General features: G+C 44.8%; 46 protein-coding genes and 2 tRNA genes. 29 read left to right on the forward strand and 19 right to left on the reverse strand.

What is annotated here, in order from left to right:
* Positions 1 to 241: 241 nt before the first annotated feature.
* Positions 242 to 360 (reverse strand) — tRNA-Ala (locus B7L70_RS13230).
* An 89-nt stretch (positions 361 to 449) separates the two neighbouring features.
* Between B7L70_RS13230 and B7L70_RS03790 the strand changes: the two genes are divergently transcribed.
* Complete coding sequence (locus B7L70_RS03790) at positions 450 to 1,562, forward strand: Clp1/GlmU family protein (protein WP_081226566.1); 1,113 nt, start codon at positions 450 to 452, stop codon at positions 1,560 to 1,562.
* Here B7L70_RS03790 and B7L70_RS03795 read toward each other — a convergent pair.
* Positions 1,555 to 2,880: a glycerate kinase gene (locus B7L70_RS03795; RefSeq protein WP_081226567.1), complete on the reverse strand. Its 1,326-nt coding sequence runs from the start codon at positions 2,878 to 2,880 to the stop codon at positions 1,555 to 1,557. The genes B7L70_RS03790 and B7L70_RS03795 overlap by 8 nt on opposite strands.
* A 55-nt stretch (positions 2,881 to 2,935) precedes the next feature.
* Here B7L70_RS03795 and B7L70_RS03800 point away from each other — a divergent pair, with 55 nt between their 5' ends.
* From B7L70_RS03800 to B7L70_RS13885, 3 genes are all read left to right on the forward strand, one after another.
* A complete protein-coding gene (locus B7L70_RS03800; RefSeq protein WP_081226568.1) occupies positions 2,936 to 3,508 on the forward strand; it encodes a haloacid dehalogenase in 573 nt (190 codons plus the stop codon).
* Positions 3,509 to 3,583: 75 nt separating this feature from the next.
* Complete coding sequence (locus B7L70_RS13880; RefSeq protein WP_238376089.1) at positions 3,584 to 3,811, forward strand: hypothetical protein; 228 nt, start codon at positions 3,584 to 3,586, stop codon at positions 3,809 to 3,811.
* 4 nt (positions 3,812 to 3,815) lie between these two features.
* Positions 3,816 to 4,391: a SagB/ThcOx family dehydrogenase gene (locus B7L70_RS13885; RefSeq protein ID WP_369907332.1), complete on the forward strand. Its 576-nt coding sequence runs from the start codon at positions 3,816 to 3,818 to the stop codon at positions 4,389 to 4,391.
* Positions 4,392 to 4,402: 11 nt separating this feature from the next.
* On the opposite strand, the gene B7L70_RS13235 is transcribed toward B7L70_RS13885, so the two are convergent.
* Entirely contained in the window at positions 4,403 to 4,552 is a 150-nt protein-coding gene (locus B7L70_RS13235; RefSeq protein WP_162009086.1) for a hypothetical protein, read from the reverse strand.
* Between the two features lie 94 nt (positions 4,553 to 4,646).
* On the opposite strand from B7L70_RS13235, the gene B7L70_RS03810 reads away from it, so the two are divergent.
* On the forward strand, positions 4,647 to 6,131 hold the full coding sequence (locus B7L70_RS03810; protein ID WP_238376090.1) for a transposase: 1,485 nt from the start codon (positions 4,647 to 4,649) through the stop codon (positions 6,129 to 6,131).
* Here the strand turns inward: B7L70_RS03810 and B7L70_RS03815 are convergent.
* A complete protein-coding gene (locus B7L70_RS03815; protein WP_143701528.1) occupies positions 6,109 to 6,408 on the reverse strand; it encodes a single- stranded DNA-binding family protein in 300 nt (99 codons plus the stop codon). The genes B7L70_RS03810 and B7L70_RS03815 overlap by 23 nt on opposite strands.
* Positions 6,409 to 6,512: 104 nt before the next feature.
* On the opposite strand from B7L70_RS03815, the gene B7L70_RS03820 reads away from it, so the two are divergent.
* Together B7L70_RS03820 and B7L70_RS03825 are read left to right on the forward strand one after the other, a co-directional pair.
* Entirely contained in the window at positions 6,513 to 6,806 is a 294-nt protein-coding gene (locus tag B7L70_RS03820) for a DUF211 domain-containing protein (protein ID WP_081226569.1), read from the forward strand.
* 2 nt (positions 6,807 to 6,808) lie between these two features.
* Entirely contained in the window at positions 6,809 to 7,291 is a 483-nt protein-coding gene (locus tag B7L70_RS03825) for a hypothetical protein (RefSeq protein ID WP_081226570.1), read from the forward strand.
* A 4-nt stretch (positions 7,292 to 7,295) separates the two neighbouring features.
* On the opposite strand, the gene B7L70_RS03830 is transcribed toward B7L70_RS03825, so the two are convergent.
* Together B7L70_RS03830 and B7L70_RS03835 are read right to left on the reverse strand one after the other, a co-directional pair.
* Positions 7,296 to 7,715, reverse strand: a complete 420-nt coding sequence (locus B7L70_RS03830; protein ID WP_081226571.1) for a Trm112 family protein — start codon at positions 7,713 to 7,715, stop codon at positions 7,296 to 7,298.
* A 50-nt stretch (positions 7,716 to 7,765) separates the two neighbouring features.
* Positions 7,766 to 9,526 (reverse strand): succinate dehydrogenase/fumarate reductase flavoprotein subunit, encoded by a 1,761-nt coding sequence (locus B7L70_RS03835; RefSeq protein WP_081226572.1) that lies wholly within the window; start codon positions 9,524 to 9,526, stop codon positions 7,766 to 7,768.
* 105 nt (positions 9,527 to 9,631) lie between these two features.
* Between B7L70_RS03835 and B7L70_RS03840 the strand changes: the two genes are divergently transcribed.
* From B7L70_RS03840 to B7L70_RS03850, 3 genes are read left to right on the forward strand one after another with little or no spacing between them, the layout of a single operon-like run.
* The gene (locus B7L70_RS03840; RefSeq protein WP_081226573.1) at positions 9,632 to 10,627 is read left to right on the forward strand and encodes a coiled-coil protein; all 996 of its coding nucleotides are present in this window, start codon (positions 9,632 to 9,634) and stop codon (positions 10,625 to 10,627) included.
* A 29-nt stretch (positions 10,628 to 10,656) separates the two neighbouring features.
* Complete coding sequence (locus tag B7L70_RS03845) at positions 10,657 to 11,742, forward strand: DUF373 family protein (protein ID WP_238376091.1); 1,086 nt, start codon at positions 10,657 to 10,659, stop codon at positions 11,740 to 11,742.
* Positions 11,681 to 12,451 carry a TRM11 family methyltransferase gene (locus tag B7L70_RS03850; RefSeq protein ID WP_081226575.1) on the forward strand — a complete coding sequence of 257 codons (771 nt, stop codon included), beginning with the start codon at positions 11,681 to 11,683 and terminating at the stop codon, positions 12,449 to 12,451. The genes B7L70_RS03845 and B7L70_RS03850 overlap by 62 nt, the downstream gene beginning before the upstream one ends.
* Before the next feature lie 18 nt (positions 12,452 to 12,469).
* Here the strand turns inward: B7L70_RS03850 and B7L70_RS03855 are convergent, their stop codons facing one another.
* The 4 genes from B7L70_RS03855 to B7L70_RS03870 all read right to left on the reverse strand — a co-directional run bounded on the left by B7L70_RS03855 (position 12,470) and on the right by B7L70_RS03870 (position 16,440).
* Positions 12,470 to 13,120, reverse strand: a complete 651-nt coding sequence (locus tag B7L70_RS03855; RefSeq protein ID WP_081226576.1) for an orotidine 5'-phosphate decarboxylase / HUMPS family protein — start codon at positions 13,118 to 13,120, stop codon at positions 12,470 to 12,472.
* A 6-nt stretch (positions 13,121 to 13,126) separates the two neighbouring features.
* Positions 13,127 to 13,567, reverse strand: a complete 441-nt coding sequence (locus tag B7L70_RS03860) for a hypothetical protein (protein ID WP_081226577.1) — start codon at positions 13,565 to 13,567, stop codon at positions 13,127 to 13,129.
* Between the two features lie 67 nt (positions 13,568 to 13,634).
* Positions 13,635 to 15,005 (reverse strand): CCA tRNA nucleotidyltransferase, encoded by a 1,371-nt coding sequence (gene cca / locus B7L70_RS03865; protein WP_081226578.1) that lies wholly within the window; start codon positions 15,003 to 15,005, stop codon positions 13,635 to 13,637.
* 37 nt (positions 15,006 to 15,042) lie between these two features.
* Positions 15,043 to 16,440: a hypothetical protein gene (locus B7L70_RS03870; protein WP_081226579.1), complete on the reverse strand. Its 1,398-nt coding sequence runs from the start codon at positions 16,438 to 16,440 to the stop codon at positions 15,043 to 15,045.
* Positions 16,441 to 16,606: 166 nt separating this feature from the next.
* Between B7L70_RS03870 and B7L70_RS03875 the strand changes: the two genes are divergently transcribed.
* The 7 genes from B7L70_RS03875 to B7L70_RS03905 all read left to right on the forward strand — a co-directional run bounded on the left by B7L70_RS03875 (position 16,607) and on the right by B7L70_RS03905 (position 23,619).
* Positions 16,607 to 17,722: a sugar phosphate nucleotidyltransferase gene (locus B7L70_RS03875; protein WP_081226580.1), complete on the forward strand. Its 1,116-nt coding sequence runs from the start codon at positions 16,607 to 16,609 to the stop codon at positions 17,720 to 17,722.
* Between the two features lie 39 nt (positions 17,723 to 17,761).
* Positions 17,762 to 18,238 carry a 30S ribosomal protein S13 gene (locus tag B7L70_RS03880; RefSeq protein ID WP_081226581.1) on the forward strand — a complete coding sequence of 159 codons (477 nt, stop codon included), beginning with the start codon at positions 17,762 to 17,764 and terminating at the stop codon, positions 18,236 to 18,238.
* Between the two features lie 176 nt (positions 18,239 to 18,414).
* Positions 18,415 to 18,909 (forward strand): GNAT family N-acetyltransferase, encoded by a 495-nt coding sequence (locus tag B7L70_RS03885; RefSeq protein ID WP_081226582.1) that lies wholly within the window; start codon positions 18,415 to 18,417, stop codon positions 18,907 to 18,909.
* A 19-nt stretch (positions 18,910 to 18,928) separates the two neighbouring features.
* On the forward strand, positions 18,929 to 19,618 hold the full coding sequence (locus B7L70_RS03890; RefSeq protein ID WP_081226583.1) for a ribosome biogenesis protein: 690 nt from the start codon (positions 18,929 to 18,931) through the stop codon (positions 19,616 to 19,618).
* A gap of 53 nt (positions 19,619 to 19,671) precedes the next feature.
* A complete protein-coding gene (glmS, locus tag B7L70_RS03895; protein WP_081226584.1) occupies positions 19,672 to 21,507 on the forward strand; it encodes a glutamine--fructose-6-phosphate transaminase (isomerizing) in 1,836 nt (611 codons plus the stop codon).
* A 5-nt stretch (positions 21,508 to 21,512) separates the two neighbouring features.
* Entirely contained in the window at positions 21,513 to 22,700 is a 1,188-nt protein-coding gene (locus B7L70_RS03900; protein WP_081226605.1) for a sugar phosphate nucleotidyltransferase, read from the forward strand.
* A 7-nt stretch (positions 22,701 to 22,707) separates the two neighbouring features.
* On the forward strand, positions 22,708 to 23,619 hold the full coding sequence (locus B7L70_RS03905) for a hypothetical protein (protein ID WP_081226585.1): 912 nt from the start codon (positions 22,708 to 22,710) through the stop codon (positions 23,617 to 23,619).
* Between the two features lie 11 nt (positions 23,620 to 23,630).
* Here B7L70_RS03905 and B7L70_RS03910 read toward each other — a convergent pair whose 3' ends face one another.
* The gene (locus B7L70_RS03910; RefSeq protein ID WP_081226586.1) at positions 23,631 to 24,551 is read right to left on the reverse strand and encodes a DNA polymerase sliding clamp; all 921 of its coding nucleotides are present in this window, start codon (positions 24,549 to 24,551) and stop codon (positions 23,631 to 23,633) included.
* 166 nt (positions 24,552 to 24,717) lie between these two features.
* Between B7L70_RS03910 and B7L70_RS03915 the strand changes: the two genes are divergently transcribed.
* Positions 24,718 to 25,986, forward strand: coding sequence for a DUF1743 domain-containing protein (locus tag B7L70_RS03915; RefSeq protein ID WP_081226587.1), 1,269 nt, complete (start codon positions 24,718 to 24,720; stop codon positions 25,984 to 25,986).
* Positions 25,987 to 26,163: 177 nt separating this feature from the next.
* On the opposite strand, the gene B7L70_RS03920 is transcribed toward B7L70_RS03915, so the two are convergent.
* Entirely contained in the window at positions 26,164 to 26,925 is a 762-nt protein-coding gene (locus B7L70_RS03920; RefSeq protein WP_081226588.1) for a trehalose-phosphatase, read from the reverse strand.
* Between the two features lie 63 nt (positions 26,926 to 26,988).
* On the opposite strand from B7L70_RS03920, the gene B7L70_RS03925 reads away from it, so the two are divergent.
* The 3 genes from B7L70_RS03925 (at position 26,989) to B7L70_RS03935 (ending at position 30,158) form a co-directional block, all read left to right on the forward strand.
* Positions 26,989 to 28,182: an aconitase X catalytic domain-containing protein gene (locus B7L70_RS03925; protein WP_081226589.1), complete on the forward strand. Its 1,194-nt coding sequence runs from the start codon at positions 26,989 to 26,991 to the stop codon at positions 28,180 to 28,182.
* A 120-nt stretch (positions 28,183 to 28,302) separates the two neighbouring features.
* The gene (locus tag B7L70_RS03930) at positions 28,303 to 28,743 is read left to right on the forward strand and encodes an HAD family hydrolase (protein ID WP_081226590.1); all 441 of its coding nucleotides are present in this window, start codon (positions 28,303 to 28,305) and stop codon (positions 28,741 to 28,743) included.
* Between the two features lie 11 nt (positions 28,744 to 28,754).
* Positions 28,755 to 30,158 (forward strand): hypothetical protein, encoded by a 1,404-nt coding sequence (locus tag B7L70_RS03935; protein WP_081226606.1) that lies wholly within the window; start codon positions 28,755 to 28,757, stop codon positions 30,156 to 30,158.
* On the opposite strand, the gene B7L70_RS03940 is transcribed toward B7L70_RS03935, so the two are convergent.
* Complete coding sequence (locus B7L70_RS03940) at positions 30,100 to 30,888, reverse strand: type II CAAX prenyl endopeptidase Rce1 family protein (protein WP_081226591.1); 789 nt, start codon at positions 30,886 to 30,888, stop codon at positions 30,100 to 30,102. The two genes, B7L70_RS03935 and B7L70_RS03940, sit on opposite strands and share 59 nt — an antisense overlap.
* Before the next feature lie 140 nt (positions 30,889 to 31,028).
* On the opposite strand from B7L70_RS03940, the gene B7L70_RS03945 reads away from it, so the two are divergent.
* Positions 31,029 to 33,650 carry a DNA-directed DNA polymerase I gene (locus tag B7L70_RS03945; RefSeq protein ID WP_081226592.1) on the forward strand — a complete coding sequence of 874 codons (2,622 nt, stop codon included), beginning with the start codon at positions 31,029 to 31,031 and terminating at the stop codon, positions 33,648 to 33,650.
* A gap of 20 nt (positions 33,651 to 33,670) precedes the next feature.
* Here the strand turns inward: B7L70_RS03945 and B7L70_RS03950 are convergent, their stop codons facing one another.
* The 3 genes from B7L70_RS03950 to B7L70_RS03960 all read right to left on the reverse strand — a co-directional run bounded on the left by B7L70_RS03950 (position 33,671) and on the right by B7L70_RS03960 (position 35,160).
* Positions 33,671 to 34,099 (reverse strand): DUF2286 domain-containing protein, encoded by a 429-nt coding sequence (locus B7L70_RS03950; protein ID WP_081226593.1) that lies wholly within the window; start codon positions 34,097 to 34,099, stop codon positions 33,671 to 33,673.
* A gap of 115 nt (positions 34,100 to 34,214) precedes the next feature.
* The gene (locus B7L70_RS03955; protein WP_081226607.1) at positions 34,215 to 34,832 is read right to left on the reverse strand and encodes a CDP-alcohol phosphatidyltransferase family protein; all 618 of its coding nucleotides are present in this window, start codon (positions 34,830 to 34,832) and stop codon (positions 34,215 to 34,217) included.
* Positions 34,813 to 35,160, reverse strand: a complete 348-nt coding sequence (locus tag B7L70_RS03960; RefSeq protein ID WP_081226594.1) for a PadR family transcriptional regulator — start codon at positions 35,158 to 35,160, stop codon at positions 34,813 to 34,815. The genes B7L70_RS03955 and B7L70_RS03960 overlap by 20 nt, the downstream gene beginning before the upstream one ends.
* 121 nt (positions 35,161 to 35,281) lie before the next feature.
* On the opposite strand from B7L70_RS03960, the gene B7L70_RS03965 reads away from it, so the two are divergent.
* The 4 genes from B7L70_RS03965 (at position 35,282) to B7L70_RS03980 (ending at position 38,758) form a co-directional block, all read left to right on the forward strand.
* A complete protein-coding gene (locus B7L70_RS03965) occupies positions 35,282 to 36,547 on the forward strand; it encodes a Glu/Leu/Phe/Val dehydrogenase (RefSeq protein ID WP_081226595.1) in 1,266 nt (421 codons plus the stop codon).
* 292 nt (positions 36,548 to 36,839) lie between these two features.
* Positions 36,840 to 36,916, forward strand: a tRNA-Asn gene (locus B7L70_RS03970).
* Between the two features lie 312 nt (positions 36,917 to 37,228).
* Complete coding sequence (locus B7L70_RS13240; RefSeq protein ID WP_162009087.1) at positions 37,229 to 37,399, forward strand: hypothetical protein; 171 nt, start codon at positions 37,229 to 37,231, stop codon at positions 37,397 to 37,399.
* Positions 37,400 to 37,432: 33 nt separating this feature from the next.
* The gene (locus B7L70_RS03980) at positions 37,433 to 38,758 is read left to right on the forward strand and encodes a hypothetical protein (protein WP_143701529.1); all 1,326 of its coding nucleotides are present in this window, start codon (positions 37,433 to 37,435) and stop codon (positions 38,756 to 38,758) included.
* A 56-nt stretch (positions 38,759 to 38,814) separates the two neighbouring features.
* Here B7L70_RS03980 and B7L70_RS03985 read toward each other — a convergent pair whose 3' ends face one another.
* A complete protein-coding gene (locus B7L70_RS03985; RefSeq protein WP_081226598.1) occupies positions 38,815 to 39,024 on the reverse strand; it encodes a hypothetical protein in 210 nt (69 codons plus the stop codon).
* A 35-nt stretch (positions 39,025 to 39,059) separates the two neighbouring features.
* Here B7L70_RS03985 and B7L70_RS03990 point away from each other — a divergent pair, with 35 nt between their 5' ends.
* From B7L70_RS03990 to B7L70_RS04000, 3 genes are all read left to right on the forward strand, one after another.
* Positions 39,060 to 39,521 (forward strand): hypothetical protein, encoded by a 462-nt coding sequence (locus B7L70_RS03990; RefSeq protein ID WP_143701530.1) that lies wholly within the window; start codon positions 39,060 to 39,062, stop codon positions 39,519 to 39,521.
* Positions 39,518 to 39,721, forward strand: coding sequence for a hypothetical protein (locus tag B7L70_RS03995; RefSeq protein WP_081226600.1), 204 nt, complete (start codon positions 39,518 to 39,520; stop codon positions 39,719 to 39,721). Before B7L70_RS03990 ends, B7L70_RS03995 begins: the two co-directional genes overlap by 4 nt.
* Before the next feature lie 152 nt (positions 39,722 to 39,873).
* On the forward strand, positions 39,874 to 40,218 hold the full coding sequence (locus B7L70_RS04000; RefSeq protein WP_081226601.1) for a pirin-like C-terminal cupin domain-containing protein: 345 nt from the start codon (positions 39,874 to 39,876) through the stop codon (positions 40,216 to 40,218).
* A gap of 56 nt (positions 40,219 to 40,274) precedes the next feature.
* Here B7L70_RS04000 and B7L70_RS04005 read toward each other — a convergent pair whose 3' ends face one another.
* Positions 40,275 to 40,589, reverse strand: a complete 315-nt coding sequence (locus B7L70_RS04005) for a hypothetical protein (protein WP_081226602.1) — start codon at positions 40,587 to 40,589, stop codon at positions 40,275 to 40,277.
* Between the two features lie 65 nt (positions 40,590 to 40,654).
* Positions 40,655 to 41,095: a hypothetical protein gene (locus tag B7L70_RS04010; protein WP_081226603.1), complete on the reverse strand. Its 441-nt coding sequence runs from the start codon at positions 41,093 to 41,095 to the stop codon at positions 40,655 to 40,657.
* Positions 41,096 to 41,297: the final 202 nt, after the last annotated feature.

Here is a 41,297-nt window from a genome sequence, read left to right on the forward strand (position 1 = left end):
TGGCTCGAAGGATGAATAAACAACACCACCAACAAAAACAAAGCCAACCATCACAACCAAAACCACCCAGCAATAAATTAAATGCTTATCGACTTAGTATCACGATATACGGCATAGAAGTACTAGCTCGAGTACATTGGTAGCGTTGTTATTAGGAATAGAAATACATTTAATCACAACCTGGACAAAATGATGCAGTATCGGCATACAATCACTAATAAGGATAAGGAATTGAAGTTCTTGGTGGACCGGCCGGGATTTGAACCCGGGTTCTCCCGCGATCCCGTGCCTGTATTGACAATGCAAGGCTTGTGCGGGACTACCGTCCCTGGGCATCCTTCCAGGCTAGACTACCGGCCCGAAACGCCAACACCAAGGGGAGGTTTTAAGTTTTTGTTTGGGTTAATCGTGCCGTAATTTTTAAAGTGTTGGTTTTTGGTTTTATCTAGATGGCGTTTACTGTGGGTTTTGACTCGGGTACGTTGATTGTTGAGGGGCCTGCGGATGTTGAGGTTGTTGAGGGACAGTGTGATGTCCTTGGTTTTCCCTTGGCCGGCCCTGTGCATGTTGATGAGTTTAGGGCTTTGCCCATAACGCCTAAGGGTAGGTGTGTGGTTGGTGTGGTTGGTGGTGTCGTTAGGCATGTTAACGAATCGACAATACCCAGCGGCTGGTCTAGCCTAAGCCTTGAGGGTATCGTTATGATTGTCGGTGATGTTGATTCGGGCAAGACGACGTTGAGTACGTACTTACTTAACACTCACGTGGTTAAGGGGTTGCATGTCTGCGTGGTTGATGCTGATGTCGGTCAATCATCGATAGGACCCCCTGGGGTTATCGGTGCTGGTTGCACGAGCTTCCCAACTCACTCATTAAGTGCACTGCACATGATGAGTGGTTACTTCCTGGGTTGTACAAGTCCCTCCCAATGTGTTGGTAGGTTCATTGGCGGACTGCTCCACGTGGTTAGGGACGTCATGAGCAGGACTCCAGGCCTTGTGATAATCGATATGCCTGGCTGGGTCAGCGATGGTGGTGTTGAGTTCATTAGGGATGCGGCTGAGGCTGTGGGTGCGGATTACGTAGTATCCCTAGGCCTCGGTATGAGGGCTTGGCCTGGTACCAGGGTTATTGAGGTTGAAAGATCACGGTACGTCAGGCAAAGGAGCCCCAGCGAGAGGAGAATGCTGAGGGTGGCATCTTTGAGACAGTACTTAAGTAATTTGGTTGAGGTTGAGGTTAGCCTCGATAAGGTGTTTGGCAACTCAATAATTGAGTGCCTGGCAGGTAACTGTGGCCGTTACGTGGTTGAGGAGGGGTTAGATAATGTGGTTAGACACGGTAACGTGGTTAAGGTACCAACGCGGCAAATAAGTAATGCGTTTTGTGGCCTTTTACGTAGGGGTTTCCTCGTCGGTTTTGGTATTTTGAGGGATTTTGATTTTAAGCGTAGAGTTGCCAAGGCGCTGGTTACAACGGACAATTTTGATGGTATCTATGTTGGTAGGATGAGGGTTGACCCAGATAGGGTTGAGGAACTTGATCCACTGCCATTTATTTAAGCGATTCTTGCGGTAACACGAGTACCGCGGTGACTATATTCAAGTTACTACCTGTCCATCCCGTCTTGATCAGGGATCCTAACCTCTCGAAGATTACGGCAGTATTGTTATTTCTCAGTTCTCCAATCACGTCTATCCCCAACTTAGCAGCGTTGCTTATTGTTGAGCCATCAGCTGCACAACCAGCTGCGTCCATGTTACCATCAATGCCATCAGTGGCTATGGAAAGCATCGACACGCTATCGACACCCCTCACACTTAATGCAAATCCTGTGCACAACTCGGTAGTTCTTCCGCCCCTACCGTTGCCTACCACCGTTACCGTGGGCTCGCCGCCACTCAGGACCACACCCCTCCTTATCGGAATCCCCCTAAACCTAGCCTCAAGGGCTATGCTAGCCAGGTACTTACCAACCTCGCGGGCCTCACCCTCCATTCTTGACGTCAGTATTAACGAGTCCATCCCAAGGGATTTCACGTATTGTGAGACATCGGTGAGCACATCCATGTTACTGGCTATCACGTAATTCCACGTGTTACTTAACTCCTTAGGTGTCTCGGGTAATAGGCCCTTAGCGCCGCTCTCAAGGATCTCCCTAACCCTAGTGGGTACCCTATCCCATACACCCTTATCCTTCAATATCCTTATTGCATCGCCATAGGTGGATGGGTCAGATACCGTGGGACCGCTCGCCATCGTGGCTGGGTCATCACCAGGTACGTCACTAGCTATAAGGGAGATCACACTACCACCACGCCTAGTAACCTCCAGGGCTAGCCTGCCACCCTTTGTTTTCGAGAGATGCTTCCTCACTATGTTGATCTCCTGTATCGTAGCCCCACTCCGTAGCAACAATTCGTTGACCCTCGTGATATCGTCTATCGTGAGACCCTCCATTGGTACTTCCACCAGTGCCGAGCCACCACCACTTACTAGGAATAGTACGTGATCGCCTGGTTTAACCCTGGACAACAAATCCATTATAGCCAACCCAGCCTCTACACTGCTCTCCGTGGGTAATGGGTGCGTTGATTCGATAACCCTAATGATACCTAACCTACCTGGTGTCCCCTTAGGAACCACAGCTACCCCATCGATTATGTAATCGCCCGCCCTATCCTCAACTGCCTTGGCCATACTTATGGAACCCTTACCAAGGGCGATCACGTAGAACCCACGTAATTCATGATCGAGAATCCTAACGACACCGCCCTTAACCTCCACCACCTTAGCTAAACGATCGTATAGGTTGGATGCACGTAAAATAACTCCAACAAGCTCGTTTAGAAGGTCGCCCGCAAACACTGGTAATGCCATTAGGTGGTAGCTTAGGAATTTGGTTTAAAAGGGTGAGTTGGTAATGAGACCATCGATGATTGAAACGGAGAAACTAAGGTCTAGGTTAAGGGAGTTGGAGGGTGTTAAGGATGAGGTTATCGAGACTGGAGTGAAGGTTAATAGGCTATCTAAATCAGTGATATACTCATTGATTAGGGGCGATGCAGAGATGGCACGTAAATACATCGGTGAGATGCAGGAACTAGTAAATAAATTGAGGGACCTTGTCTCACGGTACCCAATGTATTACAACAACGCCGTAGTGAGCCTCCAGGAGTATGTCGAGGCGATGACCATGTGGTACTACATGACCGAGAATAGGCTACCAACGCCCGAGGAGTTGGGTGTTGATGCGGAGCCCTACATAAACGGTATTGCGGATTTCACGGGTGAGTTGAGTAGGAAGGCCACTGAGGAATTGATAAGGGGCAACCTAGACTTTGCATTAAGGGCTAAGAGGGTCATGGAGGAACTATACCTAGACTTACTAAGCCTTGAGCCTAGGGATTTCGAGATGAGGAAGAAGGTTGATTATGTCTCATCAAACATCAATTGGCTTAACGAAAAAATATTCTACAAAACCCTAAATATAAAAATAAATTCGTAAAACACCCCAAAATCAACATTAAACACTACGGACATCGTGAATTAAAGTTTTTATGCCCATGAGCTTAACTAATCCATGTGCGATGTTGGGTTAGAAGGCGTAATCCCTGGTGAAGCATTAAACGCATTTAGAAGGCTAATCAGTAAGGGAGATGTCGGTCTGGCCTGCGACTTCCTAATGAGGCATTATAGAGATGAGTATTGGCCCAGGAGGACCGGTCCAATGCCTCAGTTGAGGAGGAGACGAAGCGATAAAGTCATCGAGTTACCCAAACCAAAGGTTATCAAATGTACCAATCGATAGAGCTATTAATGCTAGGAGGAGTGCTGATTATTTTATTAATGAACCCATAAGCATTGAAGACCTGGCTACAATACTTCACATGGGCGTTGGAATTACAGGATGGACCCAGGCCTACGGTTATAAGCGGTATCCGCTACGCTCCTACCCATCCGCAGGGGCACTACAACCTGTTGAGGCTTACCCAGTGGTTAATAATGTATTAGGGCTTGAACGTGGATTGTATAGGTACGACCCGTTCGACCACGTTCTCGAGATTCTAAAGCCTGGCGATTATGCCTCATTGATGGCTGACCTAGCTCTTGGGCAGGATCACGTGTCACGTGCATCGGCAGCCATAGTACTTACTGTTGTTTACGCTAGGACGTATTGGAAGTATTGGAAGCGGGCGCTTAGGTACGTGTTGTTGGATGCGGGCGCCGCCATGGAGAACATATACCTAGCAGCCACAGGGCTTGGGTTAGGTGTTAGGGCCATTGGCGCCTTCTATGACGGCGAATTATGTAGATTTCTGGAGATTGATTGCATGAGTGAGTTCCCAGTAATTTTAACGCTTGTTGGCAAAGGGATTTATCTGCCCTGACTTTCGCAAGGTCAGCCTACGATGCTCTTGATACGCTCAAGCTTCTGCTCCAACTCACCGCATTTTTCGCGCACTATCTTGTCCACCTCATCCTCCGTGTATAATCTCTCGATTTTCATGTTTGAGAAGCTGAATTTATTGTTCTTTTGGTCGTATGACACAACAACGCCAAGCTTCGCCCTTTAGGGTGGGGTTGCCCTGCTACGTGGGGCTCGGTATCAGGTTTATAAAACCCTGCTTTGTTGGTGGCAACTGGTGCCTGGGTTGGTGCCTTTTTCTTCTTCGGATGAGTTGGTGGGTCGATTACCCACTGTTTTCACCAACCCGGGCACTGAATCCTCCAAATCGAGGGGTAAAGGTAAGCGTAAGCAAGATGAAAACAGGCGTACTATTAGGTTGAGGCTTCTGCCAAGTGGTTCTCAAGAACGCAAGTTACGTAGAATTGCTGACGCCACTGCTAGGCTTTGGAATGAGCTTAATTACACTAGGTTGGTACAATATAGGGAGGGTGGTGAGGTGGACTTCGAGGGTACGGAGCACGAGTTTTATCACAAGTACAAGGATAGGTTGGGTGTGAATGCTGGGCAGGTGGTTAATCTAAACAACAATGCTTGGAAATCATACTTCGAACTACTCAAGCTATACAAACAAGGCAAGCTGCCTAAATTCATGGGCAAACCATCACCACCGGGCTTCTGGAAGGATAAGGTGCTTGGGAAGAGGTTGTTAAGAATCTTCGTGAGGAACGATAGGTACTACCTAGAGCCAATCAACAATGGCGAAGGTTACTTAGTCCTAAAGGATTGGGGTTTGAGGGTTAGGTACGCTGGGAGGATTAAGTGGAGCGGGAGGCAAGGCATGCTTGTAATCAAGCTTGAGGACAATAGGTGGTTCGCCTATGTACCAATCACCGTTGGTGAGAAGCCGGCTAGGAGTAACCCAAAGGGCTACGTAAGAGGTATTCACGAGAAAATACAGATCGAGAAGCCAAGGGGCGATAACAAGGCATTCGTAGACATTGGCTTGAACAACCTATTCGCAGTGGTCTTCAACCACACCGATACGGCAATGCTCATAAAGGGCTCGACAATAAAGGCTGAGTATTACTACTGGAAGAGGGAAATAGGCACCTACCAATCCGTTAGGGATTGGTTGAGGAACCACGGATTCGAGTCTTGGCGCAAGTATCACACCTACTATCTGCATGCGGTTTACAAGAGGAGGGAGAGGTTGAGGCACTACTACAGGACTGCAATTAGGTTCCTGGCGAGGACAATGCATGAAATGGGCGTTGATGAAGTATTCATCGGATACCCATACATGGTGAGTCAAGACAATGGTAATGAGTTTAACACCAATGTTTGGTGGTATGCGAAGATAATTAATTGGCTTGGTGAGGTTCTTGAGGAGTACGGCATTAAGCTCAATGTGGTCAATGAGTACGGAACAAGCAAACAATGCTCCATATGCAATGTGGAGCACGAAAACGGTAGGGTTAAGCGTGGGTTATACGTATGCCCATTAACGGGCATAAAAATCAACGCAGACATAAACGCAGCAAGAAACATTGCAAGGAGGGTAGGTTATGAAGTACCAATACCGAGGAGGATACTGAGCTATATAGTCACCACTAACGGCGTGAAACCAATAACCCCAAAAGAGGGAGTAACACCCGAGACCCCCAAGATTAAGCCCGACATTCACGGCGGGAAGGGGGTCATACAACAACGCTTATCCTAACAAGGGCCAGTTTATCTATATTCTTCCTAGTCATTTCGTCGTATATCGACTTGTTCAACTCAGCGATATCCCTCAGTATCACGTCCTCGGGCACAGTTTTTGAGAATGCGGCAAAGGCTGCCCGCCTTAGCTTATCAGCGAACCTGGCAGCGACTATTATACCGGTTCGTAACTCTACGGTTAGTGGTCCCTGGACCGTAAATCCACTATACAACTTTTCATACTCCACAACCCTCTCCTTATCCCTTTCAACATCCTCACTGGGTTTCCAAGACATAATTATGTAAGCGTCTGGGTTAAATAAAAAATTTATTTCCTCATCTCATCATTCCAGGGTAAATATTTAAGTAGGGGTTTAGGGGAGTTAAGTGTCGATCTAAGTTGGGTGGTATTCGTAGGGTTGTACTTGATGTAGACATACCCAGTAATATATCCACGGTAGAGTTAGCGGAGAAGCTGGGTCGCGTTAGTGGTGTCAAGGCTGTCAACATCACCGTGACCGACACCGACGTCGAGGTTCTTGGTTTGATAATCGTGATTGAGGGTGATGGGGTTGATTACGATGGGGTTAGGCGGATAATTGAGGATTCGGGCGGTGCAATTAGGAGTGTGGACCAGGTCGTTGTTGGCGAGTACATACTCGAGATAAACCCACAGCTTATTAGGGAGAGGTGAGTATGGCGTTTATTGAGGGTAGATACTTGGTGCTTGGATTCCTAGACAGTGTTCTGACGACTCTAATCCTTGGAGAAACGATACTTAACGGCATTAGGCTTGTGATTATAGTCACCGTTATCAACCTGGTAACAGCGTTCATGGCAGAGTACATCGAGGAACGCGCCTCACTGAGACACATTGAGAGGACGTTGTTAATGAAAAGTGGCACACTGCTCAGGACGAGCCTCCATAAAAGGGCAATCTATGATGCGTTAATTGAGGGGTTCGTGTTCGGTGTCGTTTCGTTCATCGGCTCATTAATTACGGCGCTGAGTATGGGTATCAAGGTTCTCTGGATGCCTGTCATACCAATATCCATATTGGGAGTATTTGGAACACTCATGAGTAGGTACTTCAGGGGTAACGCAATTCTTTGGTTCGCATTATACGTGATTCTCGGTATAACGGCGTCATTCATTGGGCACTTACTTAGTGGGTTTTAACCCACTATGTCGATAAATTCAGTGGCTTGCCCTCCCTAATTATCTTATTGCCAAGTTCTGGGTTTACCCTCACTAAGTCGTCCTTCACCTTCTCCAAGAACGCCTTGTCCTCCTCCCTGTTCCTAAGTTCGTCGGGCAGTAGTATTGGTATTTCATCCTTTATTGGGTACCAACGACCACACTTCGGGCAGTAGAGCACCCCCTCAACAACCTCCTTCTTGATGCATTCCTCACAGGGCAGCTCTTGTGGATTTGGGTAATTCTTTATGAATACGTTTTTAAGTGCGCAATACTCCTCGCAAAAGGGCTTCTTGCTCCACTCGTACTTACGTTCAGGGTACTCCTTCTCCCTAAGCACTATTAACGTTAACGGGAAGGTCTTACAATAGGGACACGCTAGTACATCCATTAGTCTGTACTTCACATTGATTGGGTGATAAAGCCCTTTTTAATTAATTTCCGTTTTATCCCAGCTTAATACTTCCTCTCCTCGGGCTTCCACCTGGTTATTCTAACAGGCACGTAACTAAGTCTTGGCCCCTCACTCGTGTAGAAGTATAATGTATGCTTAAGCCAATTAGCATCGTCCCTCTTTGGATAGTCAAGCCTATAATGGGCGCCCCTCGACTCAGTCCTATTCAATGCACCAATGGTTATTAACTCGGCCTGCTCCAGTAGGAAGTCGAGCTCCAGCACATCCCTTAAGTTGGTGTTGTAGTATTTACCCTTATCCTCAATCCTAACGTTGGGGAATTTCTCCCTCAGTCTCTTAATTATCGAGTAAGCCTCCTCTAAACCACTCTTATCCCTAAATACGTACACGTACGTGTCCATTGTTCTATTCATCTCTTCCCTAATTGAATATGGATTCTCAGCACCAACCTCCTTATGTAATAATTGATCGAATATCCTACTCTCCTCCTTTGCTACCTTATTCGCAATATCGCCAGTATATTCCAGCATTGAATCTGGCGCACTCATTGCGTACTTAGCAGCTGCCGCACCAGTTAACCTACCCCAAACAAGGCACTCACTGAGTGAGTTGCTACCCAATCTATTGGCGCCGTGAACACTTACGTTAGCAGCCTCACCCGCAGCCCAGAGGTTGGGCACTCTCGTCTTATCCTCATCCAGCATCACCTGGCCGTATAAATCAACGTGAATTCCACCCATCATGTAATGCATAGCTGGTCTAACGGGTATGGGTTCTTCAACGGGGTCTATACCCAAGGTCTTTATCACTATTTCCCTAATCATGGGCAACCTCTTGTTTATCTTATCCTCACCCAAATGCCTGAGGTCGAGGAGTACATAGCACAGACCAGACTCCTCATCGACAAAACCCCTACCTTGCAGGCACTCAGTAATTATCGACCTACTCACTATATCCCTAGGCGCCAACTCCATCCTACTTGGCGCGTAATTCTTCATGAACCTCTCGCCTTCCTTATTTATTAAGTAACCGCCTTCACCCCTTGCACCCTCAGTGATCAAAATACCGTTGGGTACCAAGGCAGTTGGGTGAAACTGCGGGAATTCCATGTCCTTAAGTGGTATCCCAGCCCTGTATGCAAGTGAGTATCCATCCCCGGTTGATGACCAAGCCATTGTTGTGAACTTATAGACCCTACCATTACCACCAGTGGCTATTATACCTGCCTTGGCAAGTATTACCTTGAACTCACCAGTCTTTAGATCTATGGCTGTAACCCCCTTAAATACACCATTATCCATTAATAGTGATGTTACGAAATGTTCATGAAGTATCTCGACATTTTCAAACCTAAGCACGTTATCGTATAAGGTACTCATTAGGAAAAAGCCACTTTTATCCTGGGCAAATGTCGTTCTTGGTATAGACATCCCACCAAAAGGCCTCTGCAGGATTCTACCTTTTTCATCTCTTGACCAAGGCACGCCCAGATGATCCATGAATATTATCTCCTTAGGAGCCTCATTCGCAAGTAACTCAGCCGCATCTTGATCAGCTAAGAAATCGCTGCCCTTGATCGTATCGTATATATGCAACTCAATACTATCCCCCGTCTCCTTGGGATAAAGAACCGCGCTGGCACCACCCTCAGCACTTACTGAGTGACTTCTCATGGCGTGGACTTTCGATATAACCGCAATCCTTATCTTGCCCTGCGATGTTCTCGCAGCCTCAAACGCAGCCCTCAAACCAGCAAGACCTGAGCCTATTATTATTAAATCGTACTTGAGTACTTCCACCATATTCGTAAATGTTTTACATAAGTAGTTTATATTTTCTTCCCCTCTATCGTTTTCCGATAGTTGGGATAAGCGTTATTAATGTCTCTGGTTTAGTTTATTGCCGTAATGTCGATTATAAATGAGGAGGAGCTTGAGGGTAGGATTAGGGAGTTGAGCAATGAGGTCCTTAGGATTAGGGAGTTGATTGAGGGAAAGATGAGGGAAAGGGATGAATTACGTAATGAGTTGGGTAAGGTTAGGGAGGAGTTGAGTTCCGTAATAAATCAACTCAATAGCAAGAGGAGTGAGTTAGCAGGTGTTAGGGAGGAGCTGAATAGGTTAAGGAAGGGTAGAGACGAGTATGTGAACATGCTTAGGCAACTCAGGGATAGGAGAAGTGAGCTTCTTCAGAGGATTAAGGAATTGATCGAGAAGGTGAAGAAATATAGGGAGTTGTTGAAGGTCGTTAATGACCTCGTTGGTGGAAAACCTGTGGATAGGGATAAATTAAAGGAGTTGATTGAGAAGCTGGAGTTTGAGCACGAAATATCACCAACGGATCCCGAGAAGGAGTGGGAGTTCTTCAGAACCATTCAGCAATTGGAAAGGGAATTGAATGCTGCAGAGGTTCTTACAAGGATTAAGGACTACATCAATAAGACCTCTCAGGAGATTGAGAGGTTGCGTAATGAGAGGATTGAGTTGGGACAGAGAATGCGTGACATCTATACAAATTCCCTCATGAACATCAAAGCCCAGATACAGGAGCTTAAGAAAAAGAGAGATAGTATTGTCAATGAGATAGTTCAGTTAAAGAGTAGGAGGGACTCTCTGAAGGCTAGGCGTGATGAATTGAAGACCCAGATACTTAAGAAGTCGGCTGAGATTAAGGAGTTGAGAGATAAACTAAGAGAGTTGAATGATGAGATAAATAAATACCAATTATTATTAATTGCTGCTAGGAAATCAAAGAACCTAGCTACCAAGAAACAGGAGGAGGAGAGACTTAGGGAGGAGGCGAGAAAGAAAGCTGAGGAAAGCCTTCAGAGATTGATGAAGGGCGAGAGAGTGGATCTGAATTATTTATTAGGCTTGGGTTTAGAGGATAATAATGAGAAGTAGGCATGGCTAAATCCGTAAGGCGCCTCATTGTGTTGTATGTGGATAGGGACAACGATGTAGGCGAAAGACTTGGTGTCCCCACACCAATCATAGGCAGGAATAACATATTGAAAGTAGCCACCGAGTACATACTTAGGTACCCAGACGACTCCGACGCCAATGCAATGTTTGGCGCAATACAGCTCTATGATTCCTTAACGTCAACACTAGGTCCAAACAACGTCGAGGTTGCGGTGGTTACAGGAACTAGTTCTGAGGATATCACGGCAGACATGAAGATACTTAACGAAGTTGATAAGATTCTCCAAACCTTTGACGCAGATGGTTTCGTTGTAGTCTCTGATGGTCCTTCTGACGAGGTTATTGTTCCACTCATCCAATCAAGGAGGCCTGTCGTGTCTATTAGGAGAATAGTTGTTAAGCAAACAAGGGGTTTTGAGGAGTTCGCGGTATTGGCTAGGTACTACATTGGTAAACTCTTTGGAGAACCTAGATATAGGAGGTATGTGCTTGGCTTGCCTGGCGCGCTCCTTCTGATTTACGGTGCGTTTTACGGCATGTGGCCCTACATACCCACGTTTATAAGGACCATGGTAATATCTAGCATAACCCTACTCCTTGGGGCTGCCTTCATACTCTACGGGTTTAGCCTTCATGAATCTCTACTTAGGTTTATTAGGATGTATGAAATTACCTTCTTCATATCAGCGTTGTCCATATTCTTCGATATAGTGTATGTACTATCGACATACTACATATTACACCAGGAAATACCGCTTTGGGGCGCCCTGAACCTCTTCGATTTACTAGGACTCGTGGTTGCCGCAATATTAACCGTTAATGTACTTGAGGTCTACATGAAATATAGGGTTAAGCCCTTTGGTAGGATTGCCGCCGACGTCCTATTATCCTCATTCTTTGTGATTGTGGCTAGCGACTTGGTTGGCTACATGTTCGGCAAAGTAGGCACATACACCTTACTCTATACCTTGATGATATATACCGTGATAGGATTAATAACACTATTTACGCTAGGTATTCTAAGGCGTAGGTATGGTGGAATTAAAGATCGAGGCAAATCAGGACCTAAGGGTTTTGGCGTACCACGAACTTGAGGCCTTGGTAGAACTTATTGGTGGTAGTCTAGAACTTGTTGGTGATTTACCCAACCTGGTGGTTAATTATGATGGTAACATTGATACCCTAAGGAATGTACTATGCAGAGCAGCATTGATTAAGCGTGTGTGGGTTATTGATCGAGAAAAGGAACATAAGCTTCTCGAGCTTGATAGGTCAAGATATAGAGTATTAAGGAGAGGTAGGGAGAGCGGTTCTGCAGCGATTGATTTACGCATTGCCAGGCTCCTAATTAACCTAGCGAGGGTGCGTGAGGGATCGTTATTTCTCGATCCATTTATAGGCACGGGCATAATCGCCCATGAAGCACTAATGGTTGGGGCGCGTGTGGTAGGCATAGACATTAATTACAAACCTCTCTACTCAATACACGATACATACATTGATTTGATAAATTCGGACTTCACACTAAGTCCCGTGAGGGATGAAACAATCGATTCCATAGCGACTGACCCACCGTATAATAGGTTATCAATGATTGATAAGGATATAGAGACGCTCTATAGGGAATTCGCTAACGAAGCGTACAGGGTCTTGAGAATTGGTGGTTACATAGCCTTCTCACATCCAACGTATATTAACGCGCTTGATTGGTTCTTGAGCCTAGGCTTCGAATTGGTTGGTGAGGGTTTGCAGTACGTGCATGGGGGTTTGTCGAGATTAATATACGTATTTAAGAAGGTTTAGTTAAATTAGGTGGTGATATTAAATACCGAGCAGCGTACGTAAATTCCTAGCCGCAGTCACAGGGTTTTCGGCTTGCGTAATTGCCCTACCAATAACTACTATATCTATGTTCGTTCCCCTAAGCTTTGGAGCTACATTCTCATTTATACCGCCAGCTATTGCGACACTTAAACCATACCTGCTTTTAATATTTACGGCCTCTTTTATCAACTCATCTATGGTTAAACCCCTACTCCTCTGTACATCAATTCCTAAATGAAGACCTATGTAGTCAGGCCTTAAACCCTCGTTTAGCAGCTCCCTAACCCTACCCTCTGGATCCTTAACACCTATCATGTCAACCACCGATTTACCACCAAGCCTCCTTGCTTCATTCACAAACTCCCTTATCGTCTCAATAGCCGCAGCACCAAGGACGCTGACAATACTTGCACCAGCCTCTATAGCCAACCTCGCCTCAAGGGCGCCAACATCCATAGTCTTTAGGTCAGCCATAACCTCAGCGCTTGGGCACGCAATCCTCAATGCGCTGACTATGAATATACCCGCCGCCTTTATCAATGGCGTGCCAGCCTCCACAATATCGATAGCACCAGCCTCGCATAACCTACGCGCAACATTAACGGCTAAGCTAGGCTCTGTCAGGTCAAGTGCCACTTGTAACTTCAACTTAACTCACCAGCTCCTAAAGATTACCTTGATGGGAATGCCCATCTTTAGTTCAACGAGTATTGGAACCTCGGCCTTATCACCAAGCTTCTTACTGATAACGTCAAGGATGTCCCTAACCTTGGTTAATGCCGATAACCTATCCACCATAGCCTTCCTACTCTCATCGAGTGCTTCATACTCATCGATAGGCCTTGGGTCGAATATTATCTTTAAGCCCGTAAGCTCTATTGCTGCGGATAAGGGTAATTGCTGGCCCTTGCCTACGATCTCCTCGATCATCTGCATTAGAGCCATGTACTTATCAGCCTTAACCTTTAGGTCACCCATCATACCCTCTATCTCCTTTATCCTCTTCTCTAGGTCGCTTATTTGGTTATTAACATAGTTAAGTAACTCCTTAACTCCATTAAAGATCATGATCTCTAGGTCTGGGGTAATTGACATATCCCTTTCATAGTCCTGTGGTGCTTTAAAAAAATATCGCTTATGAAAAATTGAGAGATAACACTATTCACGTTAACCACCAAGGACGCGCATAAATGAATTCCTCAACCACACCTCTCTCGTTTGGACTTAATGTGGTTAGGTCATCTAGTGATTTAATGGTTATGTACTCAACACGGCTTATTGAATTCTTCAAATTCTTAAGTGATACCATGGGTATTATATGCTTTATTGCATCTATTGCGTTAAGAATCTTTCTGCTTCTAATTACATACCACCGAGACCCCCTAATAAAGGGGCCGATAACGCTTGGGTCGTTAACGTACTTCCTCACGAAGTTCTCAACAGCCTCTGAATCAACATAGGGACCCTTATGTAACTCGTATGGCGGTAACTCGAGTTGTTCGAGGGTAAGCATCAGCAATATAATGCTTTTATCATCACTCCAACTCATTGAGCGAATAATCCTAAAATCAAGTTCCCTAAGGTTCTTAATGAGCGTCGCCATTAGTCTCTTCACCTCACCCCAAACCACATCTGGCGATGTACCATTTGGGTATGGAATCCTCAATATGACCGTCGGTAACACCCTAAGAGGTTTTGGCCTTGCATGGTTGCTGAGGAAGAAGTCAATTCGTGGGTTCTTAATGAACTCCTTAGCCGCGGCTATCGCCATTGCCAGAGTCTCCCTACTAATTGATGCGGCAGCATTTCGGTTTGGATCCACTGGGTCTATTATTATGACTGGCGACTTGAATTTACGTATAGCATCTCTCTCATTGTATGTACCAGTCATATCTATGAACACGCGCTTCACAGACCACCTACTCATAGCCTTCACAGTATCCGTGAACGAGCCATAGTGAATCACCAATAGTTCGCTGACGTAGCCACTGAAGCCCTGTACCCTAATCTCGGCCCCATAAACGCCGATCGCCTTGAAGAACGCCTTTAGTAGCCTAACCTCTGTGTTCCTTTGCCCTAACCTTGATTTGACAAAATCTGTATGTAGTGGCGTCCTATCAGCTGCTGTAAAGGGTTTTTCACCTGGATTTATGCGTATACACGGTACAACGTCTATCTCGAAACTATCAATTAATAATTGAATGTAGGGATGCTGCGCATACCTAATGTTCCACCTAAAACCCTTGTCTATTGCCACATCTATCAAGTCATTAATGACATTGCCACTTCTAACCTTATCAACATAACCTCTTGGAAGAATTATGAATATGTCAATGTCCCTATCCCCAGGTAACCAGGTGCCTTTGGCAACAGAACCTTGAATTGTAACATCGAAATCGTAATATCCACGCCTTGCCAATCCATCCCTTAGGGTATTTACCACCATGTTTGCTATATTGAATATCTTACTCTCCTCCTCGACGCTCGGCGTTACAATGCTCATCGCCTCCTTAATTATCTCATTAATGCCCATTAAGATGAGCAGTGCTGTGCTGTATAAAAACCACTTCTCAATTGCCCAGCATACTTTCGAGTCTAGCCTTTACCTTTAATAATAAATCCCTTATTTCATTCATGAAATCCTCGTCGGTTATGAAATTACGTAGCTCCTCTATCATTTCATCAACGTCCATATCCACCGGATTCAATCCTAAACCTGCCAGGTAGGCTAGTATTTCGAGCGCTGCATCCTCACCCAAATTTTCATCCCTAACTATGTCTATTAACACCTTACTTGTTATGTACAGTTTAAGCGTGTTTACGTCAGTATTTAATGCATGTGCTATTTTCTCATGATCACCCCCACGAAATTCATTAATAAGGGATTCAAAGCTACCATATCTCTCCCTAACCACGTTATCAAAATACTGATTCACGGCCTTAACGTATTTCGAGTATATCCTTACCGCATCCTCAATCTCATTAATACCATCCAAGGCACCTTTGTATGCCATAACTGCGCCTTCCGTCGTTAATTCATCAATTAAACCCTCACTTATGAGATCTAGGAACTTGTCACCAGCCTCCTCGTAAGTTCTCCAATCACCCTCCTCAATGGCTTTACATAGTAGGTAAAATGCTTCACATAAATCACCCTTCATCTTAACAACATCCCAATAACTCTCACCCAGGTTTCCACCACTTAGTACATCCCTGCAGGCATTATAGTACTGCATTGCCCTCGATATGTCACCATGGGTGAAGTAATAGTTGGCTAGTACCTCTGATGAGTCCATCATGCTTAAGACCTCATTAGCCCTCGCCTCATCAACACCAACAGCCTCCCTGAAGTTTATGACCGATGATGCATACAGCTTCGACGCCTCCTCAATTACCCTCCTCTCATCATCATGCTTACCCTCATCATGTAGTCTCATTGCCTTAACCCTGAGATCCTCAGCCCTAGCTATCTTAGACATAGCCTCCATAAACCGCGCCCTACTATCATTGCCTAAGCCCTCATATATCGCGGCAGCAGCACTAAACCTAGTAATTGCGCCTTCGTAAGCGGCAATTGAGTATAGGGCGATGCCCAGGGCTTCGTTTATTCTAGCACCTAATTCACCTTTGACGTTTATCTCTACACCCTCATCAATAGCCCTCACACCGGACTCTAGATCTAGGTCCATAACTGCTTGAATCAATGAAGGAACCTCGCTAAGCCCTATTAACCTAAGAACCTTAATTACACCATCCTTAATACTACCATAATCTAGATCCTTAATGACCGAGTAATCATTAACACTTAACGAGCAGGAGGTGTCACCACATGTTGCGGAATTTCTAAAGGCGCTATTAACAATTAGCTCCTTAGGTACGTAACCCCTAACCATATTAATGAGTATTGACGCTACAGAATTTACAATACACTCATGCTCCCAATGGCATTCATCGGGTATACTAACCATAAAACATCAACCTCTAGGCAGCTTGCTTACTTATTAATACTTAGCCCTCAACACGAAATATCGAACCCCTAATGGCGGTGTAGTAGGTAAAACCTCATTGTTGACGGGTAGATACCTACACCACGATCTAGTAAAATTAATATTATCTAATGTTGTAAGTGATTATATGGGTAATTACGATGTAATAATCCTAGCCGGTGGATTAGCGACTAGGTTAAGACCCCTTAGTTATTCCCGCCCAAAGCCGCTGTTACCGATACTCGATAAGGAGATAATTGATTGGATAATGGAATCAATAACCAAAATACCGTTGAACAGGGTCTTCATATCAATAAGGTACATGGGCGACCTAATTAGGGAGCACATGGAGAGGGTTTGGGTTGACTTTAAGGATAAGTTGGTATTTGTAACGGAGGATAAACCCCTGGGTGATGCTGGACCAATATCACTAATAAACGATATGTATGAATTAACGGATACGTTCCTCGTGATCTATGGAGACATATTCAGCAATATAGATTCTAAGGAATTAATCAACTTTCATGAGAAGGTTGGCGGCATCGCGACAATAACACTCACGAGAGTTGAGGATGTCTCTCGATACGGCGTTGCGCAACTAGACGAAAATAATAAGATAATTAATTTTATTGAGAAACCTAAACAATACGTCGGTTCTAACCTAATCAACGCTGGCTTCTACGTATTCACTAAGGAAGTGATTAAGTTAATACCGAGGAATCCATCAGGTCAGGTAAAGCTTGCCGTGGACGTAATACCCAAGTTGCTCAGGCTTGGTGAGGTGTATGGCTATATACATAATGGGCTTTGGTTCGATATAGGAACGCCCGAGGATTACCTAAAGGCGAACTTCAAGGTACTAATGGAAAGGTGCATAAATAATAATGGTTGCATAAATACTGATTTACCATCATCCATCACCCTCCAGCCGCCCATTTACCTAGGCCCTGGTGTTACGGTAGGTAGCAACGCTGAGGTAGGGCCTAACGTAATTATTCATAGCAATACGAGGATTGGGAATACGGTTAGGATAATAAACTCACTTGTGTTCGAGAGATCCTCATTATGCGATGGCGCCTATATATCGGGTAGTATAATTGGTAGTAATACGTATGTGGGTAAATGGGTTAGGATTGAGGATGGCGCCGTGATTGGGGATGGCGTTTATATAAAGGATTCCGTGTACATAGCCAAGAACACCAAGATCGGCCCATATAGGGAGATCATGGAGTCCATATATAGGGATGGCGAGATCATCCCTTGAAATTAAAATTTAAATACCGGCTCAGGGACTAGGCTTCGAATGTCACAGGAGATTAGGCAGATAGTGAGGATTGGGGATACGGATTTGGACGGCTTTAAGCCAGTAGCCTATGCATTAACTAAGATAAGGGGTATCGGTATATCAACCGCATACGCCATATGCAGGTACATTGGCGTGAATCCAACAATTAGGTTGGGACAGCTTGATGATGAAACAATCAGGAAGCTTGATTGGGCGGTCAGGAACCTATACCAATTCGCGCCTGGGTGGTTTGTGAATAGGCCAAAGGATCCAGAGAGTGGTAGGAACATGCACCTAATTGGTGCTGACCTGGTGCTTGCGGCTAAGAAGGATGTTGATTTAATGAAGAAGTTAAGAAGCTGGAAGGGCATTAGGCACAACCTGGGGCTTAAGGTTAGGGGCCAGAGGACCAGGACGACTGGTAGGCTGGGGCTAACGGTAGGCGTAACTAAAGGTAAGACCGCTGGGGGAGCTGGTGGCGGTGGAAGTAAATAATTCAATCCTAATTCCATCCTTTTCATTCCATTCTCTAATTTATTATTTTATTGAATGCATAAGCTCTCATGTGTGTTTATCGTTATTTCTTTATATATTGTAGTTTGACTAGGTGCATTTTACACTCGAAGAGAAAGTAATTTAAAAGGATACGCAATGATGAATCATGATCAAGTATGAGCATCGCGAAACCATTAATTAAGCCTGAATTTAAGATACTTAGGCCCGATAATGAAAAGGAGGTTATTGATCTATATAACTCATTAAGCAGTGAAAGTATTTATTATAGGTTTAGGGGATTCTTTAAGGATTTCGAGAAATACGTTAGGTCCGTCTTCTCAGACTCACGTAATATCGTGTATGGAGCTTACGTCGATGGAAAACTCGTTGGTGTTCTAGAGGCTGTTTATCTAAGTGATGGATGTTATGAGGTGGCTATTGCCATTAGGGATAACTACCAGGGTAAGGGTATAGGTACGAGACTCGTAGCCTACGCAATAAATGACCTAAGGAGGAGAGATGCTAAGACATTGATAGCGAACACAACGCCAGATAATTACAGGATACTGGCAATATCGAGGAAGTTCCATGGCGTAATAAAGTGCATGTACGATGAATGCACCACAATATTTAATCTCCAGGCAATAAATGTTGATCAATTTTTAAATTAGCAAACAAAACAAAGCTTGCGTGGAACACCTAGTAATATTATTGATGGAGTCCTCACTTGAAACGATACCTAAGGAGCTATTGGGCGACCCAGTAATAATTAGGGATGCAAGGAGAATGCGTAGAGAACCAAGGTACTTGATTCTCGATAGAGCAAGACATCATAGTGCAATGATTAAATTAAGTAACGCTGAAAAGAGGGGTAGGCCCGATATTATCCACCAAGCGTTACTGACGATTCAGAGTAGTTTACTGGTACGTAATGGATTCATCAAGACTTACATACATACGATAGGTAATGTCATAATTGACGTGGATCCCGAAGTCAGGCCGCCTCGTAATTACAACAATTTCATAGGCCTTATGAGCCAATTATTTAAGGAGGGTAGGGTGCCGCCTGTGGGTAAACCCTTATTTAAGATATTAGGTGGTGATGTTAAGTATGTGTTTAATGCGGAGAGGCCTGATCGTAAGATTCTCCTTGATGATGTTAAGGGGAGGGAAATCACCATGGGTGATTTCATCAATTACTTAATGAGTTTCAGGGTGCCATTGATAATGATTGGTGGGTTTCCAAGAGGATCCTTTAGTGATGGCACCTACTCATTAGCTGACGATGTATTTAAGATTGGTAAGTACACGATGGATACCGCATCAATACTGTGTAGGATATTATCTTCCCTGGAGACTAGACTCGGCATTCTTATCTAACGCTGAAATACTTATTAATCTCTAAAGCCTGTTTTAGGGATAAGTGCCTACTCATGTGTGGTATTATTGGCATTACGTCTCTACAGGGCAACTTTAGGGAACCCATTGGTAAGGTGGTCAGGAGGTGCCTTGAGAGGTTGGAGTATAGGGGTTATGACTCTGTTGGTATAGCCGTAATTAAGGGCAGTAGTATAGAGGTTAGGAAGGGTAAGGGTAAGATTGCTGAGGTCAGCGTCAGGTTAAGCTTCGATGAGGTTGATGGGTTAACAGCCATTGGACACACCAGGTGGGCTACTCATGGTAAACCAAGCGATGAGAATGCACACCCACATACAGATTGCACGGGAAGAGTTGCCGTTGTTCATAATGGCATAATCTCGAACTTCTTAGAACTTAAGGAAGAATTGATCAGGAAAGGACACGTGTTTAGGAGTGAAACTGATACCGAGGTTTTGGCTCACTTGATAGAGGAGTATTTAAAGATGGGTTATAAACCATTTGATGCCTTCAAGGCTGCTCTTTCAAAAATACGTGGTGCCTACGCATTCGTTGTTGCCATGGCCCAGGAACCAAATAGACTGTATTTTGCAAGGAATACCTCACCGTTGGTTATCGGTATTGGCAATGGTGCCAACTTCATCGCCAGTGATATCCCAGCCTTTCTCGAGTTCACAAACACGGTCATTGTACTTAGAGATGGGGAGTATGGTTACATTGAGCCCGGCAAGGTCTATATTGAGAGGGATGGGTTACCCGTTAATGTGGAGGAGAGGATTAGGCTCATAAGTTGGACACCGGAGATGGCCAGTAAGGAGGGTTATCCGCACTTCATGCTTAAGGAAATACATGAGCAACCCATAGCAATCAACTCGACATTGGCGGGTATTGACGAGAAGGCATTTAATGAGGTAATTAACGCCATACTGAACTCCAGGAAGGTCTTCATCCTAGGTGCGGGTACTTCGTACCACGCCGGCCTCATTGGCGATTACCTATTCACCTCAATGCTGGGGCTTGACACGCATACTTTAATATCATCAGAGTACAAGAAGTACCTCAATTCCATTAGTGATGGGGATATAGCGATAGCAATTAGCCAGTCTGGTGAGACAATAGATACGTTAGTTGCCATTAGGGCATTTAGGGAGAGAGGTGCTAAGATAGTTGCTGTATCCAACGTGATCGATAGCGCAATACCTAGGGAGTCGAACTACGTAATATACACCAGAGCCGGTCCCGAGATTGGTGTTGCGGCCACGAAAACCTTCACGACACAACTCGTGGTATTAACAGTATTAGCCCTCAAAATGGGGATTGCCATGGGGAAGCTTACGAATAATGAGTATAGGGACATGATGGATTTGCTCAATAAGGTGCCCAACCTAGTCCAGGGTGTAATGGCTAGCGTCGAAGGTAAAGTTAAGGCTCTTAGTGGATACATAAGCAGGAAACAGAGTGCATATTACCTGAGTAGGGGTATTGGCGTCCCATTGAGTATGGAGGGTGCGTTAAAGTTGAAGGAGATAGCCTACATACATGCCGAGGCATACCCAGCCGGTGAGAGCAAGCACGGCCCAATAGCGCTGGTCGAGGGTGGGTATCCCGTCGTATTCTCGATATTAGATGACGATAACGTGGATGCCTTGCTCGGCAATGTAATGGAGATGAAGGCTAGGGATGCATACACAATAGGTTTAGTTCCTGAGAAGTACGTGGGCAAATTCAAGGAATTACTGAATGTAACCCTTGAGATGCCTAATATTGATTATAGGGTGGCCCCCATAGTGTATGTAGTCCCCATGCAGTTACTTGCGTACTATACAGCGGTTGCTAAGGGCTATGATCCAGATAAACCAAGGAACTTGGCGAAGACCGTTACTGTAGAGTGATAGCCATGGGCTACTCAAGGGAAGTAATTGGTGTGGTATTAGGTGGCGGTAAAGGCACTAATATGGAGCCACTGACACCGCACCTTGAGAAATCACTCATTCGATTACTCGGAAAACCGTTAATTTATTACCCTATAAAGAACTTGGTGCAACTAGGACTGAAGAGGATGTACGTAATTTCCCGAAATCCCCAGAGAATAAGTAACGAGTTGGGACGTTACTTTGAGGGAGTTTCTTTAGAGAGTATTGGGCAAGGTGGTGATGATCTAAATAGCGCATTGAAAATGGTGAAGGAGGTTTCCGGTAAAGGTACCACATTAATATCGTTTGGTGACGTAGTGCTGCCTCAGGAAGCTTATGAATTAGCGTTGAATAGTCACGTAAATTCCGGGAAGGCTATAACCGTGCTTATGACACCATTGTCAGATTTACAGGGGTATTTCGAGGTTGAGGTGGTCGATGGTGTCGTGATTAACAAGGTTTCAACGCATAAATCTGGTTATGCGTGGACAGGAATACTCGTTACCGAGAGGGACTTCTTAAACTCACTTTATGAGCTAGATGGCGATATTAATGGTGCGTTAAGATTGTTTAGAGGCAATGTTAATGTCGCACTATGGAGCGGGTGGTTTGTTGATGTCAGCTATCCATGGGACCTACTATCAGCTATTAAGTATTTATTAAGTGACTTGAGTGAGGCTAGGGTTAGTAAGGATGCCGATATATCACCAAAGGCTATGGTCGAAGGTCCCGTAGTAATAGATGCCGGTGCAAAGGTGGATCATGATGCAATAATTAGGGGGCCTGCGTACATCGGTAATGACGTTTATGTCGGTAATAATGCGATCATTAGGAACAATACATCGCTGGAGGAGGGCGCCGTTATAGGTGCTGACGCTGAGATAACGGAGTCACTCATTGGACGCAAAGCCACTGTAGGTAGGGGTTCATTCATAGGTAGCTCAATAATTGGTGATGAAAGCACAATAGAACCGGGTGTTGTTACACTAAACGTGTTACCCACCGGCGTTGAGGTGTCACACCTGTCGCCCGTTATTATTAAGGGTAAGCAGTTGGCAAAATTAGGCGCAATAGTTGGGCCGGGAACTAGGATAGGCGCCAACTCCGTAATATACCCAGGATCTATAGTTGAGGCAAATAAATACATACAACCACTTTCAATATTAAAGTAGCCCATTCATGATACACCTTGAGGTTTTTACATCAAGGAGGGATTACGTGTTAGCATTAGGTAAGGGCGTTGATGTAACGCCTAGGTGCGATTATATGCCTTGGTTATGGAACGCGTACGAGCTATTAGGCGTCACTGTCGATCAGTGTATTAATGATGAACCAATAATGAGGTATATAAGTATAAACAAGAGGCTACGAAGGGAGCGAAGCATAAAAGCCCTGCTTAATCTAAAGAACGAACTTACTAAGACTAGAGGTGAACTAAGGAAAAAATGCACCGATGAGCTGCTGTGTCTCTCAAATAGAATCTATGAATACTCAAGGGCGATAAATGCACTATATAGATACTACTTAAGGTTAAATGATCTAAGCCCCTTAGAAATCTCGAAACTATCGATCGCCCTCACCAGGTATAACTTACCTACCCTAGGTCTCGAAGTCTATGATGAGTTGCTTCGTTCGTCAACTCCCGATGAGCTGAAATACTTAACATTCTTGTCCATGCTTAATCCGATAGTATGGCCTACGCACATTACGGTAGATACGAAGGTACTACCCCACCTAAATTGGATCCTTGCGTACTTCGATGACCACTATCTAATACTCATCGTTAGTTTGGGTAGGGCTTACGTTGTTAGTGATTTAAACATTAATATCAATGGTGGGAGGTCCGTACTCAGTAATGATTATGAGGTTAGGAGCGTATCTAATGATCACGTAATTGCTAGGATTGAGTCGAGAAATGGGCATGGATTACTATTCATTGGTAATTGGAGTGCTCACGCTATTGAATTCTCTCTAGATTTTAAGCCTAGAGAGGGCTCTGTTAAGGGTATGTTCCTTGATGTAAACCTAACTCAGCTAGTGCCTATCATAATTCCTCCGCGGGATTATCTCTCCATTAAATACAGCGTCTAGGAATTATTTGATTAAGCAACCCTTGGTGCCAGGTAAAATTGCAATGACCCTATTGCGAAATCCATTGTTAACTTCAGCGGCTTATTATCGTCAAACTCTATGGTGACCGTATCACTCACCTGCCTCATGGGTCTAACAAAGTCCAGTAATAACTCTATGGCGTATGTCGAGTTATGAGATCCCTGAACCGAGTATTCATAAAATACCTCATCACTGCTCGTGTATGTGGTTTCTAGGGCCTTACCACCCTCACCCTCAGCAATTATTGAGAACTTACCCTCATCAACTACGAACTTCACGGAATCCGAGATCTCACCAGCAGCGCTTATTACGTCTAGAAATGCGTCCATGTCCATCCTAACCCTGACCGGGTACTCCAACTTGGGTTCCGGTACCTCCTCCTCCGCTATGTTAATTATTGGTATACCAAACCTTCTATAGAAACCACCCTCCTTACCCTTCTTGGTGTATATGGTTATGAAGAACTTGTTTTTACCCATGTCCACACCAAGCTCTACCTTATCTCTAGCTCCAATCCTCTTCAATATCTTCTTGACTAGGTCGAAGCTTATGCCTACCTTCAACTCCTTAGTGACGCTGTATTCCTCGAGACTTGAGCCTGGTATATTCAATATAATTAATGATACCTTGCTTGGATCTATCGACTTCATCTTAATACCTTCAGTATCAATCACGAAATTCGTTTCCTGGAGTAAATTGGCCAATGCCGTGAATACATACCTAAACTCCTTGCCCTTAGGGAACATTATCCTATAGTACTCCTCAGACTCAACAACACCACCTCCCTCAGCACCGCCCGCTTCTCCACCTAACTCCTCACCCTCCTCCTCAGTAGTCTCCTCTGGCTCTTCGCTCTCCTCCTCACCCTCCCCAGGATTCTCTTCCCTCTCTGGCTCCTCATCCTCAGGCATAGTTAATTAATCAAGGCATCCTAGTTTAAAAGGCTTTTATTGATCCAACCAGGGTAATTTTATTGCAAATATTGTCGCTGCCTTAGCGACCTTTGGAAATAGAAATGCTCAGCAATAAGCCTAGCTTAAAATACCTCCCTAAGGTAAGTAATTGGTGTAGTAATTAATGCCGTACCTAATCATGGGTATTGACGATATGGATGCGGAGGATGGTGGGTGTACAACGTACGTCATGTACTCATTCATAAAGTATTTGGTCAATGATGGTCTCGTAAATGACGTTATTGGGTTACCAAGGTTGACGAGACTTAATCCATATGTCCCGTTTAAGACAAGGGGCAATGCCTCATTATCCATAATCCTTAGGGTAGATAGTGAGGATGCAGCCAGGGATTACGTTGAATTAATGCAGGTCATTGCCGACCAAATGGTGAGGAGAACAGGCAAAACCAGCCCTGGTATTGCATATATAGTTGTCGATGATCTAGAGAAAATGCCTGATAGATTGACCTGGTTTTATGGAAAAAGCGTTAGGGATGTTGTTAACATGGATCTCGCACAGAGGGTTTCTGAGAAAGTTGGCGCGAAATTAATCGGAGGTAGAGGTACCATCGGTGCGTTGGCGTCGATAGGGTTTGTACCGAGGGACGCTACATACGAATTCATAGCCTATAGGAACGAGGATTCCGAGAGACCAACCATTGATGCCCAGGACGTTACCACCTGGGATACAGCAACTAAACCATTCACATTCCTTAACATTGATGGGACTCACGTACTCATAGAGCCTCATGGACCTGACCCCGTGCTGTTCGGTGTTAGGGGTGATTCTCCATACCACGTGATATCCATGGGCAATTACCTGGCTAATAAGTACGGTGCCATTGGCTGGATTGTGTATTTAACGAACCAGGGTACGGATGAACATAGAACCCACTCGGGCAGGTATATACCTTACAGGAACGTGGATGTTATAGGGATTATAGTTAGTGTAAGTTTTGATGAGTATGGTCACGCGCACATTAAATTGGGTAATGGAATGAGGGCAATAGCATACAGGCACCTGGGTATTTCTAAGGAGTTATCAAATTGCGTTGGTTGTCTCGTAGACATATGGGGTGGTGTAAAGCCCGGTGAGGAGAACACCATCTACGTAGAGGGCATAAGGGTATTGCATGACAGGGAGATTGAGATTACAAACCCCAGGTGTCCGAGGTGTGGTGGTCCCATGGAATCTCTGGGAAGGGTGGGAATCTTGAGGTGCAAACGATGTGGGTTTAAGGATAAATTACCCAGGGTTATCTCGGCAAGGAATAGGTGGTTCCTCATCAATCCGAGGGAGAGCGAGTATAGGCACTTGATGAAGCCCATCGAGCGAGTCGGTCTTGAGGGTCTTGCTCTCTATATACCTAAACCACTTCTATGGGTTTATTGATTACTATAGAGAAAGGTTTTTAATAGGCTCATTTTACGATGTCCAAGAGGAATTATGAAGCTCGAAGCAACAATCGAAAGTAGAGTTATGAACACACTTAAGGTGACCCTAAACGCTAAAGGTAGTGAGTACGAGATTAAGATTCAGCGGTTAAGTCGGTTAGTTCGGCTTCGGAAATTAATGAATCTTGGACTTTAAACTTGTTAATAAATAGTCAAGGAACTCCGGCAACTCCTCCTCACGCACCCAAAGCTTTACAGGTAATTCAAGGTTCTCGTTATACTTATGCCTTATACCGACGGGATACTCAACAACTTTCATGGCTGGTATATCGTTCTCAGAATCACCCATGTACATTATGGGACCCGTTATATTCATGAGCTCCTTAAGTTTGGTAACTGCATAGCCCTTATCGATTGGTATACCTGGATATATATCGATGAATGGGTGACCCTTGTATTTGATGACCCTAAAGCCTAGGTCCTGGGCCCTCCTTATTACGCTCTCAAGGGCATCCTTATTTATTGAACCTTTACGTCTCCAATCAATACTTAAACCACTTATTAATATACCGGCATGTTTCACCTCTAAGTAAGCGTTCCTCAAGCTATCAATACCTTGGATTATTTCTATTAATTCCCTAAATTTATCCTGCCAGTTGTGTAAATCCTCATGAATGTAACGCACATCCCCAACCCTAATTTCAAACCCGTAAGTACACGCCCATGCCTTGGCGAAATCGGTCCTTGGTATCAGGAAGTCACAATCCTTAGTACTAATTACTGCTATGGGTATGTACCTGCCTAATTCGACCAGTTTTTCGTAAACATTCGAGAGCGGTTTACTTAACTCCCTAGCAATATCTATTGGCGCTATCGTTCCATCATAATCTGTAAACACAGCCTCGACACTTCTTAACCAGTCAATCTCGAATTTCATACAGTCCCACAGAAAGTTGGCGCTAAATTAAGGTTTATTTTCCCGTTAAATGTTCGTGTATTGATGTACCTTGATAAGTATGAGGAGAGAATGTTACGTGGTGACTACGGGGACGTCATTGCAAAGGCAATGCAAGTCATTGTTAAGGTTGGTGAGGTATTAAAGGCGGATCGGCTTGTTGAGATAGAAACTGCGCATATCGCTGGTGTTTCATACCTAACAATAGGCGATCCAGGGCTTGAGTACCTCGAGGATTTAGCAGGATCTGGTGCTAGATTCCATGTATTCACTACTGTGAATCCCGTGGGTATCGATATTGCCAATAATTGGGGTATAGATGAGAAATTCGTAAGGAAGCAATGGGATATAATAAACGCACTCAGGTCCATGGGCGCAAGCCTATGGCTAACATGCGCACCCTACGAATACATGCGCCTAAGGCCTAGGACATACCATGCATGGGCTGAGTCTAATGCCGTAGCGTACATAAATGCTGTTTACGATGCATGGACAGAGAAACTTCCCGGACCTTTTGTGGTTTTATCGGCATTGGTTGGTAGGGTACCTAGGTATGGTCTTTACACAATCGAGAGTCGTATACCGACTCACGTGGTTAAGGTGAACCAGGATAAGGCTCTGGATAATCCATTAATTGCGGGACTCATTGGAAAGAGGATCGCTGAGGTTGTTGGTGATGGAAAACCATACCTAATCATTAAATCCAACTCCAACGCAATAATTAAGCAGTTATTGGCTAGTTATGCAACGTACTCACCCCACGCGTTCATGATAATAGGCGATTTAACGCCGAATTACCGTAATTACTTGAGCATGGCAGATAAACCCGAGGTAATAGAATTAGATGTTTCGGAGGTGATGAAGGACGCCGTGGTTCGAGAGGGAGATTTCGATGCCGTATTCCTTGGATGCCCTCATTACGGTATTGAGGAGATCACTGCAGTTATAAACTACGTAGGTGGTAAAGGGTGGAGAAGAGCTACAAAGCCTGTTTACATAGCTACAACACCCTTTGTCCTAAAGCAGTTAGACCCTAACATAGTGAGTAAGTTAAGGGAGTCAAACATACACCTGGTTCTATCAACATGCCCTGTAGTCTCACCATTCCTAAAGAGCGTTGATGTCAATAGGGTTTCTGTGGAGTCCGTGAAACAAATGTACTACTTACCTAAGATGGTTGGTATCAATTACGTGAGCTGCTACGGTATTGAATGCCTAGATGCTGTGTTCAACGGCTAGGATTATCATCATGAGACACGACATGATAAAGACAGAGCCCTAAAGGGAGGTAATGCATAAGTCTTTACTGAATGCTTAATATGGTGCTTTTAAAAAGGAGCAATTGTACTATACTATTTAATGAAGAGGGTCGTTTCGTTTGATATAGATGGGGTCTTAGTAAACTCGGAGGATAGATTAAGGATGTGCATTAAGGGTGATAATGGGGTTAATTGGGATTGCTTTCTCGACTGCGATAAATTACCCCTTGATAAACCGAAGCCTAGGATCATTGAGTACCTAAACTTCATTAGGAGTAGGGGGTTTGCCATAATAATAGTCACGGGCAGGAGGGAGTCTATGAGGGAATGCACAATTAAGCAATTAAACTCCTTCGGTGTATATGGTTTCGAGGGCTTGTTCATGAGGCCTGATGGCAATACGGAACCCGACCCAATCTATAAATCACGGATGATACGGAACTTATTAAGGGAATTCCACATACTCGTGCACTTCGATGATAACCCAAACACAGTAAGTACATTATTAAATACAGGGATTGATGCCGTAGTCATATCATAATCGGGATGCTCATGGCTAGGATTGGTATATTGAAGGTAAGGGGTGCGATGCCTCATTACGAGGAGTTGCCATTCAACATTTATGTAGACAGACCAGGAATGATTAGGGATCTCGATGCGTTGATAATTCCGCCAGGCACACTGGTGGAGTCCAGGGTTTTAGAGAGGTATGGTTGGCTAGGTAGGGAGGTTTGGGATTTCGTTGAGAGGGGTGGTACCGTGGTTGGTGTTTGCTCGGGAGTTCAATTTCTCTCCAAGAGCATTAATCTCAACGTCAGGGGTTTACCTGGCTATGTTGAAGGACTTGGTGTGTTAAACATATCCCTTGAACCATTGATTGTCACAGGACCTGTTCTGGTTAAGGTAATTAATGAGTCATGGGCGACGAGGGGTCTCGTTAATACGGAATTGGGTGGTTGGCAAGCCCATACCTACGGCAAAATCAACGTATTAAACAACGACGTACAAATTGATGGAGTATCCACAATAACTAGGTACAACTATAGAAATGCTACGTTGGAAACACCTACCCTGGTGTCCTCAAGAAAGTATAGAGTGTTTGGTACGATGGTTCACGGAATCCTAGGCCCTAATTCGCCCATAAGTAAGAATCTATTTAATGAACTAGGCATTCACGATGAGCGTATAATTAGGGAATACTATAAATTAAGTGATGAGAGAGCTTGGGCGCCACGTGAGGATGCTCCAAGGATTCCAAGAATTATTACCGTGGCCTCCACAATGACGGGTGAGGGCAAGACATTACTGACCAGCGCACTGGTGCATTGCTTGAGTAGGGAGGGTTATTACGTGGGTGTTGCCAAGCTTGGTGGTGATATTAGGGATTTACACCCAAGCCTCTATGTGCTCAAGAGACCATTCAAACCCTGGATGAGTATAATGCTTAGATGGGACGATAAGGCTTTAGGTTGGGTAGGGTGGCGTGAAGCCCTGAGCAATGCCGCAGGCTTAGGCCTTGATTACTTGGTGGTGGAGGGTGTGATGGGGTTATTAACGGGTAGCTCGAGGGATTCTGAAGATGTGTTTTCATCAACTATTGGCTTCATAAAGCAGGTAGGTACTGATGTTATATTGATTGCCTCAGCTGCTTATGATGGTGTGGAAGGCGCGATCTTCAGGTTGAGGTCTTACATTAAGGAATTGATGGGAATTGGTAGAAAACCAATCATTGCGGTATTGAATAATATGTATCATGGTACCCATGAAGATGAGGAGGTGGTTAGGTTTAGGAGGGAGCTGGAGGGCTTATCGATACGGTTAATGACTATAGATGCTTTGCCTATTTCCTCAAAGCCCGAGGAATTAATTGACCTGGGTGATTACGAGGAGGCTGCGGTTAAAATATCAGAGGAATCATTGTGTGAGCACCTAATAGGGTCGTTGGGTCAATCATAAATTCTATTGATAAGTAATCATTTATCCAGTGTATGATTATGTCAGGTATGATGTTGCCTGTAATGACATAAATAAACCCTGAAATTATGCCGTAAATGAGTATGTATGCTAGGATTGAAAGAAGGGACACCAGGTTGTTTATTCCGTACACCGCCAGGTAAACGGGTATGTGGGCTAGCGTGAAGTATACGGCACTCACGATTATCGCAGGTATTGCATTAATTATTGGCGATTTACCATAATCCCTAGGTAATAACCTATTTAGAATAAAACCTCTAAACACAACCTCCTCACTAATCGCTATTGGGTATAACGTGTATATGAGGGTAAGCATGTTAGGCAGTGAAATTCTGGGTATCACGGATAATGGTAACAACCCACTTATTAGGAACCAAGCCACTGCCAGGGTGATGACCGCAGGTATTGTCACTAAACCAAGGGTGGGTCTCCACGAGAAACCAAGCTCCCTACCCAAACCACGTAACCTACCTCTATGAATAATAATCAAAGCCGCAATTACCACATATAGGTATGGGGCTAGGTCACCAAGTAAGTATGTTGAGATGAGGCTCAGCGGGTTACTTAATGAACTAACTAGTGTTTGCGTTATTGATGTTGCTATGTCATATCCTCCCGTTGGTATATAGGGCATGTAGGTTATGAACACAGGTATGACTATTGCTATTATCAATATTGTTGGCCAGATGATGTCGCCAAAATACCTACCCATCACCGCACGATAAGTGCTTGGCTTAAAATTCCTACTCTCAACATTAATCGCAATTAAGGCTTATATTCAATAATCGGTAGTACTGGTTGGGGTGGGGCGACGGCTTAATAAACCAAGTTGATACTAGATTAAAATGAGTAATGAAGGCTAGGGATATTGAGGAAGAGGAGGAGGAAGAGGAAGTTGAGGAGGAAGTTGAAGAATTGGAAGAGGAGGAAGAGGAGATCTCAATAAAGGCGGAAACACCACAAAATACGCCACCGTCAATCGTACTTGCCGTGACTTATGATGGGAAGGTTGGTAAGGCGTTGGTTAAGTTGTACGATCCCGTTAATGACCGGGTTTACTTCTGGTATGATAATACGGGCCATAAGCCATACCTACTCACTGACGTAAAACCTGAGGAATTAATTACTAAATTCACCAAGGTAATACTTCACCCTGGATTCAGCCATTTAGAGGCTGTGGAGAAATACGACGCATTGAATGATAGGAAGGTTATACTCACAAAGATTTGTGCTAAGGATCCGTTAAGTATTGGTGGCAAGGCTGATTCAATCAGGGAGTTATTACCAAAGACCTGGGAGTCGAGGATTAGGTATCACCTTTGCTACATATTCGATAATGAGATAATACCCGGCATGTTTTATAGAATTGAGGATGGAAAGTTAGTCCAGGTACCCATTGAGGTGCCTAGCGAGGTTGAGGATTTCGTTAAGAAGCTCTATGCTAACGACCCAGACTTCCTTGAGGAAGCCAGTAGGTGGATACCCCTGTTCCAGGCACCCGTACCGAGCATAAAGAGGTTATCGATCGATATAGAGGTATTCACACCACAGGAGAATAGGGTGCCCAATCCCAGGGAGGCTAATTACGAGATAATCTCGATAGGGTTGGCAGGTAGTGATGGCTTAAGGAAGGTACTCGTGCTTAGGAGACCTGGTATGGAATTGAGACCTGAGGATTTAGATGAGTTACTTTATGATGATGTTGAGGTTGAGTTCTTCAATAATGAATATGATATGCTTAGGGAGTTCTTCTCAATACTGCTTCAATACCCAATACTGATAACATTCAACGGTGATAATTTTGACCTACCGTATATATACCACAGAGCCTTAAAGCTGGGGTTTAAGAAGGAGGAGATACCAATCACCATTAGGAGGAATGAGGCTTCCATAGCCCTTGGCGTGCACATTGACCTATACAAGTTCTTCAACATAAGAGCAATCGAAGTTTACGCCTTTGGTGGTAAGTATAGGGGTTTGGATAGAACACTTGATACAATAGCCCATGCCATAGTTGGCATGTCAAAGTTGAACAGGGAGAAAACAGTCTCCCAGATGACTTATGTCGAATTAATAAACTATAATTTCAGGGATGCATTCCTTGGGCTCTACCTAACCACCTACGACGATAACCTAGTACTGAGATTAATAATACTGATGTCCAGGATATCAAAGACACCACCAGACGACTTAGTGAGGAGCCAGATTTCTGCGTGGATAAGGAACATGCTTTATTACGAACATAGGAGGAGGGGGTGGCTAATACCTGAGAAGGAAGACATAATCAAGAACAAGGGCGAAGTGGCTACCAAGGCCATTATTAAGGGTAAGAAGTACGCAGGCGCCATAGTTCTTGACCCAATGCCCGGGATATACCCGAACGTCTACGTACTAGACTTCGCCAGCATGTACCCCTCAGTCATAAAGAGGTGGAACATATCGTATGAAACTGTCAAGTGCCCGGATGAGAAGGCAAAGAACAACAAGCCAATACCAGAACTACCCCATTGGGTATGCAACGATAGGAGGGGCTTGACTGCATTAATCGTGGGACTACTCAGGGATTTGAGGGCATATGTCTATAAGAGACTTGCTAAGACGGCACCTAGTGCCGTACTTAAGAGCTACTATAACGTAGTCCAAAGCGCATTGAAGGTTTTCATAAACGCATCCTACGGTGTCCTTGGCGCCGAAATATTCCAATTGTATTGTCCACCTGCCGCTGAGTTAACGACGGCACTTGCTAGGTATGTACTATCAAGAACCGTGCTTAAAGCCCTGGAGCTTGGGTTAGTACCCATATATGGCGATACGGATAGCCTCTTCATATGGAACCCAAGCGAGGAAAAGCTTAAGGAGTTGATTGATTGGGTTGAGAAGGAGTTCGGAATAGAAATTGAACTCGATAAGGTCTACAGGTTAATTGCCATGAGTGGAAGGAAGAAGAACTACGTTGGCATATTGAGTGATGGCGAACTGGACATAAAGGGCTTGGTTGGGAAGAAGCGCAATACGCCTGATTTCGCGAAGGACGCCTTCAATGATGTACTACGATTGCTCTCTGACATAAGAAGTCTTGATGATGTTAATAAGTCAATAGAGGAGGTTAGGGATAAGGTGAGGGATTACTATAGGAAACTACAGAGGAGGGAGATACCACTCAATAAGCTGGCAATAAGGACGGCCTTAACTAAACCCCTCGAGTCGTACACCAAGAACACACCGCAGCACGTGAAGGCCGCATTACAGCTTAAGAACTTGGGATATAAATTGGGGCCTGGTGACATAATAATATATGTAAAGACGACAGGTAAAGACGGTGTTAAACCAATACAGTTGGCTAGGATTGATGAGATAGACCCTAATAAGTACATTGAATACCTAAGGACGTCCCTGGAGCAGGTCCTTGACGCCTTTGGAATAGAGTTTGAGAGTATAATGGGTTCGTCGATAATCGATAATTACTCATCATGAAAGGAGTAAAATCAAGACAATCACTCCTCAAGGAACTCTTCGCCCTCTGGTGATAGTGATGAAAGTATGTTATTGATTACTTGGTTAATGATGTCATCGTTTATGTAGGGCATTATCACGACAAACTTGTCGGCCTCCATGTCCTCCCCCATCCACCTATTGCTGTATATTATCTCGTACGTGGGTATCTCAACCTCAGCCTTATTACCAACCCTCTTAACGCCGTATTTTTCCACCTTCTTATATAAATCCTTACTTAATGGCAGGTCAAGATTTATTGTTTGGGGAACCTTAAGAACGATGAAATCGGACTCCTCAGGGTTCCACCTATCCAACAACCTCTTAACGTAGTTCTTCACCGTATCCACAAGGTTGGCCTTCACAACCTCCTTATTGGCTATGCTCTCCCCCTCCACATACACAACGACATTCTCGCCCTCTTCAGGCATAACCCCTGTGGTTAATTCTGGGGCTTGATTAATAAAAATTGCGGACACGCCAATCAAGACACGCGGAGTCAGTAAATAGGGCCATCATTAACTTAGTCATCAAATTACGGACAACTCATGGGCCCCCACTTAATGACTTAACTACGACTAACAATCTCTCTACGGCTGTGACGTTAGTTAATACTGCCAGCAGTAGGAGCCCGTAAAATATTATGGATCCTAATTGAGTAATAATGTATATTATGAGTATGGCCAGAACAAGAAGCAACCTCTCCTCCCTCTCAAGAAGCCCAACACCAAGCATCCTAACGCCAAGCGCCTCTGCCCTAGCCCTGGCGTAACTAGTCATTAGGGAACCAAGTAACGCAAGCAATAGAAAGATAGTACCTAGGAAGCCTCCATCATGTATTAACCAGAGGTCAATTAGGGCTATGAAGTCGACATACCTATCCAACGTTGAATCAAGAAAGGCCCCTAGTTTAGATGTACGTCCCCAGTACCTCGCAACCAAGCCATCAAGCATATCGAAACCACTGGCCAGTATTAGTAATACTAGGGCTGTAATGTAAGCCCAATATACGTGCATCAACACAATAAGCGGTGTTGGGAAAGCTATTAGTAGGGATGAGACGGTTAGGATATTAGGGTTCCTAGGTAAAATCTTGATAAGGCCCTTTTCTAGGGCCCTCCTTCCAATCCTCTCTATCTCATCCTTAAGTTTGCCGAGAACCACAATCGACACCGCAACTAAAGACATCCTTAAGTATTGTGGATATAAAATCCCTAGCCTTGAGCCACAACTCCACGGTCTCCGGTCTCAACCTGTACATCTTCGAATCACCACTCATGAAGGTTTCAACTAAGCCATCTCTTTCCATCTTGTAGAGGACTACGTAGACACCCACGTTCGTTATATCAATGTTAAAGCGGGTTTTGATCTCCCTTGCAATCTCATAACCATACATGGGCCTATCCATTAATAACCTAACCACGTAAATCCATAGATTCTCCTTGGTAAGCTTCGTCATGAGCCTCGCCAATGCCTTTTTACTCGCAGACATATCAGGGACTTAACATGAGCGAGGAATTAATACTTTTTATGAGGTGGTGCTCATTCGTAGTATGCCGTATTACATAAGCCAATAGAGAAAGGTTTAATAACTCATCACTTACATAGTCTCGATGTCACTAAAGGGGACTACATTCCTAGAAAGTGTGTTACAAACCCTAAAGAGGGCTATAGAGTTAGGAGGATATCCTCAGGAGGTCTATGAAATACTAAGTAGACCCCAGAGAATAATCACGGTAAACATACCAGTCAAGATGGATAACGGCAAGATCCAGGTTTTCACGGGCTATAGGGTACAACACAACAACGCCCTAGGCCCATATAAGGGCGGTATAAGGTTCCACCCAGAGGTCACGCTCGATGAGGACATAGCACTGGCTACAGTAATGACGTTCAAGAACGCACTAAATGGCTTACCCTACGGTGGTGGTAAGGGTGCTATCGCAGTTGATCCTAAGAAGATCAGTAAGAGGGAGCTTGAGGAGTTGAGCAGGGGTTATGCCAGGGCATTGGCTCCATTCATAGGGCCCGAGACCGATATACCAGCCCCTGATGTTGGGACAGACCCACAAATAATGGCGTGGATGGTCGATGAGTATAGTAAAATAGCTGGGCGCAATGTACCTGGCGTATTCACAGCAAAGCCCATTATCCTATGGGGCAACCCCGTTAGGGAGTACTCAACAGGTTTTGGCGTTGCTGTATGGGCTAGGGAGGCCGCGAAGAAGGTGTGGGGTGGCATTGAGGGCAAGACCGTGGCTGTGCAGGGATTTGGCAACGTGGGCTACTGGGGAGCCTACTGGTTGATTAAGATGGGCGCTAAGGTTGTTGCTGTAACAGACAGCAAGGGCGGTGTCTATAACCCGAAGGGTCTCGACCTAACGGCAGTTAAGGCAGTTAAGGATAAGACAGGCTCCGTCATTAATTATGACGCTCCTGGAACAAGGAAGGTAACGAATGAGGAAGTTCTAGAGCTGCCAGTTGATGTATTAGTGCCAGCAGCCCTGGAAAACGTGATACACAAGGGTAATGCCAATAACATAAAGGCAAAGCTCGTGGTTGAGGGCGCCAATGGACCAACAACAGCCGATGCAGAGCAGGTACTGCACAGGAAGGGTATTTGGGTATTACCCGATCTAGCAGCCAACGCTGGCGGTGTCGTCATGTCCTACCTGGAGTGGGTTGAGAATCTACAATGGTACTTCTGGGATGAGGAGGAGACTAGAAATAGGCTGGAGAGGATACTCTTGGACACATTCAACAGGGTAATGATTAGATGGAGTAAGTTGGGTACGGACAACGTGACCATCAGGGAGGCAGCCTACGTAGAAGCCGTCGATAGGATATATAACGCGATGAAGGTTAGGGGTTGGATTTAGGACTGGGGTCAAGTAAGTCATAATTTTAAATAAGTCCAACCCTCATTTTCCCTCTTAACGATCTCCGCAACACCAATATTAAGAAGTTCTACGTAATTAAGAACGAACAATATATAGAAAAAATCAAGGAATTATTCCCGGAAATCACGTGGCCATGGGTATCAGAAAAACCGAGGAACTATTTAGAGAACTACAAAGCAATAAAGCCAAGAAGATTTACGAAAAACACGGATTCAAACGGGTAGGCAAAACATGAAGAAAAACTTATAACCAAAAACAAAAGAAACATAACGCCACCGTAGCTCAGCACGGTAGAGCGGCGGGCTGTTAACCCGTAGGTCCCGGGTTCAAATCCCGGCGGTGGCGCCAACGAATTTTATTCTATATTTCTCGGGTTTGGTTGGAAATTGTTTAACCCCCGTGGGTATGAGTTTGTGGGACTAGAGCGTGGTTGTGCTTGGTGTCTGTTTCTCCGCGTTTGTGTGTTGTCGCATCGCCAACCCTCACCGCGGGTTTAATTTACATGGATCAAAAATCAAATTATTCATGTAATTCACCAAAATTCAGTGCGAGGGAGATACTGAATCGCTCATAACTATTTCAACCTGGCTCGGCTCACTTTTTATGAACAGCCGAAGTTAAAAAAAGTCCCGTGTAATAAGTGATTCCCGTATGTGGTTTGTGCCTAAATCTAGGGCCTTGCTTGTGATGATTGTCCTTGCCTTGGCGATAGCCTCAATAGTTGTCTTGGCCTTGGTGCCAACCCCAGTAACGCCGAAGCCCTTCATGACCTATCGCGGTCTTGGTTACTTGGTTATTATTACAATGTATCGGTGTTTAATTACCCAGTAGTTGTCTTTAGGGGGGTTCATGAATGGTGTCCCCGTGCCTTTCACTGTTAGTTTGTTCGCAATAGCTCCCAACCACATATACACGGTTGGCTACTACAGCGGCTACGGCTCTGTGGCTGTTAATTTGACTGGTTCGTTGGTTAGGTACATAGCCAGTAGGTGGCTTGGGGAGTTCAATGGTGCGCTGAACCCATCACTAATAGCATTCATAACGTACGGAGAGGGGAACAGGACATGGACTGTGATTGTGGCGATACCGTACAAGCCGAGCTGGGTGGTAAGCCAGGAGCCAATAGAGATCACGGTAAACGCGAACTTCACAGCAGTGAAGCCTGTGATTGCCGTGCCAATGACAAAGCCAACAAGCACCACGCAGAGCGAACCAACAAATGGTCTTGGCAGCGACCCATTTGGTTATATATACGTTACTAGTTGTATAGGCAATCCTAACGTTACCTACCCACCCCCACCACCGTCATCACCGCGAGGAGCCTATGATTACTATTGGGTCCTGCGGCAATGCAGTTTGTTCGAGGGTCCAATACCACTATTGTTCGTGGGTTGGAGCCAAAACGCAATACAAAGCATAAGTAGTATTGTGATTAATAATATAGGTGGCACGGCGCGGTCAGGCCCAGGGCTATTTGGTTCTGTCAATGAGAGCGGAAACCTAATGCTGGTGGGCCCAACAATCACATTCTCACAATCATACACAATAGAGATGCCGAATGGACTTTCGGGTGTGAATATTACCTATGGTTCATCACTCACAGAGATAATCAGTAATACGATGCTAACATATACCGTGCCATCCTCCGGCTTCTTCTACATAGGCTTGCCCGGCAATGTCTCCTACGTAGCGTTTCAGGAGTATGAGGGTGGTTATGGCCCCTTGGATAATTGGGCTAATGGCACAGAGTCACTCTCACTATTGCCTCAGGACTTCTTCGATAATAAGTACTTATATGTTTACCCATACATCGATGTTGGCAATGGCTCAATTACCGGGATGTTCGCGGAGGTACTCCATGCCTACGAGATGCGTAGGCAGTTGGTAGTAAGTCTCGATGATGGCTACAATAGTGTGGCTAATGTGAGTGCGTGTCCAAGCCCACTATATGGTTACCAGGAGTTGACTGGAAACCTCGCCTTTGTCGAATACACGTTGGGTAATGCTATTACTACCTATAGTCCGAGACCGGTGAATATCGCACCCCTCCTCGAATCACTACTCCCCGGTGTATACGTTGGTGAGGCACCCACCATTGTGGGTCATTTAATCACAGGCCCAGGCACTGCCTCAACCATCGCCGGCGCCTTCATAGACACCAACCACCTCTTAACCAGAACAGGGACCTAACCATCAAACAAAAACCAAGAGAGAGGAATTAAGCATTACCAAACGAGGACCCACACCTACCTCTCACACTCACGCAACCCGAGGTAGTAGTTTGAGGCGTTGATTATCATGCCCATTGGGTATATTGATGATGAACCGCCTGGGTTTGTTGCCTGCGGACTACCTATCAACGTTATGTAGAATGAGGGGCTTGATGATGGGTTGAAGTTAACATAAACATTAGCGCCTATTCTTTGTTGGCTTTGTTTTTGTGAGCTTTGCTTCATCCCTCTGGCTACTGCTTAGTTCTGTGCTCACGGTTATGCCGATTCCTCTTCCGTATTGGTTGCTGTACACTCCTGGTAACATGGTCAGGGCTGGAGTCGTTGTTGCGGCTTTGATGCTTGCTTTGTACACATACCTCGGTGTTTCCCTGGTTTTGAGCAAAATGCATAGGGGCTTCATACCGATAACAATGGTCATCGCATTCGTCATTGGTTTCGCCCTACTACTGGCTAGGTTAGCAATACCAGCACTGGTCATTTTAGTCATAGCGTATGTAATGCTCATTGGCACATACGCAGTGCTGATCAGCGTGGCAACAACTAGGGCATCCAAGGCACTGTGGGGTGTTGCCACAATAATCTTAACACTAATACCGCCAATACTCATTGGTGGTGGGCTGGCAGTAATGAACTACATAAAGTACATGGCATTGATTGAGCAAGCAACAGCAATAATCGCATCAGCAATAGAGACATGGAAACTGGGTGTTGGGCAATGAGGGTCCTCACCACCTCATTACTGATAGCCATAACAATCGCCGTAATCACAGCCCTCGCATTGCCCCTAACCCACGGCACCAAGCCAATGGAGACAAACACCAACACACCAATGTCATCAGGTACGAGACTAGACACTCCCATCTATGTTGTTGACCCTCAATCATCAATCCAGGAGTTAACAAGTGCCGGCGTATCTTGATCATTAATCAAGCCAATTAGCCTAAGTCAATTGCCTGACTTACCTAACAACAGTGTTGTTGTGGTTGATTGGTCTGTGGTTGGGTCTTACGTAGATGCAAACATTAATGGTAATGTTACGTTGAACCCGGCGAACCCGGGCCTGTTCAGTACATGGATGTACAATTACCTGAGGAATCATCATTCAACTACCACGTAAAGGACGGCTACACAGCAATCGCCTATGTTATTGAAGGAGCAGCACGTTTCGATAAGGGAGGTAGGACCGCGTCATCTAGGGAATTGGTTGTTTACTCAAGGGATGGTGAGGACATTACTGTGGAGACTGGTGATAAGCCCGTTAGATTCCTATTATTGGCAGGTAGACCCTTAGGTGAACCGATCGCGTGGTATGGGCCGATAGTCATGAATACGTGGGATGAGGTGATGGAGGCCTTTGAGGAATTGAGAAAAGGTACGTTCATAAAGGCGAGGGCTGAGGTGCAGGATTATCAGTGATCTACATCGGTTAGTGGGAAATTGATTTCTGTCTTTATTAGGGATTGATTGTGACTTCACGCATTACATGCATGGTTTATTAGATCCACGAGGTTCCCAAGCCCCATCTTTAATATGAAAAACACTAGCAGGTACTGTCTATGCCCATCGTTCACCAACAGGCACTTTCTCTCCCTACATTGTTCATTAATCACATCACCCAGGTTCTTACCCACGTACTTACTTGGTGCAGTAACCACGTTATCTTCCGCAATTATCAAGGACTTTAGGTTACAGATACACATTATTTCAAAAATGATATTTTCTACGCATTCCTGGGCATTTACGGTCTTGATCATAGCCACATTACCACTAATATCAACCCTCTGCATCATTGCTATATCTAATTTCAAATTTAAAATGATTTTTAACGTCAAAACCATAGGCTAACTAGGACCTACTCCCCCGTCTCGGGTAAGTACCTTCTGAATAATCCGTAGTAGAGTACGATGCTGAATATTACCGTGAAAATAAGCGTTGAGGCAATCATGGTGTATATGGCCACCAGCGGTAATGGTATTGTCTCATTCAACAATTCATTAACTGGAATACTAGCATTACCACTTAGGAATAGGTATGGGTACCTGGATCCATCATTCACGAACTCCATTAACACGAGTATTAACTCGGAGAGTATACCTGCGGTTATCGCTAGAGGCCTATTCACGAAACCCATCATTGCATTGTACAGGGCTATCGCACCGACTATTGTTAAGGCAACTACCAGCACTATTGCGGTGTAGAATAGTGGGTATACGAAGCCGAGGCTCGGTTTTCCACCTAGCAGGGGCCCTGCTATGTTATTGACTATGTATGGGTCGTACCCGGCGAGAACCACGTAGTAGTACGCCCCAGCTATTGATTAGGCAGTTTCGGTTTTCATGATTATTCGTGGGGTTTATTACCATTGGTAGTGAAGTGATGGTTTATTAACCCTAACCTCAACATCCCTAGTTGTACCCCTGGGTTTCCGAGAGCCGTAGGGCTGGGAACCGCGGGCGACCGTTGGGGAGCCACTACGGTGAGGGGCTCGGGGAGAC

The sequence above is a fragment of the Vulcanisaeta sp. EB80 genome (genome assembly GCF_002078205.2).

Excerpts from the sequence above, each read along its gene's own strand:
- B7L70_RS03825 (WP_081226570.1), top strand. The coding sequence starts at position 6,809 with ATGGCGTTTATTGAGGGTAGATACTTGGTGCTTGGATTCCTAGACAGT.
- B7L70_RS03930 (WP_081226590.1), top strand. The coding sequence starts at position 28,303 with ATGAAGAGGGTCGTTTCGTTTGATATAGATGGGGTCTTAGTAAACTCG.
- B7L70_RS03860 (WP_081226577.1), bottom strand. The coding sequence starts at position 13,567 with ATGTCAATTACCCCAGACCTAGAGATCATGATCTTTAATGGAGTTAAG.
- B7L70_RS03940 (WP_081226591.1), bottom strand. The coding sequence starts at position 30,888 with ATGGGTAGGTATTTTGGCGACATCATCTGGCCAACAATATTGATAATA.
- B7L70_RS03885 (WP_081226582.1), top strand. The coding sequence starts at position 18,415 with ATGAGCATCGCGAAACCATTAATTAAGCCTGAATTTAAGATACTTAGG.
- B7L70_RS03915 (WP_081226587.1), top strand. The coding sequence starts at position 24,718 with ATGCCGTACCTAATCATGGGTATTGACGATATGGATGCGGAGGATGGT.
- B7L70_RS03995 (WP_081226600.1), top strand. The coding sequence starts at position 39,518 with ATGAGGGTCCTCACCACCTCATTACTGATAGCCATAACAATCGCCGTA.
- B7L70_RS03835 (WP_081226572.1), bottom strand. The coding sequence starts at position 9,526 with ATGGTGGAAGTACTCAAGTACGATTTAATAATAATAGGCTCAGGTCTT.
- B7L70_RS03925 (WP_081226589.1), top strand. The coding sequence starts at position 26,989 with ATGTACCTTGATAAGTATGAGGAGAGAATGTTACGTGGTGACTACGGG.
- B7L70_RS03870 (WP_081226579.1), bottom strand. The coding sequence starts at position 16,440 with ATGGTTAGTATACCCGATGAATGCCATTGGGAGCATGAGTGTATTGTA.
- B7L70_RS03990 (WP_143701530.1), top strand. The coding sequence starts at position 39,060 with ATGCCGATTCCTCTTCCGTATTGGTTGCTGTACACTCCTGGTAACATG.
- B7L70_RS03905 (WP_081226585.1), top strand. The coding sequence starts at position 22,708 with ATGATACACCTTGAGGTTTTTACATCAAGGAGGGATTACGTGTTAGCA.
- B7L70_RS03985 (WP_081226598.1), bottom strand. The coding sequence starts at position 39,024 with ATGAAGCAAAGCTCACAAAAACAAAGCCAACAAAGAATAGGCGCTAAT.
- B7L70_RS04005 (WP_081226602.1), bottom strand. The coding sequence starts at position 40,589 with ATGCAGAGGGTTGATATTAGTGGTAATGTGGCTATGATCAAGACCGTA.
- B7L70_RS03850 (WP_081226575.1), top strand. The coding sequence starts at position 11,681 with ATGGTGGAATTAAAGATCGAGGCAAATCAGGACCTAAGGGTTTTGGCG.
- glmS (WP_081226584.1), top strand. The coding sequence starts at position 19,672 with ATGTGTGGTATTATTGGCATTACGTCTCTACAGGGCAACTTTAGGGAA.
- B7L70_RS03960 (WP_081226594.1), bottom strand. The coding sequence starts at position 35,160 with ATGTCTGCGAGTAAAAAGGCATTGGCGAGGCTCATGACGAAGCTTACC.
- B7L70_RS03945 (WP_081226592.1), top strand. The coding sequence starts at position 31,029 with ATGAAGGCTAGGGATATTGAGGAAGAGGAGGAGGAAGAGGAAGTTGAG.
- B7L70_RS03935 (WP_081226606.1), top strand. The coding sequence starts at position 28,755 with ATGGCTAGGATTGGTATATTGAAGGTAAGGGGTGCGATGCCTCATTAC.
- B7L70_RS03950 (WP_081226593.1), bottom strand. The coding sequence starts at position 34,099 with ATGCCTGAAGAGGGCGAGAATGTCGTTGTGTATGTGGAGGGGGAGAGC.
- B7L70_RS03790 (WP_081226566.1), top strand. The coding sequence starts at position 450 with ATGGCGTTTACTGTGGGTTTTGACTCGGGTACGTTGATTGTTGAGGGG.
- B7L70_RS04000 (WP_081226601.1), top strand. The coding sequence starts at position 39,874 with ATGGATGTACAATTACCTGAGGAATCATCATTCAACTACCACGTAAAG.
- B7L70_RS03815 (WP_143701528.1), bottom strand. The coding sequence starts at position 6,408 with ATGTCTTGGAAACCCAGTGAGGATGTTGAAAGGGATAAGGAGAGGGTT.
- B7L70_RS03900 (WP_081226605.1), top strand. The coding sequence starts at position 21,513 with ATGGGCTACTCAAGGGAAGTAATTGGTGTGGTATTAGGTGGCGGTAAA.
- B7L70_RS03920 (WP_081226588.1), bottom strand. The coding sequence starts at position 26,925 with ATGAAATTCGAGATTGACTGGTTAAGAAGTGTCGAGGCTGTGTTTACA.
- B7L70_RS03965 (WP_081226595.1), top strand. The coding sequence starts at position 35,282 with ATGTCACTAAAGGGGACTACATTCCTAGAAAGTGTGTTACAAACCCTA.
- B7L70_RS03800 (WP_081226568.1), top strand. The coding sequence starts at position 2,936 with ATGATTGAAACGGAGAAACTAAGGTCTAGGTTAAGGGAGTTGGAGGGT.
- cca (WP_081226578.1), bottom strand. The coding sequence starts at position 15,005 with ATGGGCATTAATGAGATAATTAAGGAGGCGATGAGCATTGTAACGCCG.
- B7L70_RS03910 (WP_081226586.1), bottom strand. The coding sequence starts at position 24,551 with ATGCCTGAGGATGAGGAGCCAGAGAGGGAAGAGAATCCTGGGGAGGGT.
- B7L70_RS03795 (WP_081226567.1), bottom strand. The coding sequence starts at position 2,880 with ATGGCATTACCAGTGTTTGCGGGCGACCTTCTAAACGAGCTTGTTGGA.
- B7L70_RS03840 (WP_081226573.1), top strand. The coding sequence starts at position 9,632 with ATGTCGATTATAAATGAGGAGGAGCTTGAGGGTAGGATTAGGGAGTTG.
- B7L70_RS03875 (WP_081226580.1), top strand. The coding sequence starts at position 16,607 with ATGGGTAATTACGATGTAATAATCCTAGCCGGTGGATTAGCGACTAGG.
- B7L70_RS13880 (WP_238376089.1), top strand. The coding sequence starts at position 3,584 with ATGTGCGATGTTGGGTTAGAAGGCGTAATCCCTGGTGAAGCATTAAAC.
- B7L70_RS03880 (WP_081226581.1), top strand. The coding sequence starts at position 17,762 with ATGTCACAGGAGATTAGGCAGATAGTGAGGATTGGGGATACGGATTTG.